A 57,289-nucleotide genomic window follows, 5' to 3' on the forward strand; every position below is an offset into this window, starting at 1 on the left:
CCGTACCGTTTGGTCAGCTGCCGTGCCTCGATCATGGGCGCTCTTCCTCTCGGACCCGGGCGCCCGTCGCGTCTGACGCCTCACCGGCCACGCTAGGGTCCGGTCCGCCCCGATTTCGCGGTACGGGCGCCTGAACGGGTTCACCCCGTGATCGGCACCGCATGCCCGCTGACCCGGACCCGGGCGTCGTGCGGGTCGACCTCGACGGTCAGGTCGCTCGGCCGCCCCATGTCCTCGCCCTGCCGGATGGTGAACGCGCCCGGTGCGGTCACCAGCCCGAGCGCCCGCAGGTATCCGCCGAACGCGGCGGCCGCCGCCCCGGTGGCCGGGTCCTCGACGACACCGCCGACGGGGAACGGATCGCGGGCGTGGAAGCGGTCGTCGCTCTCGCGCCGGACCAGGTGCACGGTCGTCCAGCCGTGCTCGCGCATCACTGCGGCGAGGGCCTCGAAGTCGTAGTCCAGGTCGGCCAGCCGGGCCCGGGAGCCGGCGGCGAGCACCAGGTGGTCGTTGCCGGCGAAGGCGACGTGCGGCGGCAGCGCCGGGTCGAGGTCGGCCCGCCGCCACCCCAGGGCGGCCAGCGTGGCGTCCACCTCGGCGTCATGGGCAGGGCGGGACCGGGTGGGGACGCTGGTGAGCGTGGCCCGCACCGCGCCCCGGCCGTCGGCGACGGTCGCCACCGCGATCTCACCTGCCGGCGTCTCGAAGACCAGGTCTCCGGGGCCGATGCGCTCGGCGAGCGCCACGGACGCGGCGACGGTGGCGTGCCCGCAGAAGGCGACTTCGGCGAGGGGGCTGAAGTAGCGGAGGGTGAACCGGCGCCGGTCCTCGTCCCGGGAGGTGACGAACGCGGTCTCGGAGTAGCCGACCTCGGCGGCGACGGCCAGCATCTGCCGCTCGTCGAGGCGGGTGGCGTCGAGGACGACACCGGCCGGGTTTCCGCCGTCGGGGCGCGAGGTGAACGCGGCGTAGCGCAGGACTTCGGTAGCGGTGGGAAGAGCCATGCCCTCATCGTCCCGCCCGAACGGCATCAATACCAACGATAGTTTTTCATACTGCCGATCGAGAATCTCGATGGCTCGCTAGGATTCGGTCATGGACACCCGGCTGCTGCAGACCTTCACCGCGCTCGCCCGGACGGGGAGCTTCACCGCTGCCGCCGCCGAGCTGCAGCTCGCGCAGTCCACGGTCACCGTGCAGATCAGAACCCTGGAGAAGGCGCTGGGCACCCGCCTCTTCGACCGGCTGGCCCGGGGTGCGCTGCTCACCGAGGCCGGGCACCGGCTGCTCGCCCTGGCCGAGGAGGTCCTGGAGGCCGAGTCACGGCTGTTCGCGGCGGCCGGCGAGGACGGCCCGGTCGCCGGGACGGTGGTGGTGGGCGCGGGCGAGACCCTGTGCGCCGCCCACCTGCCCGGCGTGATCGCCGCGCTGCGCGGACTGCACCCGGAGGTGGACGTCCACCTGGAGCCGTGCGGCACCGTCGGCGCCGTGGAGGGGCTGCGGGCGGGGCGGCTGGACCTCGCTCTGCTGCTGGAGGAACGGGTCGGCCACCCGGACATCACGGCCGAGCGCATCGCCGGCCAGCCCCTGGTCCTGCTGTGCGCCCCCGACCATCCCCTCGCCGCCCGCCGCCGGCCCGCGACCTGGCCGGAACTGGCCGAGGAGACTTTCTTCCTGCACGAACAGGGCTGCTCCTACAGCGACCGGCTCGCCGAACGTCTGCAGGCGGTGCCCGGCGCCCGGCCCCGGCTCACCCGCTTCGGCAGCATCGAGGCCACCCGCTCCTGCGTCACCGCGGGACTGGGCCTGACCGTCCTCCCGCACGCCAACGTGGCCGAATCCCTCACCACCGGCCGCCTGGCGGCCGTGTCCGGCCCCGCCCTCCCCGCCGTCTCCGTCCATCTGGCCCACCACAGCCGCCGCCGGCCGTCCCGGGCGGCACGGGCGGTCGGGGAGCAGGTCGTGCGGCACTTCCAGGGACCGGCCGACCACCCCTGACGGGCCACGACGGTGGTCCGCTACGCTGCGCCCGTCCGACACACGGGGGAGACACATGTTCGTCAAACGACTGCTCGTGACCGCGCTGACGGCGGTGGTCGTGGGAGGGCTCGGCGGATGTTCCGGCCACCGCGGCGACGACTCCGCCCCGGACCGGCCCTCCGCGAGCGTCGGTGGCGCCCCGGCCCCCTCCGCGACCCCCGAGACCGTCACCGGGCTCCGGGACGGCACACGGCACCTGTCCGAGCGGACCACCAGGGCCACCCGGCCGCGCACGGTCCGGAGGTGCACGACCGGGACACGGAGGGTCCGGCACACCTCGAGGAGCGGCTCGGGCTCCCACCGCACGACCCGCACCTGGTACACCACCGAACGCCACCAGGACTGCCACCGGGTGCGCAGCGGGACGGAGAGGTACACGAAGGTACTCCGGCCGGAGCGGTGGTGCGTGCGTCTGGACGATGTGGACGGGGACCGCAAGAAGGACGACGTCTGGTACCGCGTGACCCGCGCGGACTACGACACCACCCTGGCCGCCGACGATCACGCCCGTCTGGAGTTCGTCCCCCAGGGGCCGCAGGACACCGGCTGCTGAGCCCGCTCGCCCCGCCCCGGCGTCACGCTTCGGCCCGCCAGTCGTGGGTCCCGGCGGATCAGTACCGCCGTGTTCACGACGACGACCCGAAGGCCGCCGAGAGGGGGGCCAGGTGGTACACCATCACCGGTCCTCCCCGCCGGAACGGGCCCGGGTGATCGCCGACTCCACCGCCGCCACCCGGTCCGCGAGCAGGCCGAGGGCGGCCACCGCACGGGTCAGGGGGTCGTCGGCGGGGCCGCCGAGGGTGCGGGAGCGGACGTGCGCGGTCTTCAGCTCGGTCCAGCGGGCGGACTGTGCGGGGGTGAGCGTGGAGCTCAGTTCGGCGAGCTTCAGGAGATTGGCCTCGGCGCCCGTGGTGAGGGTCTGGGCCTCGGCCGTGTAGTGGTCACGGACGACGGCCTCGCGCTCGGTGTCGTTCATGACCGGTCGCAGCCGCTGGACGATCTTGTTCATGTCGCGGTACGAGCCCTGCAGCCGGAACGGCGGCTCGGTGCGGGCCTCCTCCGACTGGGCGGCGGAGGCGATGTAGGCCGCGTTGACGGTGAGGATCGTGTCGCGGACGACCAGGAGGTGACGCAACAGGGCGACGGCGCGGTCGAGTTCGGCGGGGTGCAGGGACTGGGTGAGCCGGTCGGGGTGGGCCGTGGGGTCGGCCGTGGCCAGCCGGACCAGCAGGTCCAGGTCGGCCCGGTCGCGGGCGGCGAGCGGGGCCAGCACCGGGTTGGCGGTGAGGGCGTTCTCCACGAAGCTGAGCGCGAAGACGTCCTCCTTGCCGGTGAGGACGTCGCCGAGGTTCCACACGTCCGCCCGGTTGGCGAGCATGTCGGGAATGCGGAAGCGCTCGCCGGACTCGGTGTAGGGGTTGCCGGCCATGCAGACCGCGAAGCGTTTGCCGCGCAGGTCGTAGGTGCGCGGCTCGCCGTCCCACACGCCGTCCACGCGCCGGGTGGTGTCGCACAGCGGGATGAACTTCTGCAGCAGCTCCGGTGAGGTGTGCTGGATGTCGTCCAGGTACAGCAGGGTGTTGTTGCCGGCCGCCAGCGCGAAGTTGATCTTCTCGATCTCGCGGCGGGCGGTGGCGTTCGGGGCGTCGGCCGGGTCCAGCGAGGTGACGGTGTGGCCGAGCGCCGGCCCGCTGACCTTGACCAGCATCAGGCCCAGCCGGTCGGCGACGTACTCCATGAGGGTCGTCTTGCCGTAGCCCGGCGGGGAGACCAGCAGGAGCAGGCCGCCGGTGTCCGTCCGCTTCCCCTCGCCGGTGGTGCCGAGCTGACGGGCCAGGCTCGCGCCGACCAGCGGCAGGTACACCTCGTCCACGAGCCGGTTGCGGACGAACGCCGGCATCACCCGGGGGCGGTGGTCGTCCAGCCGGAGCCGCTCGCGTTCGGCGGACACCAGGGCGGTACGCCGGCGCTGGTAGGCGCGGAACGCGGGCACCTCCTCGGCCGCGAACCGGGCCGTGCGGGCGAGGAACTCGTCCAGGCGCAGGGTGAGCCGGCCGCCGGTCAGGCGCGGGTGCGTGCCCAGCAGGCCCTCCGCGGTCGCGGTCAGCGGGGCGTCGCCTTCGTAGCGGGGCAGGGCCGGGCAGAGTTCGGCGGCCACCGCCTCGGCCAGCTCACCGGGACCGGCCTCGGTGCCGGTGGCCTCGGCGAAGGAGCCGAGCCAGGCCTCGACGACCTGCCGGCGGGCCGCCAGGTCGGTCAGCGCGTCGAGCTCGTCGCCGTAACGCGCCGCGGTGTGGCGGAACTTCTCCAGCACAGTGCGCGCACCGGCCCCGAGCACGAATCCCTCGGGGCCGGCGGTCAGCTCCTCGAAGAGGTACGCGGCGGCGGCCCCGGCCCGCGGGGCGGCCTCGCCGTGCCACCGCCCGATCGCCTCCGCCAGCTCCGCCACCAGCTCGGCGAGCGCGGCCGACGGGCCGAAGGCGTCCCGGGCCCGGGCCAGGGAGACCGCCCGGCGCGTCCAGGCCGTGCGGGCCGTGTCCGTGGTGCCGTGGGCCCAGAACAGCTGGGCGGCGGCGCGGGCGGCGGGCTCGTGCCGCAGCGGGCCGGCGCCGTCGTACAGGGGCAGCAGGGCGGTGAGGATCGCGGTCGCGTCGTGGTCGTGGACGCCCCGCTCGTACCCCTCGTCGTACGACTCCTGCGCCGCCCGGCGGACCAGGCCGGGCAGGTCGGCGGCGGCGAGGGCGGCCGGGCCGTGCTCGGCGAGCAGACGGGCGGCGAGGTGCTCGGCGCGGTAGACCTCCGGCGACTCGGAGGGCAGGTGGCGGTCCCAGTAGGGGCGGTACGCGGCGAAGGCAGGGTCGGTGACCGGGGCGCGGTAGTCGGTGCCGGTCACGGCGAAGGCCAGGCCGTCACCGTGCGGGACGAGGGTGAGGTCGAGCGGCTGGGCGTTGACGGCGAACCGGTGGCCGCCGAGGAGCAGGGTGCGGCCGTCGTCGGCGTACAGGTCGGTGCGGTCGCGCAGGGCACGGGCCGCCTCCTGGCGGGCGGCCTTGAGCCGGCCGTCGAGTTCCTCGGCGCGCACGCTGTCCCCGAGGGCGCGCAGCTCGTCGGCGGTGCGGCGGACCTTGGCGACCAGCGGGTCGGAGGCGAAGTACGCGGCGACCGCGTCGGTGTCGGCGAGGCCGGCCGCACGGCGGGCGACCGTCTCCAGCAGCCGTCCGGCCGAGACGGCGAGCTGCTCGGCGCGGCGGGCGCGGGCGTCGGTGAGGGACTGCTTGCGGGCGGCGAAGGCCTCGTAGATCTCGGTGCGTCTGCCGGCCAGCTCGGTGAGGAAGTCGTCGAACTCGGCGAACCGGCCGTCGAGGTCCTCCAACCGGGCCATCACGGACGCGAGTCGGTCGTCGCACTCCTCGGGTGTGCCGGAGGAGGCGAGCGCGGCGGTGACGGCCTGGGCGAGCAGGGCCGTCTCGGCGGCGAACTCGGCGCGGCCCTCGTGGTCCCGCAGGTCCCGGCGGCGGGCGTCGAGGGTGGCACGGGCCCGGTTGACGCCGGCCAGCACATCGGCGATCCGCTCCAGTACGGCCGTACGGACGGTGGCGTCGGCGATGTCGAGTCCGGTGACGACCTCGGTGACCGTGCGCAGCCCGTCGGCGAGGTCGTCGAGGCGGGCGGTGACCGGCGCGGCGGCGGCCACCGTGGCGATGTCCCCGGCCGCCGCGACGAGCCCCTCGACCTCGTCCCGCTGGGCGGCGAAGGCGTCCTCGCGGGCGAGGAAGGCCACCGCGCGCCGCCCGAACCCGGCGAGGTCGTCCTCGGTGGCGGCGGCCAGCTCGTCCACCCGGGCGGTGTCGGCGTACCGCAGCTCCCTCAGGGTGAGCAGGTGGCCGTGCGCACGCCTCAGCTCGGTCAGTCCGCGCACCCAGGCGGCGGCCTCCCGCGGGGCCTCGCCGCGCAGCCGGCGCACCACGGAGGCGATCCGCTCGGCGGCCTCCTCCAGCGCCTCGGCGGCCTGCCGGGTCAGCTCCCGTACCGTCTCGAACTCGCCCAGCACCTGCTCGGCGGTCTCCCGCACCGCCGCCAACGGCAGCAGCAGCTCCCCGAGTTCGGGGTCGGCGAGCCAGTGGTGGGTGTCGGCGGCCCGCACACAAGCGGCGGTCAGCGCCCGGTACCCCTCGCCGGTCTCGATCCCGTCCGTCACCAGCCGGGCGACGGACAGACAGTCGGCGAGCCCGCGCACCAGGTCCGCGTTGCCGACCCGGGCGAGCGGGCCGGTGCCGGTGCGCAGGGCGGCGGCGTGGGTGTCGGAGACGTACGGCGAGGTCCACCACTGGAGCGGATGCGTGTGCGCGGGCTCCTCCCCCTCGGCGCGCAGCACGGCCAGGGCGCCGTCGTCGAACAGGGCCCAGCCCCGGCAGGGCAGCGGGGTCGCGACCTCCTTGCGGAGGGTGTTGTACGACAGCAGCAGCGTCCGCCCCTCGGCGCGGGAGCGGAACGCGTACAGCACGTCCTCCCCGTTCGGCGCCCGCACCTCCCGCTCGAACTCCAGCCCCAGCACGTCGAGTTCGTACGTCTTGTACGCGCCCGTGGCCAGGCAGCAACCGCCCGGGAAGATCACCCCCTGCTCCTCGGGCAGCCGGCGGCAGGCCTGCCCGATCCCGTCGAGCCGGACCACCGTCCGGGTGAGGGCGTTGAACACCAGGTACCGGTCGGCGTCCTCCTTGTACGGCCGCACCCGCAGCAGGACCAGCGGGCCCACGCGGGCGTGCGCGACCGCCGCGTCCGCGAGCGACTGCAGCGGCTCCTGCACGGGCTCGGCGTACAGCTCCTCCCCGCCGGAACCGCCGGACCCGCCGGAGCCGTCCGTGGCGCGCACGGTGAGGGTGCCGCCGACGGTCGACACCCCGAGACCGCCGGGGACGGCGACGTACGGCGCACGGCCCAGCACGTGGTCCTCGCGGCTGGTCTCCGTCCAGGTCAGGTCCTGGGCCGGCGGGAAGGCGTCGTCACGGTCCCCGCGGGCGTCGAGGAACGTCACCCGGCCGTCGTCGGCGACGCTCCACCGCAGGGCGCGCACGTCGTCGGCCTTCTCGCCGGTGCGGAACACCGCCAGCAGCCGGCCCTCGACCCGGCGCAGCCGCAGCAGGCTCGCTCCGCGGTAGTAACGGTGCAGCGCGGTGAACTCCCGCACGAACACGGGGTCGTCCAGCAGACCGGGTACGGCGTCCTCGGCCAGCCGCTCGCCGTCACGGCCGTACAGCGCGAGCACGTCCGTGGCTCCACCGGTCACGCCGAAGAGGAGCGCGTCCCCTACGGCCACGATGTCGCTCGGCACGCACGCGTGCTCGGTGTGGAGGCGAGCGGTGCGCGCGAGGTCCAGCCGCGCCGAGCCGAACTCCTCGGCCCGGCGCGCATTGAGGTCCTCGGCCCGCCGGGCGAGCTCGGCGGCATGCCCGGCGAGCCGGTCGCGCAGCACCTCGTAGGTACCGGCGTCGACGCTTGCCTGCGGCGCCTCAGCGGTGGCCATGGCGTGTGCTTCCCTTCGTGGGCTGTGCGGCTACGAGCTCGGGGCTGCGCGTCGTATGCCGAGTGCGGTCGGTGGTGGGCGGGTCGCGCAGTTCCCCGCGCCCCTCGGGGCGCTTGCCGACAGCGCCCCGACCCCCGCCTCAGCTCACCGTGCCGCTTCCGTTCAGTGCTGTCACCGGTGTGTCCGACAGGCCCAGTTCGCTCACCCGGTCGAGGAGTTTCTGGAGCTGACCCGCCTGCGGGCCGCCGTTCTTGATCTGCTTCGCCAGCAGCGCCGACACCGTCAGGTTCCGCACGTCCGCCGACCCGAGTGAGCCGAGGATGCGGGTGACGTCCTCCGTGAAGCTGCCCGAGCCGTCCAGCCAGGGCCCCGCGAGCGACTGGGCCGTACGGGAGTGGTCCACGAACCCGTCCACGCCCTTGCCGAGCGACACCGCGGAGACCAGGCGGTCGAAGAAGACGGACTCGCCGCCGACGATGTCGATGTCGGCGTGCTCCAGACCGGTCGCGAGGACCGTCGCCTGCGCCTCGGCGACCTGCCGCTGCGTCTCCAGGCCGGCCAGCCGGATCTCCTTCTCCGCCTGCAGCCGCAGCCGGTACTCCTCGTGCCCGCGGGAGGCCTCGTCCAGCGCGGCCATCGCCGCTGCCTTCTCGGTCAGGCCCTCCGCCTCGGCCTTCAGCTTCTCGCCGATGCCCGTCGCCTCCGCGAGGGCCTTGGCCTTCGCGCCCTCGGCGTCGGCCAGCAGCTTCGCCCGCGCACCCTCGGCCTCGGCGAGTGCCTTCGCCTGGGTGCCCTCCGCCTCGGCGCGCAGCCGTGCCTCGGTGGCCTCCGCCTCGGCGCGGCCGGCCTTCACGGTGACCTCGGCCTCCTTGTCGCGGACCTGCGCGGCGGCCAGGCCCTCGGCGGCGGCCTCGGCCTGGATGCCCTCGGCGAGCCGCAGCTTGGCCCGGGCGTCGAGGTCGGCGGTCTTCACCCGGGCCTCGGCGAGGGTGAGTTCCTCGGCGGCGCGGTGCGTGGCCGCCTGTTCGGCGGCCTCGGCGGCCTTGATGTCCTTGACCAGTTTCTCCTGCGCCTCCGCCTCGGCGGCGATGACGAGCGCCTGCCGCTCGCGCTCCGCCTCCTCGACCACACGCAGCTTCTTGATGGACTCCTCCTGCTCGGCGACCGTACGGTCCACCGCCACCCGCTCCCGGATGACCTCGGCGATCTCCCGCTTCTCCGCCTCGACCTCCTTCTCGGCGGCGATCTTCGTCAGCTGGGTCTCCCGTTCCCGGGCGATGACCTCCAGCAGGCGGTCCTTCTCGATGCGCTCGTTCTCGACGGCGATGACCCGCTCGCGGTTCTTCGCGGCGACGGCGATCTCCCGGGCCTGGTTCTCCCGCTGGACCCCCAACTGCTCCTCGGTGCGCAGGAAGGCGCCCTGCGCGCGCAGCCGCTCCTCCTCCACCACCCGGGCGGTCTCGGCCTCCTCGCGGGCGCGGGAGGTCTCGATCTCCCGCTTCTGCTTGATCTCGGCGTCCGCCTGCCGGCGCTCCAGCTCCAGGATGGCCTCGCGGGCGTCGACATCCTGGCGGGTGATCTCCTTCTGCTCGTTGCGCCTGGCCTCGTTGGTGCGCACGTGCTCGATCGCCGTCAGCTCGGTGATCTTGCGGATGCCCTCGGCGTCGAGGACGTTGGCCGGGTCCATCTGGGAGAGCGGGGTCTGCTCCAGGTAGTCGATCGCCGCGTCCTCGAGGTGGTAGCCGTTGAGGTCGACACCGATCAACTCGATGATGTGGTAGCGGAGTTCCTCGCGCTTGGTGTAGAGGTCGGTGAAGTCCATCTGCTTGCCGACGGTCTTCAGCGCCTCGGAGAACTTCGCGTGGAACAGCTCCTGGAGCGTGTCCTGGTGGCTGGCGCGCTCGGTTCCGACGGACTGGGCGACCTTGATGACGTCCGGGACGGTCTTGTTGACCTTCACGAAGAACAGGATCCGGATGTCGGCGCGGATGTTGTCCCGGCAGATCAGGCCGTCCCGCCCGGAGCGGCTGATCTCGATGGTCTTCACCGAGATGTCCATGACCTCGGCCCGGTGCAGGATCGGCAGCACGACCTGCCCGGTGAAGGACACGTCGACCCTGCGCGTCTTCGACACGATCAGGGCCTGGCTCTGGTCCACCTTGCGGTAGAGCCGGGAGAAGGCGACCAGTACGAGCAGCACGACGACGAGACAGACGGCGGCGAGCACGCCGAGGGCTTCCATGGCACACGTCCTTGCGTCAGACGATGAAGTCGGAGCCCCCCGTGGTTCCGGTGCCGTGCGTCGTCCGGTGCCCGGCACCGGAAGCCATCCGTTGTGCTCCCCAGCGGAAGATGGTGCGGGAGGGGCGCACCCCGGCGCATTGCCGGTCTCCGGCAGCGTTCACTACTGTCTGAGTGCCGGAAAGCCGTCAAGAAGGCGTCACCGGGGCGTCAAGGACGCGGGGGCACGGGGGACACGGGGGCAGGGGTGACGGAGTACGGGATATCCGAGCGTTTCCTGGACGGCTTCGCGCGGACGATGACCGAGGTCGCGGCCACCGGCCGGCGGCTGAGCCGGGAGGAGCTGAGGGTCCGCCGCGCCCTGGGAGAACAGGCCGCCGAGGCCGGGCACGGGCTGCGCGCCCTGGTCGTCGCCCACCTCGCCGCCGCCCGCGCCGCCTGGCCCGACACCCGCGGCTCGGCCGGCAGCGCGCTGGCCGCCGTCGAGCAGGCGGTCGACGCGTTCGCCGAGGGGTACGAGCGTGCCCAGCGGCTCGCCGTGCGCCGGGAGGAGGCCGCGCGCCGGGAGTTCATCGACGACCTGCTCCACGGCCGCAGCGGCCTCGGCCGGCTCGCCGAGCGCGCCGACCGGTTCGGGCTGCGCCTGTCCCGGGCGCACGCGGTGGCGGTCGCCGAGGGCCCGGCCGCGTACGCCGAGGGCGGCTCGGTCGCCCGCCGGGTGGAGGCCGCCGTCGTCGCCCGGTTCGACTCCCGAAGCTTCCTGATCACCACCAAGAACGGCCGGCTGCTGTGCGTGGCACCGGGCGACGAGGACGAGATCCTCACCCACTTCGCCCAGCAGGCGTACGCGGCCACGGACGGCGTCCGGGTCGTCATCGGGCGGCCGCAGCCCGGACCCGGCGGGGTGGTGCAGTCGTACGAGGAGGCCCTCACCGCGCTGGAGATGGCGGCCCGTCTCGGCCTCAGCGAGCCGGTGCTGCGCGCCGCCGACCTGCTGGTCTACCCGGTCCTCGCCCGGGACCGGCAGGCGATGGCCGACCTGGTCCAGCACACCCTGGGCCCGCTGGCCTCGGCCCGGGGCGGCGCCGGGCCGCTGCTGGACACGCTGACCGCGTACTTCGACTCCGGCTGCGTTGCCGCCGAGGCCGCGCGCCGGCTCTCGCTCAGCGTGCGCGCGCTCACCTACCGCCTGGAGCGCATCCACAAGCTCACCGACGCCAACCCGGCCGACCCGGCGGACCGCTACATGCTCCAGACGGCGGTGATCGGCGCCCGCCTGCTGGGCTGGCCCGACCGCCCGCTGTGAGAGGCGCGTCCACCGTCGCGACCGGTCCGCGCGCATGGCGGGAAGTACTTGAATTTATGGAAAGTAGTGTCCATGATGACGGTACGACCGAGGCCGGTACGGCCGGGGGCGGGCCGACCATCCGCCCCCGTACCGGCGCATGCCGAAGCACACCGGAGGCCGGCACATGGACAGCACGGGGGAACCGATGGACGCCCAGCAGGCACGGCACGCACTCGCCGCCGCGCGCGCCGCTCAGTGCGCGGCGCGGAAGGCGAGCGACGACCGGAACAGGCCCCGGGGCTACGCCATCGGCCAGGGCCTGACGTTCGCGTTCGGCTTCATCGCCCTGGGAATCGCCGACCGGGAGCCGCGGTGGGGGGTCTGGCTGGTGCTCGCCGGGGTGCTGAGCCTGACCGCGTTCCTGGTGCTGATCTGGCTCGGCGCGCACCACGGCGGGGTGGCACGCTGGTTCAGCCGGGACCGTGCGACCGGCCGGCCCACCTGGTACGCCTGGGTGGTGCCCTTCCTCCCGGTCGCGGTCGGCCTGCTGGCCGCGATCCCCTACGGCACGACGGGCTGGCTCGTCGCCTTCGGCACGGCCGCCGGGGCGGAGTACCTGCTGCGCGCGACCCGGCAGGGCCGCACCGCATGACCGGTCCGACGGACGGCGCGCCGCCCCCGCCCCTGGACCGGGAGCTGCTCCACGCCACCCGGCTGTCCCTCGCCGCGTACCTCTCCGCCTGCGGCGAGGCGGAGTTCGGTGTCCTGCGGGACTACTGCCAGGTCTCCGACTCCACGCTCAGCAAGACGCTGACCGCCCTGGAGAAGGCCGGGTACGTCAGCATCCGCAAGGGCTACCTGGGCAAGCGCCCGCGCACCTGGGCCGGCCTCACCCTCAGCGGCCGCCGGGCACTCGCACGGCACCTGGCGGCACTGGAGGACATCGCGGCGACGGCCCGCCGGGCCGCGGCCATGGGCACCGACACCGGCACGGACGACACGCCGGGCGGGTCCTGCACCTGACGGTCCCCCACCGATCGTCCGCACCCGGCCGGCTACTCCTCGTCGGTGGTGCGCACCGGCGTCGCCCGCCCCGGTTCGGGCAGCTCGGCCATCTCCGCGCGGACCAGCAGGACATCACCGATGAAGAGGTCGTACACGACGATCCCGATCACGCCGCCGACCAGCGGTCCGACGATCGGGATCCACCAGTAGCCGCTGTACACGCCGGCCACGCTGCCCGGGAACGCCAGACTGCCCCAGCCCTCCGCATAGGTGAGCAGGCGCGGCCCGAAGTCACGGGCCGGGTTGATGGCGTAGCCCGCGTTGGCGCCGTAGGACATGCCGATGGCGGCGACCACGAAGCCCACGATCAGCGGCGCGAGGTTGGCCCTCACGGCCTGGTTGCGCACGTCGAGTACGGCGGCGATCAGCATGAGCAGGAACGCCGTACCGACGATCTGGTCGATCAGCGGTCCCCAGATGCCGCCGTGGAAGTACGCCGCCGGGAAGGTCGCGAAGATGGAGAAGGTGGCGTTCGTGTGCCCGTTGACCTTCGGTGCCGCCGCCACCTGGTCGTAGGCGTTGATCGCGTCGTGGTACACGAGGTACACCAGTGCCGCGCCGGTGAGCGCGCCGACGACCTGCGAGAACCAGTACGGCAGGACCTTGGCCCAGGAGAATCCGCGGCGCACCGCCATGGCCAGTGTCACCGCCGGGTTCAGGTGGGCACCGCTGACGCCGCCGCCGACGTAGACGCCGAAGACCACGGCGAAGGCCCAGCCCCAGGTGATCAGCAGCCAGTCCCCGGCCGCGAGGAAGATCGTGGTGGGGGTGGCGGCACGGCCCGAACCGGGCAGCGCCGCGACCGCCATCGCGACCACACCGCAGCCGAAGGAGATGAGCACGAACGTCCCGAGGAACTCGGCGAGACACTCGCCCAGCAGCCCTCCCCGGCTTCTGAGCCGGGACGGCCTGATGATCGCAGGAATTTCGACAGCCATGAAGGCCCCCTTGAAGAGAGCAATGCGGCCAACATCACCATATTGGCTTACAAAGCCCTCCCCCGCAGGTTGACGGTGCCTCGTCAGCTGTCGAGGTCGTCGGCGAAGTGCCGGAACCCGTGCCGCTCCCGGTGCATGTTCCACAGCAACTGCGCGAGGACGCGCGGGTCCTTGCGCGCGTGCCCGGCAGTGATCGACCCCGGGATGACGAGCTGCCCGACATGGATGCCCTCGCCCGCCAGCCGCTCGTGCAGCAGATGCCCGTAGGCGGTCTCGGCGGCGAACGCGATGGAGGTCCCGGCCCGCTCCGGCCGCGGCACGACGGCGGTTCCGCCGTTGACGAAGAGGATCGTCCCGCGGCCGAGCCGGCGCATCCCCGGCAGCACCTGCTGCACGGCGGCGACCGGCCCGTACACGGAGAACTCGATGGGACCGACCAGCTCACGGTGTCCGGTCTCCAGCACCGGCCGCATGAAGTCGCGGTGCGGTACGGGGCTGTACTGCAGCACTTCGACGGTCCCGAGCGCCCGCCCGGCCTCGTCCAGGGCGTGCGCCAGCTCCTCCGGGCGCCGTACGTCGGCGGCGAACCCCCGGACGGTGATCCCGGTCTCGCCCAGCTCCCGGACCAGCGCGTCGAGCCGCTCCCGGTCCCGCGCGACCAGGGCGATCCCGAACCCCTCGCGCCCGAACCGCCGCGCGACGGCGGCCCCGAGCCCGGGCCCGGCTCCCACGATGGCCATGCTGCTCACGACGACCATACGTACCGCATGGGCCGCCGCGCGGGGCCGCGACACCCCGCGCGCCCGGCACAGTCAGGGGGCTACGCCGCCGCGGTACTCCCCACGGACGCGGCGACGGCCTCCGGCCCGTCGGCCCGCATCCGCTCCAGCTGCACCCGGGTGACGACCCGTACGGCGATCGCCCCGGCGACGGCGGCCCCGACGACGGCGGCATCGGACGCGAGCAGCGGCCACACCTCGTGGTAGGCGCGGGCGATGAGCTGGTCGGGGTCGTCGCGGTACACCAGCCCCACCCCGCTGACCATCCCGACCAGCCACAGCCCCCACCACACGTTCACGGAGACGGGCAGCTTCCGCCCGGGCGCGGTGTTGCGGAACGCGTCGACGAGGATTCCCCGCGGGAACCACAGGTTGACCAGCGGGACGATCCAGCCGAAATACACCCAGACTCCCGCGTACTTCGGCGGCCGCCGCGACAGGGCGATGGCGTTGTCCCGCACGCGCCACAGCCAGGACATGAAGAAGACGGCGCACACGAGCGCGGCCAGGCCGCCGATGTCGGTGACGACGTGGTACGAGTTCTCCAGCGCGTCCAGCGGCCGGTGCACCCCTTCCCCCTGGTCCGGCGGCCCCGCGTCCGGCTCCCCGGCCAGCGCCAGCCGCACCTCCCACACGGCCCGCAGGACCCAGGCGAGCCCGGCGAGCGACAGTCCCCCGACAGCGAGCTGCCCGGCCGTCCGGACGGGTCGGTACACGGAGGCAGGGGCAGCAGGCGGATGTATCTGTTCGGTCACCGGCTCATCTTGCGCCATCCGTGTGCATCCGTCACGCGAACGGCCGCGCGTCGGGCGCTCACGGTGTCAAGTCCGCCCACGGGCCGCCAGGATGGCGGGTAGCCGACGCCATGGCGTGCGCGGACCGCGAGCATCAGGAGACGGACCACTTGTGAGCATCGTCAACGAACCCCAGGGTGCCGCGGCAGCAGAGGACTCCTACGAGAACGAGCTGCCGGTCAGGCGCAGCCAGCCCGGCAACGTCGTGGTGAAGTGGCTGACGACCACCGACCACAAGACGATCGGCACGCTCTATCTGGCGACGTCGTTCGCGTTCTTCCTGGTCGGTGGCCTGATGGCGCTCATCATGCGGGCCGAGCTGGCCCGGCCGGGCCTGCAGATCATCTCCAAGGAGCAGTACAACCAGCTGTTCACGATGCACGGCACGATCATGCTGCTGATGTTCGCGACGCCGCTGTTCGCCGGCTTCACCAACTGGATCATGCCGTTGCAGATCGGCGCGCCCGACGTGGCGTTCCCGCGGCTGAACATGTTCGCCTACTGGCTCTACCTGTTCGGCTCGCTCATCGCGGTGGGCGGCTTCCTCACCCCGGACGGCTCGGCCGACTTCGGCTGGTTCGCCTACGCCCCCCTGCACAGCGAGTTCTACTCGCCCGGCCTCGGCTCGAACATGTGGTTCATGGGTCTGGCCTTCTCCGGCTTCGGCACCATCCTCGGCGCGGTCAACTTCATCACCACGATCATCTGCATGCGCGCCCCGGGCATGACGATGTTCCGCATGCCGATCTTCGTGTGGAACGTGCTGCTGACCGCCGTGCTGGTCCTGCTCGCCTTCCCCGTCCTGGCCGCCGCGCTCTTCGCCGCGATGGCGGACCGCGTGTTCGGGGCCCAGGTGTTCAACTCGGCCAACGGCGGCGCACTGCTCTGGCAGCACCTCTTCTGGTTCTTCGGCCATCCGGAGGTGTACATCATCGCGCTGCCGTTCTTCGGCATCATCTCCGAGGTCATCCCGGTCTTCTCGCGCAAGCCGATGTTCGGCTACATGGGCCTGATCGCCGCGACCATCTCCATCGCGGGGCTGTCGATCACTGTGTGGGCCCACCACATGTACGTCACCGGCGGTGTGCTGCTGCCGTTCTTCGCCTTCATGACCTTCCTGATCGCGGTGCCGACCGGGGTGAAGTTCTTCAACTGGATCGGCACCATGTGGAAGGGCTCGCTGTCCTTCGAGACGCCGATGCTCTGGGCGGTCGGCTTCCTGATCACCTTCCTCTTCGGCGGTCTGACCGGTGTCATCCTGGCCTCGCCGCCGATGGACTTCCACGTGTCCGACTCCTACTTTGTGGTCGCGCACTTCCACTACGTGGTCTTCGGCACCGTCGTCTTCGCGATGTTCTCCGGCTTCCACTACTGGTGGCCGAAGTTCACGGGCAAGATGCTGGACGAGCGCCTCGGCAAGATCACGTTCTGGACGCTGTTCGTCGGCTTCCACGGCACCTTCCTCGTGCAGCACTGGCTGGGCGCCGAGGGCATGCCGCGCCGGTACGCCGACTACCTGGCGGCCGACGGCTTCACCGCCCTGAACACGGTCTCGACGATCAGCTCCTTCCTGCTCGGCCTGTCGATGCTGCCGTTCCTCTACAACATGTGGAAGACGGCCAGGTACGGCAAGCCGGTCGGCGTGGACGACCCGTGGGGCTACGGCCGGTCGCTGGAGTGGGCGACCTCGTGCCCGCCGCCCCGGCACAACTTCGTCACCCTGCCCCGCATCCGCAGCGAGTCCCCGGCGTTCGACCTGCACCACCCCGACATCGCGATGCTGGAGTACGAGGCCCACACCGCCACCCCGGCGCCGACCGACCGGGGTCACGGGTGAGCGGACTGCGCCGGCGGGGAGCCGCCGGCGACCTCGGCAACCAGGTGGAGGGCTATCTGCTCTGGCAGGCCAGGGTCGCGGAGGCCGAGCAGCGCGCACGCGAGTTCGCCGGGCCCCTGGAGTGGCTGACGACAGGGCAGCGCGAGGAGATCGAGCGCCGCTACGTGGCCGACCACCTGCACCGGGCCCGGGCGGACCTCGAACGCATCGCGGCCCGCTGCGTCTCCCTGCGGGCGGAGTACGAACACCGCTACCGCGAGTTGAAGGGCCGCTGTGTGGCGGTGACCCTGGCGGTGTGCGCCGTCCTCATGACGGCGGCGTTGCTGCTGGTGCTGTGACGGCTCCGACCGTCCGGACTCAGGCCATCCAGAAGAAGACCGCCGTCATGCGCTTCTCCTCCAGTTCCTTGCCGCAGTAACCCGTCGCGCTGTGCACGAGGTTGGCGTTGTAGAGGAGGAGGCGGTTGTACTTGTGCGGGACCCGGACGTCCTCCTCGAAGTGGTCGCCCGGCACGAAGCGCGTACCGAGGGCCTCGACGAGGTTGTTGTGCGGGGCCTGGACGATGTTGCCGCCGAGCCGGCCGCCGGGCAGTGACTGGCGGTAGAAGGCGGTGCCGCAGTCCTTGGGGGCGCTCGGGTTGAGGTAGAGGACGGCCGCGTACCGGCACAGGGCGCGGGAGTCGGTGTGCGGGCGGGGCTCGCTCTCGCCCTCGCCGACCACCTGGACGCAGTTGTGGTTGAGGGTGCCGCCGCCGGGCGTCTGCTGCACCCACAGGTCCTCCGCCCCGGTCGCCTTCTTCACCAGCCGCTCTACGCGGGCCAGTTCGGACGGTTCGAGACCGGGCATGGCGCGCAGGCCGGGCCAGGTCTCGGAGGTGTACGGGTAGCCCTTCACCCAGTCGTCCTTGGCCAGGCACCGCTCCCGCACGGCGTCCACGTCGGGCAGGACGTCGTCCAGCACCCAGTAGTCGCGGCCCTTGGTGGGCTTGCGGTAGGGGAGGACGGGCAGAGCGGCGGGCATCCGGGGGTGCATGGGGCGAATCTAGGCCTGCGTGCGCCGTCGCTTCTCCCGAGGAATGGTCAACGTTTCGGCAACCGTTTGTCATGCACACCAGGCGCGACTCGTTCTGCTGCCCTGAGCCGGAAGCAGGTTGGTCAGTTTTTTGCCCGGCGGGCCGAGACGGATCGCGTTCCCGTCCGTACTGCTGTGCGTCAAGACCGCCTCGTGGCGGGATCCACGACCGGGCAGGAGGCACGGTGCGCTTTTCGCGGAACGCGACGGGAACTCTCTTCGTGGGCGGTGCGATGGCTCTGACCCTCGGTGCTCTCGCCTACCCGAGCATGCTCGGTCTGAACCAGGTCTCCAGCGCGCAGGACCGCATCATCGCCAACACGCAGTGGGGACCGCTCACCGAGCAGGACCGGGACTTCGTGGTGAAGGTGCGCGCGGCCGGCCTGTGGGAGTACCCGGTGGGGCAGATCGGGCTGCAGAAGGGCACCACCAAGGGCGTGATCACCGCCAGCCAGCACCTGGTCGACGGGCACGCCGCGCTGGACACCAGCTGCCGCAAGATCGCGCCCATGCTGAACATCACCCTGCCCGACCTGCCGAGCCCCCAGCAGCAGGGCTTCGTGAGCCAGTTGAAGGCGGACAGCGGCAAGAAGTTCGACAGCGACTTCGCCAACATCCTGCGGATGACGCACGGCTCCATCTTCAACACGATCGCGAAGATCCGGTCGACCACCAAGAACTCGCTGGTGCGGGCCCTCGCCGACCAGGCCAACGACACTGTCCTCGACCACATGACGGTGATGGAGAAGACCGGTCTGGTCGACTTCGACCAGACCCTCTTCCAGCAGACGACCCCGCCGAAGCTGCCCAGCTCCGACCTGACCCCGCCCCCCCCCGCCGCCGGTCAGCCGGAAGTGGTACTGACGCCGCCGCCGACCGCCACGTCCACCCCGCTGGACCTCAGCGGCCTCCCCGGGGGCGGCAGCGCGCCCACTCCCAGCCCGGCCGTGGGCTAGGGGGTTTCGTCCGGACGAAGCCCCCTAGGCCACCCAGACCGTGGTGTCCGGTGGGAGTGCCGCCGTGCCGTCCAGCGGGGTGCTGGCCAGCAGTACCTCGCCCGGCGGCAGCGGTACCGGCTCGGCGGTGAGGTTGGTGACGCAGCGCCAGACGTCGGAGCGGGCGAAGTCCAGGACCCCGGCGGGCGCGTCCGGCGTCCAGGTCAGCGCCTCGCCCTCCAGCAGCTTGCGGCGCAGGCGCAGGGCGGTGCGGTACAGCTCCAGGGTCGAGCCCTCCGCGCCGGTCAGCGCCTCGACCGCGTACGACGCGAACGTCGGCGGCTGCGGCAGCCAGGCGGCGCCGGGCCCGAAGCCGTACGACGGTCCGCTCGCCGTCCACGGCAGCGGCACCCGGCAGCCGTCGCGGCCCTTGCGGACATGGCCGGTCTGCTCCCAGATCGGGTCCTGGAGGACCTCGGTGGGCAGGTCGGCGACCTCGGGCAGACCGAGCTCCTCGCCCTGGTAGAGGTACGCCGATCCCGGCAGCGCCAGCATCAGCAGGGTGGCGGCCCGGGCCCGGCGCAGACCGGCGTCCGTGTCGATCGCGGGCGCCCGGCCGCCGGACAGCAGCCAGGCCGCCGGGTCGGTGCCGGGCGGCAGCATCAGACGGGACGCGTGCCGGACGACGTCGTGGTTGGACAGCACCCAGGTGGCCGAGGCTCCGGCGGCATGGGCGGTGGCCAGGGAGTCGGTGATGACCTGGCGGAGTTCCTCCGCGTCCCAGCCGGTCTCCAGGTACTCGAAGTTGAAGGCCTGGCCGAGTTCGTCGGCGCGGGCGTACAGGGCGCGGCGGGCGCCGGGGACCCAGGCCTCTGCGACGGCGGTGCGCGGGGGGCTGTAGGCGTCGAAGATCTTGCGCCAGTCGCGGTAGATCTCGTGCACCTCGTCCCGGTCCCAGTAGGGATGACTGCCCGCCGGGACCAGCGGCAGGGCCTGTTCGCCGGTGGCGCCGATGCCGCCGACGTCCCGCAGCGGCTCCGTGAGGTCCTTGGCCAGGCCGTGGGCGACGTCGACGCGGAAGCCGTCCACGCCCCGGTCGGACCAGAAGCGCAGGGTGGTGCGGAAGTCGGCGCGGACCTCGTCGTTGTCCCAGTTGAGGTCGGGCTGTTCGGGGGCGAAGAGGTGGAGGTACCAGGCACCGTCGGGCGTCCGGTGCCAGGCGCTGCCGCCGAAGACGGACTGCCAGTCGGTGGGCGGGAGTTCACCGCTGGCACCGCGGCCCGGGCGGAAGACGTAGCGGTCTCGGGCCGGTGAGCCGGGGCCGGCCCGCAGGGCCTCCTGGAACCAGGGGTGCAGGTGGGAGGTGTGGTTCGGCACGATGTCGACGACGACCTTCAGGCCGAGCCGGTGGGCCTCGGCGACCATCGCATCGAAGTCGTCCAGGGTGCCGAGCCGGGGGTCGACGTCCCGGTGGTCGGCGACGTCGTAGCCGCCGTCGGCCAGCTCCGAGGGGTAGAAGGGGCTCAGCCACACGGCGTCGACGCCCAGCGCGGCCAGGTGGTTCAGGCGCTGCGTGAGGCCCTTCAGGTCGCCGAGGCCGTCACCGTCGGCGTCGGCGAAGCTGCGCGGGTACACCTGGTAGATGACGGCCTGACGCCACCAGTCGGGGTTCCTGGAGGAGAGGTCCGGCGTGAGGTCTGCCATGCGGGCTCCGTTCGGGCGGATGCGGCGGTCGGACGACACCAGAGAACCTGTCCACATGGCCCGGAAGGGGAACCTTCGGCCGGTGCGGCGGGGAGCCGGCCGCGGCCGACCGACGGCCGAGTCCCGAGGTTCGTTGTGCTGCACGGGTGGATTCGCTGAGCCGTCCGACGGGCGGTCAGGCCGGGCTCCGGCCGGTGCGGTGTTCCCGTGCCGACACTTGGCCCGCACGGCGGATGCCGTGCCGGGTCTCGCGGACCGGCGCTGGCGCCGGGACGGGTGAGGCCGTGGACGCGAGGGTCGGGCAGCGGCGTCTGCCATGGAGAAGGGCACACCGTCCGGCCCCGAAGGAGTGTCATGCAGGGTGTCCGCCCGATCAGGTCGCTGCTGGCCGCAGCCCTCGTGCTGGTGGGCCTGGCCGCGGCTCCGGCTGCCGCCGGGGCGCACGGCTCGCCCCCTGGAGGCCGTCACCAGCCGACCGCCGTCCGCGTCTGCCCCCAGCCGGCCGATCCCCTGGTGGCGGCCTGTACGGCCATGCTGCGCACCGACCTGCCGCCCATGGCGTCCGTACCGCCGAACGCGAGACCGCCCGGCCTCAGCCCCCAGGACCTGCGCCGCGCCTACAAGCTGAACGGCCGGCGGGGGCAGGGCCGAACGGTGGCGATCACCATCGCGCACCACCACCCCAACCTGGAGAGCGACCTGGCCGTCTACCGGCGCCAGTTCGGGCTCCCGCCCTGCACGAAGGCCCGCGGCTGCCTGCGTGTGATCAACCAGCGCGGCGGCAGCACCCTGCCGACCACCGTCGTTCCGGAATGGTCGTTCGAGGAATCCATCGACGTGGACATGGTGAGCGCCGCCTGCGCGGACTGCCGCATCCTGGTCGTCGAGAACGACAGCGCCTTCGCCGCCGACATGTTCGCCGGGGTCGACCAAGCCGTCGCACAGGGCGCGAAGTTCATCTCCAACAGCTGGCTCTTCCCCGAAGCCCCGTTCGAGCCCGCCTTCGACTTCCACTTCAGCAACCACCCCGGCGTGGCCTTCACCTTCGCCTCAGGCGACCACGGGGGCATGACGCAGTATCCGGCCGCGTCCCCCTACGTCACCGCGGTGGGCGGTACCACGCTGATCCCCCTGCACACACCGCGCGGCTTCGGGGAGAGGGCCTGGAGCGGCACCGGATGCGGATGCTCCGCCTTCGAACCCAAGCCCTCCTTCCAGCACGACACCATCTGCCCGCACAACCGCACCATCGCCGACGTCTCGGCCGTCGCCGACCCCGCCACCGGCGTCGCGGTGTACGACACGGCCCCCACCCCCGGCGGCGGCACCGGCTGGTTCGTGGCGGGCGGCACCAGCGTGGCCGCTCCACTGGTGGCCGGCGCGTACGCCCTGGCCGGCAATCCCGCGCCGGGCACCTTCCCCAACTCCTACCCCTACGCCCACCCGCAGGACTTCTTCGACATCACCGTCGGCCAGGCGGGCTCGTTCCCCGCGCTCCCCGGCTACGACGCCCCGACCGGCGTCGGCACGCCCGACGGGGTCGCCGGACTGCGCGCCCCCGTGAACGCGTGGCACGGCGCCGTTCACGCGGGGGCCTGAGCGGTCAGGGCGCCGGCTACCGCTCCACCGTCTCCAGGTACAGCTTCACGTAGCGGTCCACGTCGACCTCCAACGCCACGTCCACGAGGACCTGTTCGCGCAGGCCCTCGTGGATCTCCGACTCACCCGGGCGGGGGCGGCGGTCGACGAGCGTCTGGCCGCGGGTCGGGCCGGGAGCCAGGGAGACCTCGACCGGGAGGCGGCGGGTGGTGATGCCCTGCGGGTCGGCGACCGCGCACACCGCGCCCGCGTCGCCGAGCCCGCCCGCCTCCTCCGCCTGCGGTTCCCCGCCCTGGGTGGTCGGCCGGTGGGCGAGCAGATCGCCGGCCAGCCGGGTGCCGGGGTCACTGCTCGTGCGCAGCCGGTGGACGTCCGGCGCGTCCACCACCACCTGCAGGAAGACGTCCAGGCCGTACATCGTGATCGGCACCCCGGCCGTGAGCAGGATCGCCGCGGCCTCGGGGTCGTGCCAGACGTTGAACTCGGCGACCGGCGTGGCGTTCCCGGCGGCGACCGCCCCGCCCATGAAGACGATCCGCTCGATGTTGCGGGTGACCTCCGGGTGGGTGCGCAGCAGGAGGGCGATGTTCGTCAGCGGTGCGGTGGGGATCAGCGTCACCGGGTGCGGGGAGGCCAGGATCTCGCGGCGCAGCAGGGCCACGGCGTCCAGCGGGGCCGGGGTGCGGGCCGGTGCGGGCAGGCCCAGGTCGCCCATGCCGTCGGCGCCGTGCACGTGCCGGGCCGGGCGCGCCGGTTCGATCAGCGGGCGCTCGGCGCCGCGCCCCACCGGGATGTCGGGGGCGCCCGCCTGCTCCAGCACGGTGAGGGTGTTGCGGACCACGCCGTCGACGTCCGTGTTCCCGGCCACGCAGGTCACCGCCCGCAGGTCGAGCCCCGGGTGGCGCAGGGCGAACAGCAGGGCCAGGGCGTCGTCGACACCGGTGTCGCAGTCGATGATCACGGGGATGGGCTGACCGGTCACAGCGGACTCCTTCGTCGTACCTGGCCCTCTGCTCAGCACACTAGATCAGTCCCACAGCGCGGTGCCGCGTGCCGCCACCCGTCCGGAGATCCGGTGCAGCAGGTCCGGTACGGGGAGGGCGCCGGGCCTGCGGCCGTCCCGCAGGCGTACGGCGGCCAGGCCTGCGCCGGCCTCACGGGCGCCGATCACCGCCTGGTACGGCACCAGGCGCGCCGCCCGGATCCTGGCCCCCAGGGTGCCCTGGCCGGGATCGGCGAGCTCGGCGCGCAGGCCGGCCGCGACGGCCTCGCGGACCAGCGCCGACGCCTGCTCCAGCTGCTCCTCGCCGACCGGCAGCACCACCAGCTGGACGGGGGCCAGCCAGGCCGGGAAGGCACCGCCGTGCGCCTCGATCAGGTGGGCGACGGCCCGCTCGACGCTGCCGATGATGCTGCGGTGCACCATCACGGGCCGGTGCCTGGCGCCGTCGCCGCCGATGTAATGCAGGTCGAAGCGGGCGGGCTGGTGGAAGTCGATCTGCACGGTGGACAGGGTGGACTCGCGGCCGGCGGGGTCGGCGATCTGCACGTCGATCTTCGGGCCGTAGAAGGCGGCCTCGCCCGCCGCCTCCTCGTACGCCACCCCGGCCTCGGCGAGGACCTCCCGCAGCAGCGCGGTCGCCCGCCGCCACAGCTCCGGGTCGGCGACGTACTTGCCGCCCTCCCCGGGCAGGGACAGCCGGTGGCGTACGGCCCGGATGCCGAGGTCGGCGTAGGCACGGGCGATCAGCTCCAGCGCGGCACGGGCCTCCTGAACGGCCTGGTCGAGGGTGCAGAAGATGTGGGCGTCGTTGAGCTGGATGGCCCGGACGCGGGTCAGGCCGCCGAGCACGCCGGACAGCTCCGCGCGGTGCATGGGGCCCAGTTCGGCGAGGCGCAGCGGCAGTTCGCGGTAGCTGTGCGAGCGGGAGCGGTAGATCAGGGCGTGGTGGGGGCAGAGGCTGGGACGCAGCACGACCTCCTCCGCGCCGAGCTTCATGGGCGGGTACATGTCGTCGCTGTAGTGGTCCCAGTGCCCGGAGATCTCGTACAGCTCGCGTTTGCCGAGCGCGGGTGAGTACACGTGCCGGTAGCCGGCCCGGCGTTCGGCCTCCCGGACGTACTCCTCCAGGGCGTGCCGGACGGCCGCGCCGTCGGGCAGCCAGTACGGCAGGCCGGCGCCGATCAGCGGGTCGGTGTCGAACAGGTCCAGTTCGCGGCCGAGGCGGCGGTGGTCGGGCAGCTGGTCGTTCATCGCGTTCCTCCGCGGTGCGGGGGCGAGGAACCGGGGTGCGGATGCTGGGAACGCCGAAGCCCCGGGGCGCTCGCCCCGGGGCTTCGATGCTGGTCAGGTGTCAGCGCGCCGGGACGGTCTCCGGCGTCGTCGTGCTCGACGGGCACTGCGGGGCGCGCTGCATACGGCGACCGTAACAGCGCCGGGCCGGCGGAGCCACGCGTTTTCCGGGGCCGCTCACCCGGACGGCCCGGAGCGCTGGTGGGGCGGTCGGGGCGATGGTGCCGTGAGAGCAGGCACCCCCACCGGCCCGCTGCCCAGGAGGCTCCCCCATGGTCGCCGCGATACCTCCCCGCGCGCTCCTTCTCCTCATCGGCGCCGGCCTGCTCGCCACCGGCGGCATCGCCGCCCTCGGTCTGAAGCAGCCGGCGTCCGCGCCGTACCCCATACCGACGATCGCCGCCTCCACCCCCGCACCCAGGACGAGCACCCGGGCCGACGCCGCCTCGCTCACGGAGGCGCAGGCCCAGGCCGCGCTCCTCACCGAGACCGACCTCGGCGCCCCCTGGACGGCGACGCGCGGCGCGGCCACCTGGCGGGACGCGCTGCTGAAGGCGACCACCACGACCGGGGAGTGCCAGAAGTTCATGGACGCCCTGTACAGCGACGAACTCCTCGGCGCCCCGGCCCGCGCCGCCGTCGGCCTGGACGACGCCGACACCGACGCCCAGCTGCGCTACCAGATCGGCACACGGCGCCCGGCGGACGTCGACAAGGTGCTGGCCTGGCTGGGCACGATGCCCGTGCAGTGTGCGCGGTTCACCGCCACCACGGAGCTGGGGCTGGTCGAGGACGTGCAGGTCGTGGACGCGCCGCTGCCGCGGGCCGGGGACGCGCGTCAGGGGCTGCGGGTCAGCCTCGCCACGACGACGTCCGAGGGGGACGAGTACCTGCTCACGCTGGACGTGGCCGCCGTACGGGTGGGTCAGGACTCCTTCGCCCTCACCAACGGCGGCCTGGGCGACGTACCGAACGACGCCACGCAGGCCGCCGTACAGGTCGGCGCGCTGCGCCTGGCGGACGTGCGCAGACAGGGCCGGGCGCAGGTCTGACCGGACCGCCCGCGCGCCGGGTCACAGGGGTGGCTGGGCCGGGGCCGGGCCGAGGGTGGTGGTGCCGGGGGTCGTGCGGTGGCCCAGGCCGGTGCGGTAGGCGTCCAGGGCGGCCTCGGTACGGCCCGTGCGGCGGAACAGGTCGCCGAGCAGGCGGCACAGGTCGGCCAGGTCACCGGCGGCGCCCGCGCGTTCCAGGAGGCTGAGCGCGCGGACGTAGTGCTCCTCGGCGGCCTCGGTGTCGCGGGTGTCCTCGGCGATGATGCCGAGGAGGCGGTGGGCCGCGGCGGCGTGGACGGCGCCGCGTTCGGAGGAGAAGTCGCCGAGGACGCCCCGGAGCAGTCCGGCCGCCTCGTCCGACTTGCCGCGCCGGTGCAGCACGTCGGCCAGTTCGACCGCGGCCTGGCTGCGGTACAGGGCCGCCCGGGTCTGCGCGAGCATGGTGTGCGCCTGGCGCAGCTCGGCCTCGGCGCGGTCCAGTTCGCCGTTCTGGGCGCAGACGTAGCCGCGCATCCAGTGGCAGTTGGCCAGTTCCGTGCGCAGCTGGAGTCGGCGGTACAGCTCGGCCGCCTTGGCGAGGGAGGCGTCGGCCTCGGCGGCCCGGCCCTCGGTGAGCAGGGTGCGGGCCACCGAGCGGTGCATCCGGGCGATCAGCGCGGGGTCGGCGGCCTGCGGGGCGAGCGCGAGGGCGAACTCGGCGGCCTGGGCGGCGCGGGCCTGGGCGCCCATGTCCATGTACGGGCCGATGACGCTGGCGTACAGCAGCAGGAGGGCGTCGGGGTCGTGCAGACCGCCGCGGTTCAGCTCGTCGAGGGTGGACTCCAGCAGGTAGACGGCGTAACGGAGTTCGCCCGCCAGATAGTGGGACACCGCCCGGCCGCGTACGGCGGGCACGCGGGCCGGCAGCGACTCGTCGGCCAGCCGCGCCTCGGCCCGTTCGAAGCAGTCGCGTGCCGTGCCCAACTCCCCCGTCTCCAGGCTGCATTCACCGAGGCCGAGCAGTGCGGTCGCCTGCTCGTGACGCAGTTCGTGCGTCTCCGCCTCCGTGAGCAGCGCCGCGTACTGCGCGGCGGCCTCCTCGGCCCGGCCGTCGGCGAGGATGCGCTGGGCCTCGGTGAGCCGCAGCCTCAGGCCGGTGGCGAGGTGGGCGGGGCGGCCGACGGCCAGCTCCTCGAAGGCCACCCCGAGCCGGGCCGCGATGTGCCCCAGCGCCTCGTCGGAGGCGCGCACCCGGCCGGCCTCCAGGGTGGAGATGTAGGCGGGTGTGTAGGCCGGTTCGGCCAGTTGACGCTGGGTCAACCCGGCTTGGGTGCGCAATCTCTGCACGCGCCGCCCGATGACCTCGGGATCGTCCCGCTCCCGCATACCCCCGGCCCCCCAACTCGCCCGTCGCCTCTTGCCGTTCGGGTTGTACAGCCCCTAGGTTAAACGGCGGGTTAAACCTGTTTAATACGCCACTGTCGTGTTGCGAGGTCGCCGTGTTCGGACGTACATCCGCACCCTACGGAAACCCCACCGCGCGGAGGGCCGTCGCCGCCGCCGTGATCGCCGTGGCGGCCCTGATAACCGCGGCGAACGCGGGCCCGGCGCGAGCGGCGGAAACGGGACACACCGCTCAGCACCAGCAGCCGGCACGTGCGTACCGCTGAGCCACGGCCGGAGGCTCAGAACTCGGCGGTGTCCAGCTCGAAGTCCAGGGGGGCGGGCAGGGGGACGGCCAGGCCGAGCTTGTACTTGGAGCCCTTGGAGTAGTCGTCGCCGGAGGGCTCCGAGTAGACGACGACCTCTGCCTCTTCGCGGTCGATCAGCAGGTAGACAGGGATGCCGGCGCGGGCGTACCCGTGGACCTTCTTGGTGCGGTCGCGGTCAGCGGTGCCGGCGGAAGTGATCTCGGCGACGAGGAGGACGCCGTGCGGCTCGTGCCACTCCTCCTCGTCGTCAAAGCTGCCCTTCGGGGCGATCACCAGGTCAGGGATGACGTGACCGGTGGGGGATGCGCCGGGAGCGTTCAAGCCGATGCCGGTGTAGTTACGCAGAGAGCGGTCCTGGCGCCGCTCAGCCACCTGGTCAACGACTTCCGACACGATTTCCTCATGCTCCCCGTTCGCCGGTGGCGTCACGTGGATCTCCCCTTCGATCAGCTCCACGCGCCAACCCCGGGGGGCCGCCGCACTAAGGCGCTCGAAGGCTGTCTCTACGCTCGAGTCCGACTGGTCGGGCATGCCGCTGTCCGCGTCGTCACCGTCAGGGTCGTCGTAGGGACCGTAGATGGCCTCGCCCTGATATCCGGGCATGATGATCGGCTCAGTGTCAGCCGTCGCCATGACAGACCTCCTTCGCTCAGCGCGACCATCTCAGCGTACGGGGGGATGCGGCCCGGCGAATCCTGAGCCGTTCACTCGAACGTGTGTGCTGTTACGTTTCAGCGCTCCCCTGCCGCGTACCGCACGAACGCCGCGAACGCCTCCGGCGAGAGGGTGAGCGTGCCGTGCCCGGGGTCCTTGGAGTCGCGGACGGCCACGAGGGCGGGGAGATCGGCGACCTCGACGCACTCGCCGCCGGTGTTGCCGCTGTACGAGGACTTACGCCACACCGCGTCCGTCAGGTTCGGCAGCTTGCGCATAACGTTCCTCCATCACGCGGGTGATCAGTGCCGCCGAATCCTCCACGGAGAGGGCGGACGCCTGCAAGTGAGCGTAACGAAGGGCTGCCTCCTTGACAGTCTCCGGGTTGGCCGTCATGTGCCCCGAGATGATGTCCTCCGTGTACACGAGGTCCGGGTGACCGTCGAAGCGAAGGCTCGTGAACGACCCGATCAGGCTGGCGTGTTCACCAGCAAGGAACGGCAGGACCTGCACCCGCACCCACTTGTGGTCGAGGAAGGTCAGCAGGTGTGCGAGCTGCTCGCGCATGATCTGGTGGCTGCCGATGGGCCGGTGGAGGGCAGCCTCGTCCAGGACCACCCAGGTCAGCGGGGGCTCTTCGCGAAGCAGAATGCGCTGGCGTTCCATCCGCGCGGCCACGAGCTCATCCAGCCTGTCCCGCACGCCCGTTGCCAGCACCGCCCGGGAGTACGCCTCGGTCTGCAGAAGGCCATAGACCATCTGCGCCTGATACGTGGAGATGTACGCCGCCGTAGCCTCCATGTCAGCGAACGGCTGGAACCAACTCGGCAACTGACTCCGCAGCACCAGCCCCACCAACCGCGAGAAGAAGCCGTCGGTCAGCAGCGCCGCGTCCACGCGCTCGGCGAATTCCCGTGTCGGCACCTTCGCCCCGGTCTCCACCTGGCCGACCAGCGAGCCCGTGCAGAAGACGATCGCGCCCAGTTCCCTCTGCGTCAGCGCCGCCGCCTCACGCCTGCGGCGCAGCTCGTAGCCGAAGTAGTCCAACGGCGAGGCCGCGGGATCCAGTTCGCGGATGTTCACCATGCACCGAGCGTAGCCACACGACCGCACGCAGGTGAGGATGTTCGGCGAACCGCCGGAGGCCTACGCTGACGGACCATGACCTCTGCCGCCGCCCGCACCGCCCTGGACCTGACCGCCGAGCTGCCCGTCCCGGCGCTGGAGGACCTCTACCGGGACCTGCACCGGCACCCCGAGCTGTCCCTGCGGGAGCACCGCACCGCCGGGAAGCTGGCCGGGCGGCTGGCGAAAGCCGGGTTCGAGACCGCCGAAGGTGTCGGCGGCACCGGGGTCGTGGGGCGGCTGGCCAACGGCGACGGGCCCACCGTCCTGCTCCGCGCCGACATGGACGCACTGCCGGTGCGGGAGGAGACCGGGCTGCCGTACGCCTCCACGGCGGACGGCGTGATGCACGCCTGCGGGCACGACCTGCACGTCACCTGGCTGGCCGGGGCCGCCGCGGCGCTCGCGGCGGGGCGGGACACCTGGCGGGGCACCCTGCTGGTGATCGGACAGCCCGCCGAGGAGAGCGGGCAGGGCGCGGCCCGGATGGTCGCGGACGGCCTCTACGAGCGGTTCGGGCGGCCCGACGTCCTGCTCGGGCAGCACGCCGCGCCCGGCCCGGCGGGGCTGTACCCGCACTCACCGGGGCTGATCATGTCCGCCGCGACGGACGTCGACATCGTGGTGCACGGCCGGGGCGGGCACGGTTCGCGGCCGGAGTCGACCGTGGATCCCGTCGTCACCGCCGCCTACCTCGTCACCCGGCTGCAGACCGTGGTCTCACGGGAGATCGCGGCCGGTGAGTCCGCCGTACTCACCGTCGGCCGGATCGAGGCCGGCACCCGGCACAACATCATCCCGTCCGAGGCGCGGATCTCGCTGAACCTGCGCAGCCAGTCCGAGGCCGTACGGCAGCGGATGCTGGACGCGATCCGGCGCATCGCGCGGGGCGAGTGCCTGGCCGCCGGCTGCCCGCGCGAGCCGGAGATCACCATCGGCAACACCTTCCCGGTGACCGTCAACGACGCCGGCACCGACAGAACGGTGGCGGCCGTGCACACGGAGGTCTTCGGCGCGGGCACGGTGTTCGACCCGGGCCCGGCGATGGGCAGCGAGGACTTCCCTCAGCTCGCGCTGGACAACGCCATCCCGTACTCGTACTGGTTCGTCACCACGACCCCCGCCGAGGTGTGGGACCGGGCCCCCGGCAACACCCTGCCGGAGAAGTTCGCTGCCGTGCCGAGCAACCACAGCCCGCACTTCGCGCCCGACCTGTCCGTGATCGCCCCGGGTGTCCGCACGCTGGTCTCCGGGGCACTGGCGTTGTTGTCGGTGACATGACCTAGTCTTCGCTCACTCGCCACACGCGGCGCACACCCGCTTCACAAGGGGCCGCGCAGTCGTGCCCGCGTGGCGTACCGACTCTTCATTCGATCCGGGGGGTTCGAATCAGCGTGCGCAAGCGCTCTCTCACGGCCGCCACCACCCTGGCGGTCCTCTGCGGCTCGGCAGCTCTCGCCGCCGCTCCGGCCTACGCCGACTCCAGCACCGTCCTGCCGGTCAAGCAGACCGGCGACATCGTGGTCGACGGTGTCCACCAGCAGGTGTTCGTCAGCGACCCGGCCAACGGCAAGATCGTCGTCACCGACTTCGCCGGCAAGGTCGTCAAGCAGCTCACCGCGGACCTGTCCGGGGTGACCGGCCTCGAGCTGTCCGCCGACTCCGGCACGCTCTACGCGGCCGTCAAGGACCAGGACGCCATCGCGGTCGTCGACACCGCCACCGACACCGAGACCACCCGCTACGCCGTCGGCGACCAGCCGGTCAGCGTCGCCCTCGCGGGCGGGCGGCTGTGGTTCGGCTACGGCGCCTCCGGCTCGGGCGACCTCGGCTCCGTCGACCTCGCCGGCGAGCAGCACGAGGTCACCCTCGACCAGGACAAGGGCTGGTACTCCGCGCCGGTCCTCGACGCGGCCCCCGGCTCGGACGTCCTGGTGGGCGGCCAGCCCGGCGACAGCTCCGGCACCGTCGTGTCGTACGACGTCTCCTCGGGGACCGCCACGCGTGTCGCCTCCGGGTCGGCCGGCGAGAACCTGAGGGACCTCGCGGTCACACCCGACGGCAAGGACGTCGTCACCGCGAGCGGCTGGCCGTACCACCACCCGGTGTTCAAGACGGCCGACCTCACGCCGGACGGCACCTACGCCAGCGACACGTACCCGAACGCGGTGGCCGTCGCCCCGGACGGCACGGTCGCGGCGGGCGTCGACGGCTGGTACAACCCGGACGTCTACGTCTACAAGCCGGGCGGCACCACCTCGGTGCGCGAGTACGACTTCCCGAACACCGGGCACACCAGCGGCTCCGACGAGCTGGCCGACTCGGCCCTCGCCTGGGCCCCGGACGCCTCGCGGCTGTTCGCGGTGTCGTACAACAGCGACGGCGTCTACTCGCTGCGCGTCCTCGCCGCGCCCACCAAGGCCGCGACCACCGTCACCGTGGACGCCCCGGCCACCGCCACCCGCGCCAAGGCGCTCACCGTCAAGGGCAAGGTCACCTCCAAGGTCGCCCTGGCGGCCGGTACCGGGCTGACCGTCACCCGCACCGACCTGGACTCCCCGAAGGGCAAGACGCTGCCCCCGGTGACCGCCAAGGCCGACGGCACCTTCTCCTTCGCCGACACCCCGCCGGCCGGCGGCAAGGTGACGTACAAGGTGGCCTACGCGGGCGACGCCGACCACGCGGCGTCCTCCGGCTCCGACTCGGTGACCGTCTCGCGCGCCAAGCCGACGCTGACCGTCGACAACAACGGCAAGGTCTACTCGTACGGCAAGGACGTCAAGTTCACCGCCCACCTGGGCACGACGTACAAGAACCGCACGGTGGAGATCTGGGCCGACCCGTTCGGCTACGACAAGCCGAACAAGCTGGTGAGGTCCGGCAAGGTCGACTCCCATGGCAACCTGTCGGTCACCCTGGACATGAAGCGGGACACCAAGGTCACCGCGAAGTTCGCGGGCGACTCCCGGTACACGTCGGCCTCCGCGTCCAGCACGGCCGGGGCCCGGGTCAGCATCTCCACGTCGGTGGGCAACCACTACAAGTCGAAGTCCGCGTGGGGCCACACGTACTACTTCTTCCACAAGACCAAGGACCCGCTGATCACGACGAAGATGTCGTACTTCCCGGGCCGGGCGCAGAAGTTCGAGTTCGAGGTGTACGCCCAGGGCCGCTGGTACCCGGGCGACCCGGCCTACTTCAAGCTGGGCGGCGACGGCGTCTCCCAGGTGCGCATCACCGGCGACCACGGCGAGGACTTCGGCTGGCGCTTCCGGGTCCGCTCGTCGTACATCAACAGCTCCTCCGGTGACACGGTGAACTCCACGACGCACGGCGCCTGGAAGTACTTCACCTTCACCAAGTAGGGCTCACCGGGCGGCCTGGAGCCGGCCCAGCTGCCGCTGGACGCTCTCCAGCGCGCCGGTCCGCCGGCCCGGCACCCTGAGTCGCAACTCCGCGAGCGCGGGCCCGAGTTCACGGGCCCGCGCCGTGTCCTTGATACGGGTCCACTGGTGGTGCGCACGGTCCACGGCCGCCTCCACGGCAGGCGCGTCCACGGCCTGCCCGGCGGCCAGCCGCACCTCGGCCACCCCCAGCCAGGCCCGGCAGCTGCGCACCGGGTCCCCCGCGAACATCGCGAGGTCGGCCCGGACCTCGGCCCAGTGCAGGGCTTCTTCGGAGGCGGGTCCGTGGGAGCGGACGGCGAACTGCTCGTGCCGGGCGGCGAGAAGGTCGGCATCGAGGTGCCGGCCGGCCTGCACGGCGGCGCTGATGGCCGTGTGGGGGTCCTGCGCGGAGGCGGGCGGGTGGGCGTACGGGGGTCCGGGGGCAAAGCCCCCGGGCACGGTCAGCACCAGGTCCCGGCCCCCGCCGGCCTCGGCGATCCGCGCCCACGCCTGCTCGTGCAACTGTGCCAGCGGCGGCCGGTGCCCGCTCCGCAGAAGCGTGGCCACGGCCTTCATGTACGCCGGCTCGGCCACGCCCCGCCGGCCGGGCGGCGGGGCGACGCGGCCGTGGACGGTGCTGGTGCGCCCGCAGTCCAGCCCGCGCTCGGCGACGTACCGCCAGGCCTCCGCGTCCGCGTGCAGGTCGAGGACGAGCGCCGTGTCCGCGGCGGAGCGCAACCGCAGCTCCTCGCGGATCCAGTGCCACGGCAGCGCGGTGTAGCGGACGGTGGCCGGCGTGGTGCGGGCCAGCGCCAGATGCGGCAGCCGCTGGCGGCGGTCCAGGTGCAGCTGGCCGGTGATGTACACGGTGAGCGGTCCGGGTGCGGCGGCCGCGGCGCGCAGCCGGGTGAGGACGGCCTGCGGCTCCAGCGGGTCGGCGAGCTCGACCACGTTGGCGGTGTCGGTGCCGGACAGCACGGAGGGGGCGACGGCGGCCAGCACCGGCAGCACACCGGCCGCGTCCACCAGGCGCCCCCGGCCCAGCGGCGAGGCCGCGAGCAGCAGCACGGTTCCGGGCATCGTCCCTCCCCCCTGCGGACCCCGAGGCCTCCAGATCCGCTCTCCAGCCAGCACCGTAACCGCTGCGGCTGCAAACCGGCGCCTCAGGACCGCAAACGCCCTCGTTCGGCACCTTGTCCCGGTTCAGGGTCTTCGCCCTGCCCGCCCTCTCCTTCGTCCGTCGTCCGCCGCACGGCGAAGATCGTGGTGTCGTCCTCCAGTCGGCCCCGGCCGTGCCGCAGCACGCCGTCGCGGACCAGGCTCACCAGGCGCCGCGGCTCACTGCGGCGCGGGTCGGCGGTGACCGCGCGGGTCACCTCGCGGGCCAGCGGGTAGAAGAGGCCGGGCTCGTCGCGGGCCTCGGTCACCCCGTCGGTGACCAGCAGCAACGTCTCCTCGGCGGTCAGTGGCACCCGGCGCACGGGCGGGAGGGCGCCCGCGAGGTCGCACAGGCCGAGCGGGAGCCCGTCGCCGCTGGGCAGCTCACGGACCCCGTGCGGGCCGACGGCGAGCGGCGGCTCATGGCCGAAGTTGACCAGTTCGACCGTGTCCGCGCCCGACTCGGGGAAGCCGATCAGGAGCGCGGTCGCGAAGCGGTCGCCGTCCTCGCGGCCGGTCGCGTGGATGTGGGAGCGGTGCCGGCACATCCGGATCTCCAGCCGTTCGGCGACGGTCGCGAGCTCCTCCTCGTGGTAACCCGCCTCCCGGAAGGTGCCGAGCAGGGCGGCGGCGGCCTCCACCGCGCCGAGACCCTTGCCCTGCACGTCGCCGACGAGGACGCGGGTGCCGTGCGGGCCGGGCTGGATGTCGTAGAAGTCGCCGCCGACCCGGGCGTCGACGTCGGCCGCCAGATACACCCCGGCGTGCTCCAGACCCGCCCAGCGCGGCGGCAGCGGGCGCAGCACGGTACGCCGGGTGGTCTCGGCGATGTCCCGGATGTGCAGGTTCTGCCGCTCCTGGCGCACCCGCACCGCGGAGGCCAGCACGGCCAGCAGGCCGCCCAGGGCGACCAGCACGAAGTCGCCGAGCCCGGCCTGGTACTGGTCGGGCCAGGCACTGTCCACGACGACGTACGTCACCACCGACAGCAGGGTGAAGGCCACCGTCGTCCACACCCCGCAGATGGCGGCGGCGATACCCGGCACCAGGACGATCCAGGAGATGATCCGGAACCGCTCGGTGGTCTCGAAGTCCAGCAGCACGATGCCGGCGAGCAGCAGCAGGGGCGGGATCCAGGCGATGCTCCGCCCGTGGACCCGCAGCAGCAGCCGGCGCCGCCGCCCGTACTCCATCTCGGTCACGGCGGGCAGCCCTCCATGGACCCCAGCCAAACACGGGGGAGAAACGGCCGCATCCGGGCACTCGTCACCCTCCTGGCCGACTTGCCAGGCCGTGCCCCCAGGTGTGGGCTGGAGAGCGGGGGCGAGGAGAGAGGAGTGCTCTCATGGCTCATGCGGCACCCGCGCCAGGCGGGGTGTCCCGGCCCGGCCGGACGCCCGAGGTGACGGGGCGGGCCACGAACGTGTCCCGCCGTGCGCCGGACGTCTTCGACGCGCGCACCCATGCGATCGCCCGGATCGTCGTCCCGATCGGGCTGGGCCTGGTCTACGGCTACTGGGTCGCGGCCGACAACCGCTCCGGTGGCCCCATCACGGGCTGGAACCTGCTGCTCGGGTTCGTCAGCGCGCTGGTGTTCGCGGTGGTGAGCATGGCGCTGCTGGTGCTGGCCCCGCGGATGCCGCGGGAGTTGCACGCACTGCTGTGGTCGGGGTTCGCCGGCCTCGCGTTCGGTTTTCTCTACAGCCAGAGCGATGCGTCGATCTGGCGGGCGGTGGTGATGTCGCTGCTGGTGTCGGCGGTGACGTTCCTCACGTTCTTCTACCGCTATTACACGCGGGAGGACGCTTTCGGGATCCGGGTCCGCTGAGTCGGCAGCGGGGGCGGTGTGTGCGTGGGCCCCGGCCGGTCGGCCGGGGCCCACGCACTCCCCTGTACCCACCACCCGGTCACGCGGTCGGGCTTCTCCCCAGCACCAGGAAACACCCGTTCGGACGAACTCTCCACCGGAGAGCGCAATCCGCAACTCCGCCCCGGAGTGCGGCCCGAGTGACACCCGTTCGGCCCCAGTTGTAGCCCGGACGCGGGCGCACCGCTCGCGCGGCTCCGCCCCCGGCCGTTGCCTTGAAGGGTGCCACCACGAGCAAGGAGCGCCCTTTCGGCCGTACTCATCGCCCTGTCCTGCCTCCTCGTACCGTTCGGCGCGCTGGCGGCCTGGGCGGCGTACGGTCTCACCGACACGGGCCGGTACGTCACCGCGATGGCCCCGCTCGCCGCCGACCCGGCCGTGCGGGAGGCCGTCGCGGACACGGTCGGTGACGGCATCCTGCGCGAGGTGGACGAGCACGTGGTGGACGTGCGCCCGCTGCGCGGCTCGGTCCGCCCGTTCGTGCACGACGCCGTGCGCTCCTTCACCCAGACCCAGGCCTTCCGGCTGGCCTGGGACACCGGCAACCGGATCACCCATGACGCGGTGCTGCGCGCCCTGCGCGACGAGGACGAGCGCGAACAGCCGGTCACCGTCGACTTCGCCCCCGTCACCGCCCAGGTCAAACGACAGCTCGCCCAGGACCACATGCCGCTCGCCCAGCGCATCCCCGTGGAGCACACGGCGGTCGCCGTGCTCCCGGCGGGCGAACTGGCCGCGCTGCGAAAGGGGTTCCACGTGCTCGAAGTCGCCGGTTTCTGGCTGCCCGTGGCGGCCGTCGTCTTCGCCGTCACCGGGATCGCCCTCGCCGTCCACCGCCGCCGCGCCATCGCCGCGACCGCGCTGGGCACGGCCCTGGGCGGGGCGCTGCTGGGGCTCACCGTGGCGCTCGGCCGCAGCCTCACCCTCGCCGACCTGCCCGCCGACGTGCCCCACCCGGCCGCGGGCGCCGTCTACGACGCCCTGACCGGCACCCTGCGCACGGTCTCCTGGCTGCTGCTGGGTCTCGGCCTCGCGGTGGCCCTCACCGCCTGGCTCACCCGGTATCTGCGCCTGGTCCGCCCCTCGCGACGCCGGCGCGGAGCCACGGCACCGGCCCGGACCCCGGCACAGACACAGACACAGGCACAGGCACCGGCACCGGCACCGGCACCGGCACCGGCAGAGACACAGGCACAGACACAGGCACAGGAACCGACACGGGCCAGGGCCTGACTGCGCCGACGGTCCCGACACGGGACCGCTGTCCCCAACCTGTGGACATTCTCGGCCGGTTGCCGCGCGGCTCCCGGCAACTCGCCCGCGCTGAACCCGGTATCGGATGATTTCCTGGCGAGCCGCGCCCGCCGACCGTAGGCTCGGCCCGTGAACCGACGCCCCGGACGCAGGCTCGGCGCCTGGTGTGCCGGGCTGCTGCTGGCCGGAGTCAGCGTGGTGGTGGGCTGCCGCGTGGCCGACACCGACGGTGTCACCCCCGTCCCCCAGCTCCTCGCCTTCCTGCCCTGGCTGCTCGCCCCGACCGGCTTCGCCCTGCTGTGCGCGCTGCTCGCCCGCTGGTGGCCGGGGCTGGTGTGGGGCGTCGCCGTGCTCGGCCTGCTGGCCTGGTACCTGGACCCGTACGGCAGGACCGGCGAGCCGGACGGACCACCCCTCACCACGTTCCGCGTGCTGACCTCCAACGTCGAGTTCGGCCGCGGCACCCCTGCCCTGGTCCCGCAGATCCGCGCCCGCCGCCCGGACGTCGTCTTCGTGGAGGAGTGCGAGTACACCTGCCAGGCCACGCTGGAGGACGACTTCACGGCCGTCTACCCGTACCGGCAGGCGGTCCACGCGGACGGCTCGCGCGGCTCCCTCATCCTCAGCCGCTTCCCGCTGAAGCCGACCGCGGGCGTCCGCGGCACCATGGGCATGCCCGGCGCGGTCGCCGACGTGCACGGCCACGCCGTACGCCTCCAGCTCGCCCACCCCATGCCCCCGCTGCCGCGCCAGGTGGGCCTGTGGCGCCGTGAACTCGGCCGGCTGCGCGCCTTCGCCGCCGCCGGCCAGGGCACCCCGACCGTCCTCGCGGGCGACTTCAACGCCTCCCAGGACCACGCGGCCTTCCGCCGCATCCTGGACACCGGCCTGACCGACGCGGCCCGCCTCTCCGGCCTCGACCGCACCCCCAGCTGGCCCGCCCGCACCGCGTCCGTGATCGGTGCCCAGATCGACCACGTCCTGCTCTCCGGGGACTTCACCGCGACCGACACCCGCTTCCTGCGCGTGACCGGCTCGGACCACCGCGCGCTCGTCGTGGACGTCACGCTCCACCAGCACGGATGAGCCGAGGAGGGACCGAGCGATCCGGCCATAATGGGCGCATGTCCCGCGAGTTCCCCGTCGGCCTCACCCCTCCCGACTGGCTGGTCCGGAACCTCCAACCCCAGCAGGCACCCGTCAACTGGGCGGCCGCCGCCCGCGCCGCCGTCTCCCTGTCCCTGCCCCTCGCCATCGGCTTCGCGACCGGCTACCCGGCGTACGGCGCGCTCGCCTCCATGGGCGCCCTGTCCGGAGTCATCGGCGACACCGCCGACGCCTACCGCATGCGCATCCTCAACATCGCCGTGCCCCAGCTGTTCGGTGCGGTCGGCGTGGCGCTGGGCTCACTGGTGTTCGGGCACGGCTGGTACGCGGTCGCGGCCGTCACCGGTGTCGCGCTGGTGTCCGGGATGATCTCGACGATCGGCGCGGTGGCGTCGGTCTCGGGGCTGCTGCTCCTGCTGAACTGCGTGGTGGGCGCGGGCCTTCCGCTGCCCCGTCCCTGGTGGCTGGCGCCGGTCCTGATGACCGGCGGCGGCCTGCTGGTCCTCCTCCTCGCCCTGCTGGCCTGGCCGTTGCGCTCGGGCATCCCCGAACGGTCGGCGGTGGCCGCCACCTACCGCACGGTCGCCGACCTGCTCGCCGTCTCCGGCACCGACCGCACCGGGGAGTACGACGAGGCGCGCCGCGCCGTCACCCAGTCGCTGAACCAGTCGTACGACCTGATCCTGGCCCGGCGCGCCCGCCACCACGGCCGCAGCCCCGAACTCACCCGGCTGCTGGCCCAGTTGAACGCGATCACCCCGGTGGTGGAGGCGGCCCCCGCGGCCCACCAGGCCGGGCGCCCCCTGCCCGCGGCGATCCCGGCGTCCACCCGCCACCTGGCCCAGGCGGTCGAGACGGGCTACACAGGGCCGATAGCCCTGCCCCTCCCCCTGCCCACCACGGAGACCGCCCGCGCGGTGGACCACGCCCTGCGCCACACCGCCGAGGTGGTCTCGGCCCCGGACGTGGACCCCCGGGGCATCGACGACCGCCTCGGCCGCCCTGCCGCCCTGGGCGTCCGCACCGCCCGGGCGACCCGAAGCGTCGTCCTCTCGGCGAACTCCTGGCGTTACGGCCTGCGCCTGGCGGTCTGCATCGGCATCGCGCAGACCCTGGTCTCCCTGCTCCCGGTCCCCCGCTCCTACTGGGTGGCCCTGACCATCACCTTCGTGCTGAAGCCCGACTTCGGCTCGGTCTTCTCCCGCGCCCTGCTGCGCGCCCTCGGCACGGTGGCGGGCCTGGGGATCGCGGCGGTGGTGCTGACGGAGGTCCCGCTGGGCCCGTGGGACGTCCTGGTCATGTTCCTGCTGGGCCCGCTGATCCCGGCGCTCACCCCCCGGGGCTACGGCTACCAGACGATGGCGATCACCCCGGTGATCCTCCTCCTCTCGCACATCCTGAACCACCAGGGCACGGCCCTGCTCCTGCCCCGGCTGGCGGACTCGCTCCTCGGCTGCGCGATCGCCCTGATCGCCGGCTATCTCCTCTGGCCCGAGAGCTGGCGCACCCGCGTGGGCGACCGGCTGGCCGACGCGGTGGCGGACACGGCGCGCTACGTGGAGACGGCGTTCGGCGACACCGACCCCGCCGCGCGGGCCCGCATGCGCCGCCGCCTCTACCGGGACCTCTCCGTCATCCGCACGGAGTTCCAGCGGGCCCTGACCGAGCCCCCGCCGACCGGGCGCCGGGCCGCCGCGTGGTGGCCGCTGGTCGTCGCCGTGGAACGCATCGTGGACGCCACGACCGCGGCCCGCGTCCGCGTCCGCCACGGCGCCGCGCCCCCGTCGCCCGCGGAGATCGCCCAGATCACCCTGCAGCTCCGGGAGCTGTCGGAGGGCGTGCGCAGTGCGGAGACCCTGACGCCGGTCCGTACCGATCTGACCGGTCCGTCCGGCAGTGTTCTGGAGTCCCTCCGACAGGAGGTCGCCGCGGCCCGGTCGATCGCTTCCCCCCACTGAGGGCTTCGCTAACCTTACGTGTCCGTCCTGGCCAGGGATTGACGGGCATCAACTCATACGAAGGGGTGCGCACATGGGCATTCTCACTCTCCTGCGGAACGCATTCGGCCGCTCACGCAAGGCACGGGCCACCGAAGCAGAGGGTGCGGACCACGCCCCGGCGCTCCCCTCCGACCTGCGGCAATCGCCTACGCCGGCGGCCACCACGGAGCCGGCGACGGCACCGGCCGAGCCCGCCGCACCGACGCCGCCCAAGGCCGCGGAGCCTGCGGAGCCCGCCGCGGTGCCCGCCCCCGCCACGGAGCCCACCCCGGCGGCGTCCGAGACCCCGGAGCCCCGCGAGTCGACACCCACGGTCCCCGAACCCCGCCGCTCGGCCCCCGAGGTCCCCGAGTCCCACGACCTGGTGGCAGCGGCCTTCGACAACGTGAAGGTCCCCCACCCCGCAGAACCGACGGACGACCGGACGATTGAGCCGGGGGTCACGGAGAAGGCGGAGGCTGCGACCGATCCGACGGCCGCGGAGGAGGCGGAGGCCGAGCCCGCGGTCGCGGAGAAGACCGAGGCCGAGGCGGCCGCCGAGCCCGCAGTCGCGGAGGAGGCAGAGGCCGAGCCCACGGTCACAGAGGAGCCGGCAGTCGAGGCCGAGCCCGCGGTCGCGGAGAAGACCGAGGCCGAGGCGGCCGCCGAGCCCGCAGTCGCGGAGGAGGCAGAGGCCGAGCCCGCAGTCGCGGAGAAGCCGGCGGCCGAGCAGAAGGCCGAGGCCGAGGAATCCCCCGAGCCGGCTGCTGAAGCCGAGCCGACTGCTGAAGCCGAGCCGCGGGCGGAAGCGGTGGCGGAGCCCCGGGCGGCGGTCGAGGCTGCGGAAGCCGAGCCGGAGCCCGAGGCGGCTCCCGAACCGGTGTCGGCGCAGGTGGACGACTCCGTCGTACCGGGGGCCGAAGAGGCGAACGAGCCGGCAGCCGCCGACGGCGAGGACACCCCGCAGGGGACATCCGCACCCGCCGACGAAAGCCGCACGGACGGTGCGGGTGGGGACGAGGACACCGAAGGTGAGGCCGAGGCGCAGGCGGAGCCGGACACGCACCCGGAGACGGCCGCCACCGGCCCCAAGCCCAAGCCCGCCACCCCCCTCACCCGGGTGAAGTCCCGCGCCCCCTCCCTCACCACCGCCTACAAGGCCGCCGCCACCGCCCTCAAGAAGACCGACCTCACCGGCACCCGGGCGAAGCTCTACCTCGTGCTCGACCGCTCCGCGAGCATGCGCCCCTACTACAAGGACGGCTCCGCCCAGGCCCTCGCCGACCAGACCCTCGCCCTCGCCGCCCACCTGGACCCCGAGGCCACGGTCCACGTCGTCTTCTTCTCCACGGAGCTCGACGGCACCACCGACCTCACCCTCGACCCCGACCACGAGACGAAGATCGACGACGTCCACGCGGGCCTCGGCCGCATGGGCCGTACCAGCTACCACGCCGCCGTCGAGGAGATCCTCACCCACTACGAGAAGAACGCGGCCCCCGGCACCCCCGCCCTCGTGGTCTTCCAGACCGACGGCGCCCCGGACGCGAAGACCCCCGCGACCCAGGCCCTCACCGCGGCCGCGGACACGCACCCCGCGCTGTTCTTCTCCTTCGTCGCCTTCGGTGAGCACGACAACAAGGCCTTCGACTACCTCCGTAAGCTGAAGACCGCCAACACGTCCTTCTTCCACGCGGGCCCCACCCCCCGCGAGCTGACGGACACCGAGCTCTACGAGGGCGTACTCGCCGCCTGGCGCCCGTAAGCCCGACACCGTCCGGGGGTGGACCACCGCGTCCACCCCCCGAAACGCGTGTGAGTCGATCTCCACGGGCCCAGTAGGATTTCGACTTATGGCGGCCACTGGATCCGAGAAGCAGGCGGGTAAGGCGTTCTACGTCTCCACGCCCATCTATTACGTCAACGACGCTCCTCACCTGGGCCACGCCTACACGACCGTCGCAGGCGACGTGCTCACGCGCTGGCACCGTCAGCGTGGCGAGAAGGTGTGGTACCTCACCGGCACGGACGAGCACGGTCAGAAGATCATGCGCACGGCCGAGGCGAACGGGGTGACGCCCCAGCAGTGGGCGGACAAGCTCGTCACCGAGGCCTGGCAGCCTCTCTGGGAGCACCTGGAGATCGCGAACGACGACTTCATCCGCACCACGCAGAAGCGCCACACCGACCGCGTCCAGGAATTCGTGCAGGACCTGTACGACAAGGGCGAGATCTACAAGGGCGGCTACGAGGGCCCGTACTGCGTCGGCTGCGAGGAGTACAAGCTGCCGGGCGAGCTGCTCGACGGCGAGGGTGAGTTCGCGGGCCAGAAGCTGTGCCCGATCCACAAGAAGCCGGTGGAGATCCTCAGCGAGGAGAACTACTTCTTCAAGCTGAGCGCGTACACCGACAAGCTCCTCGCCCACTACGAGGCGAACCCCGGCTTCATCCAGCCCGAGTCCGCGCGCAACGAGGTCGTGAACTTCGTCCGCCAGGGCCTGCAGGACCTCTCCATCTCCCGTTCGACGTTCGACTGGGGCATCCCGATCCCCTGGGACGACAAGCACGTGATCTACGTGTGGGTCGACGCGCTGCTGAACTACGCCACGGCGGTCGGCTACAACGAGAACCAGGAGAAGTTCGAGGCCACCTTCCCGGCCGATGTCCACCTGGTCGGCAAGGACATCCTCCGCTTCCACGCGGTGATCTGGCCGGCCATGCTGATGGCCCAGGGCCTGCCGCTGCCGGGGAAGGTCGCCGCGAACGGCTGGCTCATGGTCGGCGGCGAGAAGATGTCGAAGTCGAACCTGACCGGCATCAAGCCGCAGGACCTCACCTCGCACTTCGGCGTGGACGCCTACCGCTGGTACTTCCTGCGCGCCATCGCCTTCGGCCAGGACGGCTCCTTCTCGTGGGAGGACTTCTCCGCCCGCTACACGAGCGAGCTGGCGAACGACTACGGCAACCTCGCCTCCCGCGTGGCCGCCATGGTCGGCAAGTACTTCGGCGGCACGCTGCCCGAGGCCACGGCCGACGGCGAGGCCGAGAAGGCGGTCCACGACGGTCTCGCGAAGGCCGTCGCGACGGCTGACCTGAAGATCGGCGAGGAGCTGGACTTCCAGGGCGGCATCCTGGCCGTCTTCGACTTCGTCAAGCAGGTCAACGGCTACATCACCGAGCAGGAGCCGTGGAAGGTGGCCAAGGACGAGTCGGAAGAGGGCCGGGCCCGCCTGGCCACCATCCTCTACACGGCCGCCGAGTCGCTCCGCGCGGTCGCCGTCCTGCTCAACCCGGTCATGCCGGAGACCTCCCAGAAGCTCTGGGACTCCCTCGGCGCGGAGGCCGGCCTCGGTTCCCTGGCCGGGCAGCGGGTCCAGGACGCGGGCGAGTGGGGCAAGCTGCCGGTGGGCTCCACGATCACCAAGGGCGCGGTGCTCTTCCCGCGCCTGGAGGAGAAGCCGACCGCGTAGCGGACGCACGATGCGAGGGGCCCGGGAGAGTTCCCGGGCCCCTCGCCGTTGCGGGGTGCGGCTACGACAGCACCCCGGCCCGGCCGTCGTCGCCGGCTCGGACGGCAGGTTCTTCGCGGACGTCTCCAGACCGGCCGTGAGCGTCGGCGTCCCGTTCACCGTCGGTTTGGTCTTCTTCGACGCCGCCGGGTTGTAGGCGGCGAACAGATCGGTGACCGTGCCGTCGACCAGGTTGCCGCTGCCCGCGATCGCGCCGGCGCCGGCGCCGCCGAGCAGCTTGGCGACCTTGCCGCCGGACGGCACCTTCCAGTAGTCGGCCTGTGCCACGACCTGGGCCTCGGCGCGTGAGTCGATGCTGTAGAGCGGGGCGTAGCCGTCGACCGTCGTGGTGTCGTACACGTCGTCGTAGTGTGCCGAACATCCCTTGCGACTCCTCAGTGGCCGCCGCGCGGAGGCAAGTTGCCGTGCTCCCGGAGAAGTTCCGGGCTCAGCTCGCGAATCCGAGGACGAGCGCGGCGACCACCGGTGCGGCGTAGACGAGCGGGAACGGGATGTGGGAGTACCAGCGGGCCCGTGCCACGGTGAGGGCGGCGCCGGCGAAGTAGGCCACCAGACCGACCCCGGCCAGCACCCCCATCACCGGCACGAACAGCCCGGCCACCAGCCCCACGGCCCCGGCGGTCTTGGCCAGCCCCAGCCAGGTCCACCAGCCCTGGGGTACGGAGTAGTCCCGGAGTGCCGTGACGATCCACCGGGCCCGCAGGAGCAGCACGGTCCCGGAGAACCCGGCCATCAGCGCGGCGAGCAGGGTGACGACGACGTGGGCGAGGTGCATGAGGAGCTCCCATCGAGCACTCGGTGAGCTGCGGACACCTCTTCGACACCGGTGCCGGGCGTCGTGTGACAGAGGCCGGAAAGAAATTCCGGGACCGTTCCCCGTGTCCCCTCGCCGCCCCGGCGGGTAAGGTCCCGCTCCATGTCCTCGCAAGCCACTGACCTGCACCGGGCCACCATCGACGCGATCCTCTCGTACGCCGGCCGGGCCACGCTCCCCTTCCAGCGGGCGCACGCGTCCGGACCGTACGGCACGATGTTCTGGTTCAACGAGCTGCTGGAGTCCACCGAGGACGCGGACACCGTCCGGCAGCTCCTGGTGACCGCCTCCGAACCGGCGCGCCTGGTCGAGCTCGCCGAGGTGACCCTCCGGCCGGAGCTGTGCGATCCGGCGCCGAGCGCGGAGAAGCTGCTGATACGTGGCTTCGCCGGGGGCTGGGCCCATCTGGACGGGCTCGGGGTGGCCGTGCAGTCGACGGCGGGGCTGCACGCGTACGCGGCGCGCAAGGGCTGGACCTGGGCCGCCGACGGGATCAGGGACGGTCTGACGGCCCGCGCGGACGACCTCGCCCTGATCACCGCGGCCCCGGTGACGGCGTACGCCCTGGCCCACGACGTGGCCGGGGAGGACGAGGACCGGGACCAGGCGATCGTGGTGGGTTCGCTGGCCCGGGCGGCCGACGGCTCGATCCGCTGGGGCACGAGGCTGCCGGAGGGCTGTGCGGGCGCCCCGGTCTTCTACAGCGCCCCGCAGGGCGACGACTCCTTCAAGCTGCTGTGCGCGGGTGTGCTGCTCCCCGCCGACGACCACGGCTTCGGGCACCACGCGGTGGTGACGCTCGACCGGATCCGCGGGGCCCTCGCGGACCTCGGGCCCGCCGAGCGGCCCCGACGCCGCCGCTGGTGGCAGCGCCGCTCCGGGTGACCGGCGCGGGTCGCGCGGGTGCGCGAGCCCGGTTCTGGCAGAGTAAGGGGGTCGTGAACCTCCCCGAATCGCACCGCCGGCTCCTCGCCGACGTCGTCACCACGGGCGGCCCGTACGGGCTCGTGCTCGCCGGTGGATACGCCCTGCAGGCGCACGGCCTGGTGTCGCGTCCGCACGCCGATGTCGACTTCGCCACCCAGAGCGCCGAGCCCATGGACCGCATCGCCGCCGCGGTCGGTACGGCCCTGGAGGCTCGGGGCCGGCAGGTCCGGGCCGGGACCGGCACCGCGCTCACGGCACAGCTGACGGTCACGGACCCGGCGAGCGGCGGGAGCTGCGTCCTCGGGCTGCACAAGGAGGCGTTCTGGCAGCCCCCGGACCTCACCGAGTACGGCCCGACGCTCTCCCTGGAGGACGCCGTCGGTACGAAGATCCGCGCGCTGTACGACCGGGGGGCCGCCGTCGACCTGGTCGACGCCCACGCGGCGGCGGCCCGCTTCTCCCTCCCCGCCCTGGAGGAACTGGGCCGCCGGCACGCCCACGACCCCTTCGACCTGCCCACCCTGCAGTCCCGGCTGACCGGCACCGACTTCTACGCGGACGCCGACTTCCGCCGCTACGGCCTGACGGAACCCGAGGTGGGCGAGGTGCGCGCGTGGGCCCAGCGATGGTCCGACGACATCGCCGAACGGCTGCTGGAGGACGGCGCTTCCCCTGACATGGAGCCTCCGGACGCCGGGGACTGAAGCGGCACCCGGCACCCCAAGAGCGGGAAAAGGACTGGTAAAGTCCGCTCACTTGGCGAGGGCACGGGCCCTCGTGGGGAGGGAATCGCACGTGGGCAGACACGCCCTGAGACGACGCGGACTGGCCGCGGTCGTCTCCTCGTTGACGGTCGCCGCGGCGGCCGTGTCCGGCGCCGTCCTGACGCAGGGCGGCGCCTCGGCCGATCCGGCCGCCCCGGCGGCCGGCACCGCTGAGATCACCCTGACCGACCCCGGCTCCACCCGCCCGCGCACCGACCGGCCTCTCGTCGCTGGTCCGAGCGGCTTCCTGCACCGGCAGAGCGGGATCCTGGGGCTCCTGTGGACGGACTACTCCGACGGCTCCAGCGTCGTCGTCCGGACCGCCGACGGCGTCTACACGCCCACGGGCTCCTGCGCGGACCTGGGCTCGACGACCTGCGGGGAAGCCTGGTACGGCGCCGACGGCGACCTGGTCGCGCTGCCGTCGGCCGGATCCGTGGCCCTGTGGGACCCGGCGACCCGCACGGCTTCGGCCTTCACCTCCGACGAGGCGTACCAGGGGCTGGCCGGCCGGACCGTGATCACCGAGCGCTCCCTGCACGACCGGGTGGACGGCGTCTGGCGCTCGCGGCCCATCACGCCGGAGGGCCTGCGGGTCACCTCGGGCACGATCACGGCCGCCGACGAGCACGGCGCGCTGTTCCGGGTGGGCACGGACCTGTACTACCTCGACGTCGACACGGCCGTCGCCACCAAGGCGTTCAGCGCGGTGGGCGCCCGGCCGGTCACCGTCATGAGCGACGACCGGATCGGCTGGTACGACTCCGGCTCCGGTGATCTGCACCTCGAGCCGCGCACCGACCCGGGCGGCACCGCGCAGGTGGTCGACCTGCCGCCGCCCGGCGGCGTCCTGGACGGTGCCCCGGTCCTGCTCGGCGACCGGCTGCTGCTGCCGCTGTCCGGCGGCATCGGCAGCGGGACGGGCACGAGTCTGACCGCCGTGTCCCTCGCCGACGGGTCGTCACAGACCCTGCTGGGCAAGGCCGGCACGTACGCGGTCCGCGCCTCCGGCGACAGCGCCCTGGTCACCGGCGGCACCAGCGGCACCGACTGGTGGGCCCAGCGGGTGAGCCGGGCCGCCGACGGCTCGCTGACCGTGACGAAGACGGCGCAGGTCCCGGCCGTGGAGAACGCCAAGACGGGCATCGCGCTCAGCCGGGGCAGTCTGCGCGTCGCCGAGGACGACCCGAGCGGCACCCTGGACACCACCTCGGTGCGCACGCTCGCCACGATCGGCGGTGGGCTGACCGCGTCCGAGCCGCAGGCCGGCGACAGGATCGACCCGGTGTGCCCGTACGCGGGCGCCGACTGCTCGGCGCTGTGGGGCAACCTCGGCGACGGCCCGCGTGACGTCTACCTCACCACGTTCTACGACGGTGACGAGGGCGGCACCGGCCTGAGTCACGCGGACCGGCTGGTCGCGATGAACGACGGTGCCTCCGACAACCCCCTGGAGTTCCGCACCGAGGGCGGCACGATCGTCGACGTCTCCGACGACTACGCGGTCTACAACTCCGGCGGCGCCTCCCCGGCGCAGTACGTCGGTGAGTTCGGGCAGGGACAGAAGCTGAAGCGGTCCGTGCGTGCCGCCGCCCTGAACGGTTCGACGCTGTGGAGCGCCGCGGGCACCGGCAGGCTCACCTCGTACAGCCTGGCCGAGGACCGCACCCTGGCCACGGTCACCGTGCCCGGTCTCGGCTGTGCGCCGAGCGAGCTGCAGGCGGCGGGCCGCTGGGTGTACTGGGCGTGCGCCGACGGTTCGGCCGGTGTGTACGACACCAAGGCCGCCACGTCCCGCGCGGTGACCGGCGGCGACGTGCTGCTCGGCGACGGCTTCACCGTCCGCCACGACCGCGCCGCCGGCACCCTGGTGCTGACCGACGCGGCCACGGGCGCCACCCGGGTGCTCGCCACCGACGTCGCGGACACCGGCCTCGCCGTGGACCGCCGCTTCAAGTGGACCGTGGACGAGTACACGGGTCTGGTCGCCTGGACCGACCTGTACGAGCGGACGCACGTCGCCACCACCGGCGTCACGCCGTCGGCCGTGACGGCCTTCGAGACCCGGGCCTCGAGCTATGTGGACCCCGGCATGCGTTTCGAGGGCTTCTGGCTGCTGTCCCGCCCGGTCACGTCCTGGTCGGTGACGTTCACCTCCGTCCAGAGCGGCGCGACGGGCAAGGTGACCGACACGATCACCGGGGGCGCGTCCTCGGCTTGGGTGACGACGAACTGGTACGGCACCACGGTCACCAACGTCCGCTTTCCGAACGGGGAGTTCACCTGGACCCTCAAGGCCACCGGCACCGGCACGGGGACCCCGGTCACCGTGGCGACCGGCAAGGGCTTCCTGGCCCGGGGCGCGGCCGTGCGCCACGACTTCGTCAGCCTCGACGGCCCGGACGGCCGGGGCGACCTGCTCACGCTCAACTCCTCCGGCGGGCTGACCTTCCAGGCCGGCACCGGCAAGGGCACGTTCGGCAACAAGGTCTCCGGCACCGGCTGGGCCACGAGCATCACGGCCGTCCCCTTCGGCGACCTGAGCGGCGACCGCTGCAACGACGTCCTCGTCCGGCTGAGCAGCGGGGCCCTGCGCCTGTACAAGCCGGGCTGCGGCCACGCGGTCACGCCGAAGACGTCGTACACGACCCTCGCGAGCAGCGGCTGGACGCAGTACGACGTGCTGACCTCGCCCGGTGACGTGACCGGCGACGGCCGCCCGGACCTGGTCGCCCGCAACGCCTCCACCGGCGCCGTCTACCTCTACAAGGGCATGAGCACCGGCAAGCTGTCGGCCCGGGTGAAGCTGTACGACAACTGGAAGGGCTACCAGAAGATCGTCGGCGCAGGTGACCTGAACGGTGACGGCGTGGGCGACCTCCTCGCCCAGGACAAGGCCGACACCCTCTACCGGTACAACGGCAAGGGCGACGGCACCTTCGCGGCCCGCGTGAAGCTGTTCAGCGCGTGGGGCGGGTCCTACAACGCGGTCGTGGGCGTCGGCGACATCACCGACGACGGCAGGGCCGACCTCGTCTCCCGCGACACCGGCGGCAACCTCTACCGCAACAACGGTGACGGCAAGGGCTCCTTCGGCTCCCGCACGAAGATCGCGACGGGCTGGGGCGGATACAAGTCCCTGTCCTGAGCCTCGCGCCGGCGAGAACGGGGTGCGGTCCGCGCGCGGGCCGCACCCCGTCGTCGTACCGGAGGCGCTCAGCAGCCGTCGTGCGTCTCGTCCGGGGCGACGCCCAGCGTCAGCGGCGTGCAGGTCCCGGCGTCGATCACCTTGAGGGTGAGCGTCAGCGGGACGCCGTCCTGGTGCTCGGTGACGTCCTGCCGGATCTTGTCGGCATCGATGCAGTACGGGCCCTCGACGGCCTCGGAGGTCAGCGTGCGGCAGGCGCCCGCGGCGGAGTCGTCGTCCGCGGACGCGTCCACGGCCAGGGCGCCGCCCAGGCCCACGGCCACGGCGGTGACGGCGCCCGCCGCGAGCACCGTACGACGGGTCGGGTCACGGTCTCCCGTGCTTCCAGGGGTATCGGTCATGCGCCGGGACGGTAGGGACGGAAGCAGTCACCGAGCCCGGATACGGCTGTGCGCGCCGATCGTCAAGAGTGAGTCAGGACAGATCGGCGCGCACGGACACCCGGTACTACTTCGGCTGCGGCTTCCTGATGCTCAGGTGCAGCTCGCGCAGGCGGGACTCCTCCAGCTCGGTCGGGGCGCCCATCATCAGGTCCTGGGCGTTGCCGTTGAGCGGGAAGGCGATCGTCTCGCGGATGTTGGGCTCGTCCGCGAGGAGCATGACGATGCGGTCCACGCCGGGGGCGATGCCGCCGTGCGGCGGGGCGCCGAAGCGGAAGGCGCGCAGCATGCCGGCGAACTTCTCCTCGACGGTCTCACGGTCGTAGCCGGCGATCTCGAAGGCCTTGAGCATGATGTCCGGCTCGTGGTTCCGGATCGCACCGGAGGACAGCTCGACGCCGTTGCAGACGATGTCGTACTGCCAGCCCAGGATGTCCAGCGGGTCCTGGGTCTCCAGCGCCTCCAGGCCGCCCTGCGGCATGGAGAAGGGGTTGTGCGAGAAGTCGATCGCGCCGGTCTCCTCGTCCTTCTCGTACATCGGGAAGTCGACGATCCAGCAGAACCGGAAGACGTTCTCCTCGAAGTGGCCGGCGCGCTTGGCGGCCTCGACGCGGACCGCGCCCATGATCTTGGAGACCTCGTCGAACTCGCCCGCGCCGAAGAAGATCGCGTGACCGGGGGCCAGCGAGAGGCGCTTGGTCAGCTCGGCGACGTTCTCCTCGGTGAGGAACTTCGCGATCGGGCCGGACAGCGCGCCGTCCTCACCGACGCGGACCCAGGCCAGGCCCTTCGCGCCCAGGGACACGGCGAAGTCGCCGAGCTGGTCGAAGAACTTGCGCGGCTGGTCCTGGACCGCCGGCACCGGCAGCGCGCGCACGTGCTTGCCGGCGAAGGCCTTGAACTCCGAGCCCTCGAAGACGTCGGTGATGTCCACCAGCTCCAGCTGGGCGCGCAGGTCCGGCTTGTCGGAGCCGTACTTCAGCATCGCCTCGCGGAACGGGATCCGCGGGAAGGGCGAGGTCACGTGGCGGCCGTTGCCGAACTCCTCGAACAGCTCGGTCATCAGCTGCTCGATGGGCTGGAAGACGTCCTCCTGCTCGACGAAGCTCATCTCGACGTCGAGCTGGTAGAACTCGCCCGGCGAGCGGTCGGCGCGGGCGTCCTCGTCGCGGAAGCAGGGCGCGATCTGGAAGTAGCGGTCGAAGCCGGAGATCATCAGCAGCTGCTTGAACTGCTGCGGGGCCTGCGGCAGGGCGTAGAACTTGCCCGGGTTCAGACGGGAGGGGACCACGAAGTCACGGGCGCCCTCGGGGGAGGTCGCCGACAGGATCGGGGTCGCCATCTCGTTGAAGCCCAGCGCCGTCATCTTGTGGCGGATGGCCGAGATGACCGCCGTACGCAGCATGATGTTGCGGTGCATGCGCTCGCGGCGCAGGTCCAGGAAGCGGTACTCCAGGCGCCGCTCCTCGTTGACCCCGTCCTCGGCGTTGATCGTGAAGGGCAGCGGGGCGGCGGCGCCCAGCAGCTCGACCTCGGCGACCTCGACCTCGACCTCACCCGTGGGCAGGTCGGGGTTCACGTTCTCGGTTCCACGTGAAACAACGCGGCCGTCGACGCGGACCGTGGACTCCTTGGAGATCTTGTCCAGGGCCTCGTACGCCGGGGTGCCCGGGCGGGCGACCAGCTGCGTGATGCCGTAGTGGTCACGCAGATCGATGAAGAGGATGCCGCCCAGGTCGCGCCGATTGTGCAGCCAGCCGCTCAGCCGGACGTCGGTGCCGACGTCAGAGGCGCGGAGCTGGCCGCAGGTGTGGGACCTGTACCGATGCATCGTCGTTCATCGTCCTTCGTGTGTGGGTCTGCGGGGGAGGTTGCTCTCCCCGGCGAGAACGGGCACGGGGCCCGGACCCACCAAGGGTACCGGGCACCCCAAGATCGGGTCCCCACCATTACCGTCCGCCCACCCGGTACCGGCACGAGACGTTCGGCGATACCTCCAACCGTGGAACCGATCCCATCAGATCTACTTACAGTGGCACCTATCATCTAGATCTTCATAAAGTGGGTCAATGCGCACAGGCGAGCCCCTCCCGTACGTCGGGGACGTCCTCGCCGCCCTCGCGACCGGGATGTGGCACTGGGACACGGCCACAGGACTGGTCACCGTGGACGCGGAGGCGGCGCGGCTGCTCGGCCTGCCCCCGGAGCGCACCACCCTCACGGAGGCCCAGGCCCGGGCCCGCCTGCACCCGGTCGACTGGAACGAGATCACCGGGGTCGTGCAGCTGGCCGTGGCCGAGGGCACGCTCGCCGAGGTGCGCATCCGGATCATGGACGAGCACGGGACCGTCCTGCGGGTGGCCCGCAGCCGTTCGAAGCCGTCCTACGACCCCGAACGGCGGGCGTACGAGCTGATCGGCACCCTCCAGGAGGTCACCGAGCCGACCCCGGGCACACCGGCCGCCCGCAGCGCGGTCACCGGGGACTGGCGGCGCTCCCGGGAGGCGTTCCTGCTGGACGCGGGCCGGGCGCTGGCGGAGGCACGGTCGACGGCCGAGGTGCTGCGGGTGGCGGGCGGCCTGTCGATGCCGGGGTTCACCCCGGACGGGCTCGTGGTGTTCGGCGTCGAGGGCGACCGGCTGACGATCACCGGCCAGCACGGGCACCAGCCCCGCGACATGAACCCCTTCTCGCACATGGCGCTGACCACCGACTATCCGGCCACCGAGGTCGTACGGACCGGACGAGCCGTCTACCTCTCCTCGCCCGACGAGTACAAGGACCGCTACCCGCTCACCTGGCCGCTCGCCCGGCACTTCGGCCGCCGCTCGTGGGCCTTCCTGCCGCTGACGGTGGCCGGACGGACGATGGGCGCCTGGCTGGCGGCCTTCGCCTATCCGGTGGCGTTCACCCCGGACGAGCGCGCGGTCCTGACGACGGTCGCCCGGATGCTCGCCCAGGCGCTGTCGCGGGCCGAGGCCGCGGAGTCCGAGCGGGAACTGACGGAGGGTCTCCAGCGCTCCATGCTGCCGTCGCTGGGCCCGGACATCCCGGGGATGCGGCTGGCCGCACGGTACATCCCGACCGGCGGCGGACTCCAGGTCGGCGGCGACTGGTACGACATGATCCCGCTGCCCTCCGGCCGCTTCGCCCTGGCCATCGGGGACGTGCAGGGTCATGACGTGCGGGCGGCCGGGCTGATGGGCCAGCTGCGCATCGCCCTGCGCGCCTACGCCTGCGAGGGACACCGCCCGGACGCCGTCCTCTCCCGCGCCTCCCGCTTCCTGCACGGCATCACCCACGAGACCCGCGACCAGCAGGCGTCCGACCTGCGCTTCGCGACCTGCCTGTACGTCGAGGTCGACCCGGCGACCGGGATGCTGGAGATCGCCCGCGCCGGCCACCCCGACCCGGCCGTCCGGATGGCCGACGGCACGGTGATGATGCGGCCGACGACGGGCGGACTGCCCCTGGGCGTCGACCCGGACGCCGACTATCCGACGACCCGGTTCGCGCTCGAGCCCGGCGAGACGATGATGCTGTGCACCGACGGGCTGATCGAGACCGGCGGGCACGACTTGGAGAGCGGCTGGCGCCGGTTGCGCGCGATCCTGGAGGACCACCGGGGCGATGTCGAGCAACTGGCCGACGCGCTGGTCCAGGGCGTGCACGGCCCGTCCTCGCACCACACCACCGGCCCCCTGGCCGACCGCCGCGAGGACGACATCGCGCTGGTGGTGCTGTGCCGGCCCGGGGAGGGCTGCGGCTGTGGCGACACCCTGACCGCACGGCCGACCGTGCGGCGCACCCTGCTGTCGGTGGCCCAGGACGAGCCCGAGCGGATCGCCGAGGCCCGCCGGCACCTGCGCGAGCTGCTGCACGACTGGGTGTCGGCCGACCAGGTGGACTCCGCGGTGCTGCTGGTCTCCGAGATGGTCACCAACGTCCTCGTGCACACCGACGCCGACGCGCTGCTGCTCGCCGAGGTGACCGGGGAGGCCTGCGGCCGGCGGCTGCGGGTGGAGGTCACCGACGCGGGCGACGACCTCCCGCACCGGCGCCGCCCCGGCGAACTGGCCAGCTCCGGCCGCGGCGTGATGCTGATCGAGCTGCTCGCGGACGGCTGGGGCGTGGAACCGCGAGGCGAGGGCAAGAGCATCTGGTTCGAGCTCTACGAGTCCGGAAGGACGGAGGCGGACGCGGAGGCGGAGGCCGACGTGGAGACGGACATGGAGGAAGGGGCCGCCTGACCCCCGGCCCTACGCGTCCGGGGACTCGGAAGCGGGCGCGTCCGCGGAGGGCAGGGCGTACCGGGCCCGCAGTTCGTGCGCGACACCGAAGGCGGCGGCGGTCAGCGGCACCGCCAGCAGCATGCCGAGGATCCCCGCGACGGACGCCCCGGCGGTGATGGCGATCATCACCACGGCCGGGTGCATCTGCACGGTCCGGCTCTGGATCACCGGCTGCAGCACATGGCCCTCCAGCACCTGCACCGCGATGACCACCCCGAGGGCCCACAGCGCGATGACGAAGCCGCGGTCGGCGAGGGCGACCAGCACGGCGACCGCGCCGGAGAGGAAGGCACCCAGGTAGGGGATGTAGGCACCGACGAAGACGAGCGCGCCGAGCCCGGGGGCGCCGGGGACCTGGAGGATCAGCAGGCCGACGGTGATGCACAGGGCGTCGATGAGGGCGATGAGGGTCGTCCCGCGCATGAACCCCTCCACCGCGGCGAAGGCGCGCCGGGCGATGGCCTCCAGGGTGTCGGCGGTGCCGCGGGGCGCGATCGTGCGCAGGGCGTCCACGGCCCGGTGGGAGTCGCGCAGGAAGAAGAAGACGAGCAGCAGGGCGAGCACGGCCATGGCGATGCTCTCGCCGACGACGCTGACCCCGCTGATGACGTTGGACGCGGCCGTGGCGCCGAATCTGCTCAGCAGCTTGCGGGCGTTGGCGGCGAGATCGCCCAGACCGGTGCCTGCGGCCCCGAAGTGCCGGGCTACGGCCTTGGCGGCGCTCCGCAGCGAGGCGACGATCTGGTCGCCGGTGTCGATGAGCGCGGCGACCACGATGTACACGGCACCGCCGACGACGGCCACGACGGCGACACAGGTGAGTCCGGCCGCCACCGACGTCTGCACCCCGGCCCGCACCAGCTGCCGGTACAGCGGCCCGAGCAGCGCGGTACCGAGCAGCGCGAGCAGCACCGGCGTGACGGCCGTGCGGAGCTCCCCGCACAGCCGTACCCCGACCCAGCCCACCCCGGCGGCGAGCAGCAGCACGGCGCACCAGGCGGCGAACCGGCGGACGGGGTCGGGCAGCAGCGACACGGGTTCCAGCCGATCTGTCGGTTCAGGCGCCGCCGCCGAGCAGGCCGGTGACAACGCCCAGCAGCCCGCCGAGGAAGCCGCCGCCGTCGTTCCCGGTGCCGTCGCCTCCGGTGCCGTCGGCGGCGACCGTGGCACGGGAGGCGGTCTGTGCCTGGGCGGGGACTGCCGCGGCCGGCGCGCCGAAGGTGAGCAGGGTGGTGACGGGGGTGCCGGCCAGGGTTCGGCTCATGCGGTTCACGTCGAACTCCCGAGGCGGCCGTAAGGACGAAAAGGGACATCATCGACGCTAGGTGCGGCAGGGGAGGCACGCTTCGTGGGCTGCTCCATCCGTGCCCGAGCCGTCACGCCCGTGAAGGGATTCGCGCGGCCGCGCATGCGAGGACCCCGCCCGCGCAATGCCGAGAGCCCCGTCCGGCGCACGGCCGGGCGGGGCTCTCGTACGGTTCGCCGCGGTGGGTCGCGGCCGGTCGTGCGCGGGTCAGCCCTGCGGGCCGCTCTCCGTCATGCCGTGCACGGCCGGGACCGTGCCCAGACGGCCCTTCTGGAAGTCCTCGAAGGCCTGCATCAGCTCGTCCTTGGTGTTCATGACGAACGGGCCGTAGTGGGCCATCGGCTCGCGGATCGGCTGTCCGCCCAGCAGCACGACCTCCAGGTCAGGTGTGTGGGAGTCCTGCTTCTCGTCCGCACGGACGGTCAGCGAGGAGCCGGCACCGAAGACGGCGGTCTGGCCCAGGTGGATCGGACGGCGCTCCGCACCGACACTGCCGCGGCCCGCCATGACGTAGGCGAGGCCGTTGAAGTCCTCGCGCCAGGGCAGGGTGATCTCCGCGCCCGGTGCGAGGGTCGCGTGGATCATCGTGATCGGCGTGTGCGTGATGCCGGGGCCCTGGTGGCCGTCCAGCTCGCCCGCGATGACGCGCAGCAGCGCGCCGCCGTCCGGGGAGGTGAGCAGCTGGACGTTGCCGCCGCGGATGTCCTGGTAGCGCGGGGCCATCATCTTGTCCTTGGCGGGGAGGTTCACCCACAGCTGCAGACCGTGGAAGAGGCCGCCCGACACGACGAGGGACTCCGGCGGGGCCTCGATGTGCAGCAGGCCCGAGCCGGCGGTCATCCACTGGGTGTCGCCGTTGGTGATGGTGCCGCCACCACCCTGCGAGTCCTGGTGGTCGAAGATACCGTCGATGATGTAGGTGACGGTCTCGAAGCCGCGGTGCGGGTGCCAGGGGGTGCCCTTGGGCTCGCCCGGCGCGTACTCCACCTCGCCCATCTGATCCATCATGATGAACGGGTCGAGATGGCGGTAGTTGATCCCCGCGAACGCCCGGCGCACCGGGAAGCCCTCACCCTCGAAACCGCTCGGAGCGGTCGTGACGGCGAGCACGGGACGTGCCACGGCATCGGTGGGAGCAGTCACACGGGGCAGCGTCAACGGGTTCTCGACGGTCACTGCAGGCATGTCGGTACCTCCTTGGTACGCCCACATTAGTTGAGCGTTGAACTTTCTGCCACCTGTAACGGAGAAAGCCCGAAGGGCATTCCCTCCGGGCGGTGTCGGGTGCCCCTCACAGGAACGGCAGCGCCACGGTGAACACGGCCGTCACCGCACCGGTCGGCACCAGCGGGAGGCCGAACACCAGCAGGAGGACGACGCCCAGGACGAACATCGCCGTGGTGCCGCGTCCGACCTGACTGCTCCCGTCCGGGTCCACGGGGTCGTACAGGATCTCCACCCGTTCGGCGCCCAGGCCCGTGTCCCGGCACTCGCGCCGTTCCCCGTGCGCGTCGGTGTACGCGTAGACGGACCGCGTGACCAGGCCGTTCTCCGTGCCGTCCCCGTACGACGACACGAGGCGCCCCTCCACCGTGATGCCCGGGTGCGCAGCGCCCAGGCGTGACGCGCCAGGCGCCGGCCGGCGGCGGTCGCGAGGCAGCCGCAGGCGACCGGCCCCGGGGCGCACAGCCAGATCACGGCGGCCCAGAACCCCGCGCCCACCCCGGCGCGCACGCCGTCGGCGCGAGAACACCACCACCGGTCCACCACAGCCGGCTCCTCGGGTCGGCAGTCGGCCGCCGCACCGGCTCGACCGACACCAGCGCCGCCCCGTCCGGGCGGGGCTCGCCGGCGTCCCGCACGGGCAGCGCCCGGCCCGCCGCCTCGGCGAACGCCCGGACGGCGGGGGCGCTGAGGGCGGTCAGGGAGTACCTCACCGGGTCCGCTCCGGCGGATGCCGGAACGACGGCCGGCTCACGCCCCCGGGCGCCTCTCGCCGCCACACCTGCGATCGCCGCCACGGGTGTCCGGCGGCACACTCCGCCCGCCTCCGGCGACAGCACGCCGGAGCGGAGCCGGGCAGTGGAACGCCGCCGGCCGTGCAGGACCAGCGGCGACGTGTCGGGGAGGCCACGCGGGCACAGTAGGCGAGCCCGGCGAGCGGAAGGGGACGTTCAGCTGTACGGCGTGCGGCGACGGCGCCTAGCCGTACATCCGGCGCATCGCGAAGTCGACCATCTGCTCGACCGCCTTGGCGTCGAACACCATCCGGTGCTCGCCCTCCATGTCCAGGACGAAGCCGTAGCCGGTGGGCAGCAGGTCGATCACCTCCGCGCCGGTGATGACGAAGTACTTGGACTCCTTGCCCGCGTACCGGCGCAGCTCCTTCAGCGAGGTGAACATCGGGATCACCGGCTGCTGGGTGTTGTGCAGGGCCAGGAAGCCGGGGGTGTCGCCGCGCGGGCAGTACACCTTCGACGTGGCGAAGATCTGCTGGAAGTCCTCGGCGGACATCTGCCCGGTGGTGAAGGCGCGCACCGCGTCCGCGAGGGAGGGCGGGGACGGCTCCGGGTAGAGCGGCGGCTGCTGGCCGTACCCGCCGACGCCGCCCTGCGGCGGGGCGTACTGCTGCTGAGCGGCGCCGCCGTCCATGGACTGGCCGTATCCGTACATGAGCGCAAGCGTAC

At 72.7% G+C, this 57,289-nt stretch carries 48 protein-coding genes; 23 read left to right on the top strand and 25 right to left on the bottom strand.

The genetic code is table 11. The annotated features are described in order from the left end of the window. Positions 1-140 precede the first annotated feature (140 nt). Positions 141-1,004 carry a PhzF family phenazine biosynthesis isomerase gene (locus ACIHEJ_RS27910; protein WP_400139536.1) on the bottom strand — a complete coding sequence of 288 codons (864 nt, stop codon included), beginning with the start codon at positions 1,002-1,004 and terminating at the stop codon, positions 141-143. Between the two features lie 91 nt (positions 1,005-1,095). Between ACIHEJ_RS27910 and ACIHEJ_RS27915 the strand changes: the two genes are divergently transcribed. Further along, on the top strand, positions 1,096-1,998 hold the full coding sequence (locus tag ACIHEJ_RS27915; protein WP_400139538.1) for a LysR family transcriptional regulator: 903 nt from the start codon (positions 1,096-1,098) through the stop codon (positions 1,996-1,998). 55 nt (positions 1,999-2,053) lie between these two features. Beyond that, complete coding sequence (locus ACIHEJ_RS27920) at positions 2,054-2,593, top strand: hypothetical protein (RefSeq protein ID WP_400139540.1); 540 nt, start codon at positions 2,054-2,056, stop codon at positions 2,591-2,593. 123 nt (positions 2,594-2,716) lie between these two features. Here the strand turns inward: ACIHEJ_RS27920 and ACIHEJ_RS27925 are convergent, their stop codons facing one another. Together ACIHEJ_RS27925 and ACIHEJ_RS27930 are read right to left on the bottom strand one after the other, a co-directional pair. Next, complete coding sequence (locus tag ACIHEJ_RS27925; RefSeq protein WP_400139542.1) at positions 2,717-7,564, bottom strand: DNA repair ATPase; 4,848 nt, start codon at positions 7,562-7,564, stop codon at positions 2,717-2,719. A gap of 139 nt (positions 7,565-7,703) precedes the next feature. Continuing rightward, positions 7,704-9,806: a flotillin family protein gene (locus ACIHEJ_RS27930; RefSeq protein WP_400139544.1), complete on the bottom strand. Its 2,103-nt coding sequence runs from the start codon at positions 9,804-9,806 to the stop codon at positions 7,704-7,706. A 297-nt stretch (positions 9,807-10,103) separates the two neighbouring features. On the opposite strand from ACIHEJ_RS27930, the gene ACIHEJ_RS27935 reads away from it, so the two are divergent. From ACIHEJ_RS27935 to ACIHEJ_RS27945, 3 genes are all read left to right on the top strand, one after another. After that, complete coding sequence (locus ACIHEJ_RS27935; RefSeq protein ID WP_400139947.1) at positions 10,104-11,111, top strand: PucR family transcriptional regulator; 1,008 nt, start codon at positions 10,104-10,106, stop codon at positions 11,109-11,111. Between the two features lie 166 nt (positions 11,112-11,277). After that, a complete protein-coding gene (locus ACIHEJ_RS27940) occupies positions 11,278-11,745 on the top strand; it encodes a hypothetical protein (RefSeq protein WP_400139546.1) in 468 nt (155 codons plus the stop codon). After that, a complete protein-coding gene (locus ACIHEJ_RS27945) occupies positions 11,742-12,116 on the top strand; it encodes a winged helix-turn-helix domain-containing protein (protein ID WP_400139548.1) in 375 nt (124 codons plus the stop codon). Before ACIHEJ_RS27940 ends, ACIHEJ_RS27945 begins: the two co-directional genes overlap by 4 nt. Before the next feature lie 32 nt (positions 12,117-12,148). On the opposite strand, the gene ACIHEJ_RS27950 is transcribed toward ACIHEJ_RS27945, so the two are convergent. The 3 genes from ACIHEJ_RS27950 to ACIHEJ_RS27960 all read right to left on the bottom strand — a co-directional run bounded on the left by ACIHEJ_RS27950 (position 12,149) and on the right by ACIHEJ_RS27960 (position 14,591). Continuing rightward, positions 12,149-13,096, bottom strand: a complete 948-nt coding sequence (locus tag ACIHEJ_RS27950) for an MIP/aquaporin family protein (protein WP_400139550.1) — start codon at positions 13,094-13,096, stop codon at positions 12,149-12,151. 83 nt (positions 13,097-13,179) lie between these two features. Beyond that, entirely contained in the window at positions 13,180-13,854 is a 675-nt protein-coding gene (locus ACIHEJ_RS27955) for an SDR family NAD(P)-dependent oxidoreductase (RefSeq protein WP_400139552.1), read from the bottom strand. A 62-nt stretch (positions 13,855-13,916) separates the two neighbouring features. Then, positions 13,917-14,591 carry a DUF4328 domain-containing protein gene (locus tag ACIHEJ_RS27960; RefSeq protein ID WP_400139554.1) on the bottom strand — a complete coding sequence of 225 codons (675 nt, stop codon included), beginning with the start codon at positions 14,589-14,591 and terminating at the stop codon, positions 13,917-13,919. A 190-nt stretch (positions 14,592-14,781) separates the two neighbouring features. On the opposite strand from ACIHEJ_RS27960, the gene ctaD reads away from it, so the two are divergent. Further along, positions 14,782-16,506: a cytochrome c oxidase subunit I gene (gene ctaD, locus ACIHEJ_RS27965; RefSeq protein WP_400139556.1), complete on the top strand. Its 1,725-nt coding sequence runs from the start codon at positions 14,782-14,784 to the stop codon at positions 16,504-16,506. Next, a complete protein-coding gene (locus ACIHEJ_RS27970; RefSeq protein ID WP_400139558.1) occupies positions 16,503-16,844 on the top strand; it encodes a cytochrome C oxidase subunit I in 342 nt (113 codons plus the stop codon). Before ctaD ends, ACIHEJ_RS27970 begins: the two co-directional genes overlap by 4 nt. A gap of 19 nt (positions 16,845-16,863) precedes the next feature. Here the strand turns inward: ACIHEJ_RS27970 and ACIHEJ_RS27975 are convergent, their stop codons facing one another. Then, positions 16,864-17,538 (bottom strand): DUF6445 family protein, encoded by a 675-nt coding sequence (locus tag ACIHEJ_RS27975; RefSeq protein ID WP_400139560.1) that lies wholly within the window; start codon positions 17,536-17,538, stop codon positions 16,864-16,866. 272 nt (positions 17,539-17,810) lie between these two features. Here ACIHEJ_RS27975 and ACIHEJ_RS27980 point away from each other — a divergent pair, with 272 nt between their 5' ends. Beyond that, the gene (locus ACIHEJ_RS27980) at positions 17,811-18,533 is read left to right on the top strand and encodes a DUF4142 domain-containing protein (RefSeq protein WP_400139562.1); all 723 of its coding nucleotides are present in this window, start codon (positions 17,811-17,813) and stop codon (positions 18,531-18,533) included. A 24-nt stretch (positions 18,534-18,557) separates the two neighbouring features. On the opposite strand, the gene ACIHEJ_RS27985 is transcribed toward ACIHEJ_RS27980, so the two are convergent. Further along, on the bottom strand, positions 18,558-20,216 hold the full coding sequence (locus ACIHEJ_RS27985) for a glycoside hydrolase family 13 protein (RefSeq protein ID WP_400139564.1): 1,659 nt from the start codon (positions 20,214-20,216) through the stop codon (positions 18,558-18,560). 354 nt (positions 20,217-20,570) lie between these two features. Here ACIHEJ_RS27985 and ACIHEJ_RS27990 point away from each other — a divergent pair, with 354 nt between their 5' ends. After that, positions 20,571-21,815 (top strand): S8 family serine peptidase, encoded by a 1,245-nt coding sequence (locus ACIHEJ_RS27990; protein ID WP_400139566.1) that lies wholly within the window; start codon positions 20,571-20,573, stop codon positions 21,813-21,815. Positions 21,816-21,831: 16 nt separating this feature from the next. Here the strand turns inward: ACIHEJ_RS27990 and ACIHEJ_RS27995 are convergent, their stop codons facing one another. Continuing rightward, a complete protein-coding gene (locus ACIHEJ_RS27995) occupies positions 21,832-22,797 on the bottom strand; it encodes a nucleoside hydrolase (protein ID WP_400139568.1) in 966 nt (321 codons plus the stop codon). Between the two features lie 45 nt (positions 22,798-22,842). Further along, a complete protein-coding gene (gene thrS, locus ACIHEJ_RS28000) occupies positions 22,843-24,069 on the bottom strand; it encodes a threonine--tRNA ligase (protein WP_400139570.1) in 1,227 nt (408 codons plus the stop codon). A gap of 311 nt (positions 24,070-24,380) precedes the next feature. Here thrS and ACIHEJ_RS28005 point away from each other — a divergent pair, with 311 nt between their 5' ends. Beyond that, complete coding sequence (locus ACIHEJ_RS28005) at positions 24,381-25,160, top strand: hypothetical protein (protein WP_400139572.1); 780 nt, start codon at positions 24,381-24,383, stop codon at positions 25,158-25,160. Between the two features lie 21 nt (positions 25,161-25,181). On the opposite strand, the gene ACIHEJ_RS28010 is transcribed toward ACIHEJ_RS28005, so the two are convergent. The 4 genes from ACIHEJ_RS28010 to ACIHEJ_RS28025 form a co-directional block, all read right to left on the bottom strand. Next, complete coding sequence (locus tag ACIHEJ_RS28010) at positions 25,182-26,525, bottom strand: helix-turn-helix domain-containing protein (protein ID WP_400139573.1); 1,344 nt, start codon at positions 26,523-26,525, stop codon at positions 25,182-25,184. Between the two features lie 299 nt (positions 26,526-26,824). Further along, positions 26,825-27,382: a Uma2 family endonuclease gene (locus ACIHEJ_RS28015; RefSeq protein WP_400139949.1), complete on the bottom strand. Its 558-nt coding sequence runs from the start codon at positions 27,380-27,382 to the stop codon at positions 26,825-26,827. Positions 27,383-27,582: 200 nt separating this feature from the next. Next, positions 27,583-27,783 (bottom strand): DUF397 domain-containing protein, encoded by a 201-nt coding sequence (locus tag ACIHEJ_RS28020; protein ID WP_400139574.1) that lies wholly within the window; start codon positions 27,781-27,783, stop codon positions 27,583-27,585. Continuing rightward, a complete protein-coding gene (locus tag ACIHEJ_RS28025) occupies positions 27,743-28,591 on the bottom strand; it encodes a Scr1 family TA system antitoxin-like transcriptional regulator (RefSeq protein WP_400139576.1) in 849 nt (282 codons plus the stop codon). The genes ACIHEJ_RS28020 and ACIHEJ_RS28025 overlap by 41 nt, the downstream gene beginning before the upstream one ends. A gap of 75 nt (positions 28,592-28,666) precedes the next feature. On the opposite strand from ACIHEJ_RS28025, the gene ACIHEJ_RS28030 reads away from it, so the two are divergent. Both ACIHEJ_RS28030 and ACIHEJ_RS28035 read left to right on the top strand, forming a co-directional pair. After that, on the top strand, positions 28,667-29,911 hold the full coding sequence (locus tag ACIHEJ_RS28030; protein WP_400139578.1) for an amidohydrolase: 1,245 nt from the start codon (positions 28,667-28,669) through the stop codon (positions 29,909-29,911). A gap of 113 nt (positions 29,912-30,024) precedes the next feature. Further along, positions 30,025-31,995 carry a WD40 repeat domain-containing protein gene (locus ACIHEJ_RS28035; RefSeq protein WP_400139580.1) on the top strand — a complete coding sequence of 657 codons (1,971 nt, stop codon included), beginning with the start codon at positions 30,025-30,027 and terminating at the stop codon, positions 31,993-31,995. A 3-nt stretch (positions 31,996-31,998) separates the two neighbouring features. On the opposite strand, the gene ACIHEJ_RS28040 is transcribed toward ACIHEJ_RS28035, so the two are convergent. Beyond that, a complete protein-coding gene (locus ACIHEJ_RS28040) occupies positions 31,999-33,096 on the bottom strand; it encodes a hypothetical protein (RefSeq protein ID WP_400139582.1) in 1,098 nt (365 codons plus the stop codon). An 83-nt stretch (positions 33,097-33,179) separates the two neighbouring features. After that, a complete protein-coding gene (locus tag ACIHEJ_RS28045; RefSeq protein WP_400139951.1) occupies positions 33,180-34,367 on the bottom strand; it encodes a PP2C family protein-serine/threonine phosphatase in 1,188 nt (395 codons plus the stop codon). Positions 34,368-34,519: 152 nt separating this feature from the next. On the opposite strand from ACIHEJ_RS28045, the gene ACIHEJ_RS28050 reads away from it, so the two are divergent. From ACIHEJ_RS28050 to ACIHEJ_RS28080, 7 genes are all read left to right on the top strand, one after another. Beyond that, positions 34,520-35,002, top strand: a complete 483-nt coding sequence (locus tag ACIHEJ_RS28050; protein ID WP_400139584.1) for a hypothetical protein — start codon at positions 34,520-34,522, stop codon at positions 35,000-35,002. A gap of 261 nt (positions 35,003-35,263) precedes the next feature. Then, a complete protein-coding gene (locus ACIHEJ_RS28055; protein WP_400139586.1) occupies positions 35,264-36,274 on the top strand; it encodes a hypothetical protein in 1,011 nt (336 codons plus the stop codon). Positions 36,275-36,424: 150 nt separating this feature from the next. Continuing rightward, positions 36,425-37,381, top strand: coding sequence for an endonuclease/exonuclease/phosphatase family protein (locus ACIHEJ_RS28060; protein WP_400139587.1), 957 nt, complete (start codon positions 36,425-36,427; stop codon positions 37,379-37,381). A gap of 38 nt (positions 37,382-37,419) precedes the next feature. Beyond that, positions 37,420-39,360, top strand: coding sequence for an FUSC family protein (locus tag ACIHEJ_RS28065; protein ID WP_400139589.1), 1,941 nt, complete (start codon positions 37,420-37,422; stop codon positions 39,358-39,360). Between the two features lie 73 nt (positions 39,361-39,433). Beyond that, positions 39,434-41,146: a VWA domain-containing protein gene (locus ACIHEJ_RS28070; RefSeq protein WP_400139591.1), complete on the top strand. Its 1,713-nt coding sequence runs from the start codon at positions 39,434-39,436 to the stop codon at positions 41,144-41,146. Between the two features lie 88 nt (positions 41,147-41,234). Further along, on the top strand, positions 41,235-42,851 hold the full coding sequence (metG, locus tag ACIHEJ_RS28075; RefSeq protein WP_400139592.1) for a methionine--tRNA ligase: 1,617 nt from the start codon (positions 41,235-41,237) through the stop codon (positions 42,849-42,851). Between the two features lie 55 nt (positions 42,852-42,906). Further along, a complete protein-coding gene (locus ACIHEJ_RS28080; protein WP_400139594.1) occupies positions 42,907-43,047 on the top strand; it encodes a hypothetical protein in 141 nt (46 codons plus the stop codon). A 291-nt stretch (positions 43,048-43,338) separates the two neighbouring features. On the opposite strand, the gene ACIHEJ_RS28085 is transcribed toward ACIHEJ_RS28080, so the two are convergent. Then, entirely contained in the window at positions 43,339-43,686 is a 348-nt protein-coding gene (locus ACIHEJ_RS28085) for a DoxX family protein (protein WP_400139596.1), read from the bottom strand. Positions 43,687-43,827: 141 nt separating this feature from the next. Here ACIHEJ_RS28085 and ACIHEJ_RS28090 point away from each other — a divergent pair, with 141 nt between their 5' ends. From ACIHEJ_RS28090 to ACIHEJ_RS28100, 3 genes are all read left to right on the top strand, one after another. Then, positions 43,828-44,610, top strand: a complete 783-nt coding sequence (locus tag ACIHEJ_RS28090) for a hypothetical protein (RefSeq protein ID WP_400139597.1) — start codon at positions 43,828-43,830, stop codon at positions 44,608-44,610. Positions 44,611-44,663: 53 nt separating this feature from the next. Then, positions 44,664-45,356: a nucleotidyl transferase AbiEii/AbiGii toxin family protein gene (locus ACIHEJ_RS28095; RefSeq protein WP_400139599.1), complete on the top strand. Its 693-nt coding sequence runs from the start codon at positions 44,664-44,666 to the stop codon at positions 45,354-45,356. A 91-nt stretch (positions 45,357-45,447) separates the two neighbouring features. Next, a complete protein-coding gene (locus tag ACIHEJ_RS28100; protein ID WP_400139601.1) occupies positions 45,448-48,564 on the top strand; it encodes an FG-GAP-like repeat-containing protein in 3,117 nt (1,038 codons plus the stop codon). Positions 48,565-48,632: 68 nt separating this feature from the next. Here ACIHEJ_RS28100 and ACIHEJ_RS28105 read toward each other — a convergent pair whose 3' ends face one another. Further along, the gene (locus ACIHEJ_RS28105) at positions 48,633-48,965 is read right to left on the bottom strand and encodes a hypothetical protein (protein ID WP_400139603.1); all 333 of its coding nucleotides are present in this window, start codon (positions 48,963-48,965) and stop codon (positions 48,633-48,635) included. A gap of 106 nt (positions 48,966-49,071) precedes the next feature. Beyond that, a complete protein-coding gene (gene aspS, locus ACIHEJ_RS28110) occupies positions 49,072-50,835 on the bottom strand; it encodes an aspartate--tRNA ligase (protein ID WP_400139605.1) in 1,764 nt (587 codons plus the stop codon). Between the two features lie 238 nt (positions 50,836-51,073). Here aspS and ACIHEJ_RS28115 point away from each other — a divergent pair, with 238 nt between their 5' ends. Beyond that, positions 51,074-53,254 (top strand): SpoIIE family protein phosphatase, encoded by a 2,181-nt coding sequence (locus ACIHEJ_RS28115; protein ID WP_400139607.1) that lies wholly within the window; start codon positions 51,074-51,076, stop codon positions 53,252-53,254. Positions 53,255-53,263: 9 nt separating this feature from the next. Here ACIHEJ_RS28115 and ACIHEJ_RS28120 read toward each other — a convergent pair whose 3' ends face one another. The 6 genes from ACIHEJ_RS28120 to ACIHEJ_RS28145 all read right to left on the bottom strand — a co-directional run bounded on the left by ACIHEJ_RS28120 (position 53,264) and on the right by ACIHEJ_RS28145 (position 57,275). Continuing rightward, positions 53,264-54,331, bottom strand: a complete 1,068-nt coding sequence (locus ACIHEJ_RS28120; RefSeq protein WP_400139609.1) for an AI-2E family transporter — start codon at positions 54,329-54,331, stop codon at positions 53,264-53,266. 22 nt (positions 54,332-54,353) lie between these two features. Beyond that, positions 54,354-54,560 carry a hypothetical protein gene (locus ACIHEJ_RS28125; RefSeq protein ID WP_400139611.1) on the bottom strand — a complete coding sequence of 69 codons (207 nt, stop codon included), beginning with the start codon at positions 54,558-54,560 and terminating at the stop codon, positions 54,354-54,356. Positions 54,561-54,809: 249 nt separating this feature from the next. Beyond that, positions 54,810-55,787 carry a pirin family protein gene (locus ACIHEJ_RS28130; protein ID WP_400139613.1) on the bottom strand — a complete coding sequence of 326 codons (978 nt, stop codon included), beginning with the start codon at positions 55,785-55,787 and terminating at the stop codon, positions 54,810-54,812. A gap of 106 nt (positions 55,788-55,893) precedes the next feature. Then, the gene (locus ACIHEJ_RS28135; protein WP_400139615.1) at positions 55,894-56,178 is read right to left on the bottom strand and encodes a hypothetical protein; all 285 of its coding nucleotides are present in this window, start codon (positions 56,176-56,178) and stop codon (positions 55,894-55,896) included. Positions 56,179-56,296: 118 nt separating this feature from the next. After that, the gene (locus tag ACIHEJ_RS28140) at positions 56,297-56,539 is read right to left on the bottom strand and encodes a hypothetical protein (protein ID WP_400139617.1); all 243 of its coding nucleotides are present in this window, start codon (positions 56,537-56,539) and stop codon (positions 56,297-56,299) included. Positions 56,540-56,804: 265 nt separating this feature from the next. After that, positions 56,805-57,275 (bottom strand): SseB family protein, encoded by a 471-nt coding sequence (locus ACIHEJ_RS28145; protein ID WP_400139619.1) that lies wholly within the window; start codon positions 57,273-57,275, stop codon positions 56,805-56,807. Positions 57,276-57,289: the final 14 nt, after the last annotated feature.

Source organism: Streptomyces sp. NPDC052301 (genome assembly GCF_044593395.1).
GTDB lineage: Bacteria > Actinomycetota > Actinomycetes > Streptomycetales > Streptomycetaceae > Streptomyces.

Bases quoted from the DNA above. Each gene is read 5' to 3' on its own strand.
- ACIHEJ_RS27910 (WP_400139536.1), bottom strand. From the start codon at position 1,004: ATGGCTCTTCCCACCGCTACCGAAGTCCTGCGCTACGCCGCGTTCACC.
- ACIHEJ_RS27915 (WP_400139538.1), top strand. From the start codon at position 1,096: ATGGACACCCGGCTGCTGCAGACCTTCACCGCGCTCGCCCGGACGGGG.
- ACIHEJ_RS27920 (WP_400139540.1), top strand. From the start codon at position 2,054: ATGTTCGTCAAACGACTGCTCGTGACCGCGCTGACGGCGGTGGTCGTG.
- ACIHEJ_RS27925 (WP_400139542.1), bottom strand. From the start codon at position 7,564: ATGGCCACCGCTGAGGCGCCGCAGGCAAGCGTCGACGCCGGTACCTAC.
- ACIHEJ_RS27930 (WP_400139544.1), bottom strand. From the start codon at position 9,806: ATGGAAGCCCTCGGCGTGCTCGCCGCCGTCTGTCTCGTCGTCGTGCTG.
- ACIHEJ_RS27935 (WP_400139947.1), top strand. From the start codon at position 10,104: ATGACCGAGGTCGCGGCCACCGGCCGGCGGCTGAGCCGGGAGGAGCTG.
- ACIHEJ_RS27940 (WP_400139546.1), top strand. From the start codon at position 11,278: ATGGACAGCACGGGGGAACCGATGGACGCCCAGCAGGCACGGCACGCA.
- ACIHEJ_RS27945 (WP_400139548.1), top strand. From the start codon at position 11,742: ATGACCGGTCCGACGGACGGCGCGCCGCCCCCGCCCCTGGACCGGGAG.
- ACIHEJ_RS27950 (WP_400139550.1), bottom strand. From the start codon at position 13,096: ATGGCTGTCGAAATTCCTGCGATCATCAGGCCGTCCCGGCTCAGAAGC.
- ACIHEJ_RS27955 (WP_400139552.1), bottom strand. From the start codon at position 13,854: ATGGTCGTCGTGAGCAGCATGGCCATCGTGGGAGCCGGGCCCGGGCTC.
- ACIHEJ_RS27975 (WP_400139560.1), bottom strand. From the start codon at position 17,538: ATGCACCCCCGGATGCCCGCCGCTCTGCCCGTCCTCCCCTACCGCAAG.
- ACIHEJ_RS27980 (WP_400139562.1), top strand. From the start codon at position 17,811: ATGGCTCTGACCCTCGGTGCTCTCGCCTACCCGAGCATGCTCGGTCTG.
- ACIHEJ_RS27985 (WP_400139564.1), bottom strand. From the start codon at position 20,216: ATGGCAGACCTCACGCCGGACCTCTCCTCCAGGAACCCCGACTGGTGG.
- ACIHEJ_RS27990 (WP_400139566.1), top strand. From the start codon at position 20,571: ATGCAGGGTGTCCGCCCGATCAGGTCGCTGCTGGCCGCAGCCCTCGTG.
- thrS (WP_400139570.1), bottom strand. From the start codon at position 24,069: ATGAACGACCAGCTGCCCGACCACCGCCGCCTCGGCCGCGAACTGGAC.
- ACIHEJ_RS28005 (WP_400139572.1), top strand. From the start codon at position 24,381: ATGGTCGCCGCGATACCTCCCCGCGCGCTCCTTCTCCTCATCGGCGCC.
- ACIHEJ_RS28010 (WP_400139573.1), bottom strand. From the start codon at position 26,525: ATGCGGGAGCGGGACGATCCCGAGGTCATCGGGCGGCGCGTGCAGAGA.
- ACIHEJ_RS28015 (WP_400139949.1), bottom strand. From the start codon at position 27,382: ATGCCCGACCAGTCGGACTCGAGCGTAGAGACAGCCTTCGAGCGCCTT.
- ACIHEJ_RS28020 (WP_400139574.1), bottom strand. From the start codon at position 27,783: ATGCGCAAGCTGCCGAACCTGACGGACGCGGTGTGGCGTAAGTCCTCG.
- ACIHEJ_RS28025 (WP_400139576.1), bottom strand. From the start codon at position 28,591: ATGGTGAACATCCGCGAACTGGATCCCGCGGCCTCGCCGTTGGACTAC.
- ACIHEJ_RS28030 (WP_400139578.1), top strand. From the start codon at position 28,667: ATGACCTCTGCCGCCGCCCGCACCGCCCTGGACCTGACCGCCGAGCTG.
- ACIHEJ_RS28040 (WP_400139582.1), bottom strand. From the start codon at position 33,096: ATGCCCGGAACCGTGCTGCTGCTCGCGGCCTCGCCGCTGGGCCGGGGG.
- ACIHEJ_RS28045 (WP_400139951.1), bottom strand. From the start codon at position 34,367: ATGGAGTACGGGCGGCGGCGCCGGCTGCTGCTGCGGGTCCACGGGCGG.
- ACIHEJ_RS28050 (WP_400139584.1), top strand. From the start codon at position 34,520: ATGGCTCATGCGGCACCCGCGCCAGGCGGGGTGTCCCGGCCCGGCCGG.
- ACIHEJ_RS28065 (WP_400139589.1), top strand. From the start codon at position 37,420: ATGTCCCGCGAGTTCCCCGTCGGCCTCACCCCTCCCGACTGGCTGGTC.
- ACIHEJ_RS28070 (WP_400139591.1), top strand. From the start codon at position 39,434: ATGGGCATTCTCACTCTCCTGCGGAACGCATTCGGCCGCTCACGCAAG.
- metG (WP_400139592.1), top strand. From the start codon at position 41,235: ATGGCGGCCACTGGATCCGAGAAGCAGGCGGGTAAGGCGTTCTACGTC.
- ACIHEJ_RS28085 (WP_400139596.1), bottom strand. From the start codon at position 43,686: ATGCACCTCGCCCACGTCGTCGTCACCCTGCTCGCCGCGCTGATGGCC.
- ACIHEJ_RS28090 (WP_400139597.1), top strand. From the start codon at position 43,828: ATGTCCTCGCAAGCCACTGACCTGCACCGGGCCACCATCGACGCGATC.
- ACIHEJ_RS28105 (WP_400139603.1), bottom strand. From the start codon at position 48,965: ATGACCGATACCCCTGGAAGCACGGGAGACCGTGACCCGACCCGTCGT.
- aspS (WP_400139605.1), bottom strand. From the start codon at position 50,835: ATGCATCGGTACAGGTCCCACACCTGCGGCCAGCTCCGCGCCTCTGAC.
- ACIHEJ_RS28115 (WP_400139607.1), top strand. From the start codon at position 51,074: ATGCGCACAGGCGAGCCCCTCCCGTACGTCGGGGACGTCCTCGCCGCC.
- ACIHEJ_RS28125 (WP_400139611.1), bottom strand. From the start codon at position 54,560: ATGAGCCGAACCCTGGCCGGCACCCCCGTCACCACCCTGCTCACCTTC.
- ACIHEJ_RS28130 (WP_400139613.1), bottom strand. From the start codon at position 55,787: ATGCCTGCAGTGACCGTCGAGAACCCGTTGACGCTGCCCCGTGTGACT.
- ACIHEJ_RS28145 (WP_400139619.1), bottom strand. From the start codon at position 57,275: ATGTACGGATACGGCCAGTCCATGGACGGCGGCGCCGCTCAGCAGCAG.